We start from the raw sequence: 55,676 nt of genomic DNA, 5'->3' as shown, positions 1-55,676 counted from the left end.
CGATGCGCCAGGCCAAGAACACGGCGAACAGCACAAGAATGAGAAGCCCGACCAGCAATCTGCGGATCGGGGCAAAGTAATCATCGCTGTTTCTGTCTCGTACCAAGGCAAACCTAGCTGTCGTAATCGATCACATGCCGCAACTTTTTCTCGTATTCTAATGCGCGACCGGTCCCCAAAGCCACACAATTCAGTGACTCGTCCGCAACCGAGATGGCCAGACCCGTCTGCTCGCGCAGCGCCAGATCAAGCTGACCCAACAGAGCACCGCCACCGGTCAGCATCACACCGCGGTCCACGATGTCAGCCGCCAGATCGGGTGGGGTCGCTTCCAGAGCCGTCATCACCGCCTCGCAGATCGACTGGACCGGCTCGGCCAAAGCCTCTGCAACCTGCGCCTGCGAAATCTCGGTTTCCTTCGGCACACCGTTCAACAAGTCACGGCCCCGGATATGCATCGACTGCCCGCGACCGTCGTCCGGCATCCGCGCGGTCCCAATAGACGTCTTGATCCGCTCCGCCGTACTTTCCCCGATCAGCAGGTTATGCTGACGGCGGAGATAGTTGATAATCGCCTCATCCATGCGGTCGCCACCGACGCGGACGGACCGGGCATAGACAATATCACCCAAGCTAAGAACAGCCACCTCAGTCGTCCCGCCGCCGATATCCACGACCATGCTGCCCGTCGGATCGGTGATCGGCATCCCGGCACCAATCGCCGCCGCAATCGGCTCTGCGATCAGCCCCGCACGACGGGCACCAGCCGACAAAACCGACTGGCGAATGGCGCGCTTCTCGACAGGCGTCGCACCATGCGGGACACAAACAATGATCTTTGGCTTCGAGAATGTGGACCGGCGATGCACCTTCCGAATAAAGTGCTTGATCATCTCCTCGGCCACATCAAAATCGGCAATCACGCCATCGCGCATAGGGCGGATCGCCTCGATACTGCCCGGGGTCCGGCCCAGCATCAGCTTGGCATCCTCACCGACGGCAAGAACCTTCTTCTGTCCGTCCTTCACGTGGTAAGCGACCACCGAAGGTTCCGACAAAATGATGCCGCGCCCTTTGACATAGACCAGCGTATTCGCCGTGCCCAAATCGATCGCCATATCCGATGAAAATATCCCGCCGAAGCCTGCCATGCCCATACCCACTCATGCAAATGCCCGCGCTGTCCCGTCACGCAGGTTCCATACGCTTATAAAGAAGGCGGAAAAAAGTGAGAACCCCCCGATTTCATGAACGCGGCGGCAAATTGCTACTTATACTTTTGCAATAAAAAGGGGGTTAAATTCACCCTATACTAGCTAGTGATATCAGATATGCGACATATCATGGCGCTCAAATGCCACAGGTCTTTGAGGAGACAAGGAAAGAGGCGACCCGCTCGTGCAAGTCGCCCCAGCGTCATCCAGCACTGAGTCTCAGGAGTCTTTGTAACTGACGCCCTTCACATCGTAACCCGGCGCGGACTGCTCGCGACGGACGATCAGCCGGTTCAGCGCATTGATGTAGGCCTTGGCGCTGGCCACGACAGTATCCGTATCAGCCGACTGACCGGTCGCGATCCGGCCGTCTTCCTCCATCCGAACCGAGACAGTCGCCTGCGCATCGGTACCTTCTGTCACGGCGCTGACCTGATATAGCTGCAACCGCGCCGCATGTTGAAACAACGCTTTCACCGCGTTGAACGTCGCATCGACCGGGCCGTCGCCGGTGGCCGATGTTTCAACATCGGCACCGTCAATCTCCATGACCATGTCGGCCGTCTGGGGACCATCAGTGCCACAGACGACCTTCAGCGATTTCAGCTTCAACCGGTCATCACCGCTATCGTTCTGATAAACGAGCGCCATCAGGTCATCGTCGAATACTTCTTTCTTGCGGTCCGCCAGATCCTTGAACCGGACGAATACGTCATTCAGCTGATTGTCCGCCAGATCGAACCCCAACTCCGACAGCTTCGCCCGCAATGCGGCCCGCCCCGAATGCTTGCCCAATGGCAAGGACGTCCCGGTCAGACCTACATCCTCAGGCTTCATCACCTCGAACGTCTCGCGGTTCTTCAGCATCCCGTCCTGATGAATGCCGCTTTCATGGGCAAAGGCGTTCTTGCCGACAATCGCCTTGTTGAACTGCACCGGAAAACCGGAAACGGTCGCAACACGGCGCGAGATGTTCATGATCTTTCGCGTATCGATGCCTGTCGTGTATGGCATAATGTCACCACGGACCTTCAGGGCCATCACAACCTCTTCCAGCGCAGTATTCCCCGCACGCTCGCCCAGTCCATTGATCGTGCATTCGATCTGACGGGCACCCCCCTCGACGGCGGCCAGCGAATTCGCCGTCGCCATCCCCAGATCGTTATGGCAATGTGTGGCAAACACGACCTCATCCGCGCCGGGCACCTTTTCGATCAACATCCGGATCAGATCGGCGCTCTCCACGGGGGCCGTGTAGCCCACAGTGTCGGGGATATTGATTGTCGTCGCACCCGCCTTGATCGCAATTTCTACCACACGGCACAGGTAATCCTCTTCCGTCCGCGTCGCATCCATGGGCGACCATTGCACATTATCGCACAGGTTCCGCGCATGGGTGACGGTGTCATGAATGCGCTCGGCCATCTCATCCTGATTGAGGTTCGGAATGGCGCGATGCAGGGGCGACGTGCCGATAAAGGTGTGAATACGCGGCGACTTCGCGTGCTTCACGGCCTCCCAACAGCGGTCAATATCCTTGTAATTGGCCCGCGCCAGCCCGCAGATCGTGGCTGATTTCGCGCGGTCGGCAATCTCGCTCACCGCCTTGAAATCCCCTTCCGACGCAATCGGAAACCCGGCCTCGATAATATCGACACCCATCTCGTCCAGCAGTTCCGCAATCTCCAGCTTTTCATCATGAGTCATGGTCGCACCTGGCGATTGTTCGCCATCGCGCAGGGTGGTGTCGAAGATCAACACTTTATCGGTCATGTCAGTATTCCTTGATGTTCTTAGCAAAATCCGGCGCTGGTCCCCTCCGAGCGGTCGCGCCGAATGGCACGCTCAGAGGCTGCTAAGAAGTAGAATGTCGCGCAAAAGCTGGCCCATCGGGCCGCTCTTTAGAATATGTGCGCTCCTCATCATGGGCTGCATAATACAAACGTTTCGCCGCTTGAAAAGGCAGGATTGCCTCCGGCCGGAGTATTTTCGGCAATCGAGCCGCTAAGCAAACGCTCCAATGGAGCGGTTGTAGGTGAAGATGACAGGGCGCTTGCCGCGTCAACGACCGGCGCTAAATCCCAGCGGACAACAGGAGGGACCATGCGGGCATTGATACTTGGGGCAAGCGGCGGGATCGGTTCTGCCGTCACCCAAAAACTAAGAACCGACAGTTGGGACGTCACCACGCTGTCTCGGTCAAAGGACGGTTTCGATGTCGGGCGGCCCGAAAACGTCGACCGCTGCCTGTCGCAGATGGAAGGACCGTTCGATCTGGTATTCACTGCCGTCGGCATCCTCGCCCCGCTCACGGCGCAGCCCGAAAAGTCACTGGGCGCGATCAAGGCCAAAAACATGGCGAACATTTTTGCCGTCAACACAATCGGCCCGGCGCTCATCCTGCGTCACGCCGCCGACCTGTTACCCAAGGACCGGCGCGGCGTGATGGCGACGCTGTCTGCCCGCGTCGGCTCTATCGGCGACAACCAGATCGGTGGCTGGTATTCGTACCGTGCATCAAAGGCCGCGCTCAACCAGATCGTGCATGGGGCGGCGATCGAACTGGGCCGCTCACACAAACGATCCATCTGCGTGGCACTGCACCCCGGCACCGTCGAAACACCCTTCACCGCGAACTATGCCGACCGACACAAGACCGTCCCCGCATCCGAGGCCGCCAGCAATCTGCTCGGCGTCATCGCCAACCTGACGACAGACCAATCAGGCGGATTTTACGACTACGCAGGCAACGAGATTCCCTGGTGAGGTTGGTTCTCGTTCTCGGCGATCAACTGTCCGACAACCTTTCTGCCTTGCGCAAATGCGACAAGGACAACGACATCGTCGTCATGGCCGAGGTCGCGGATGAAGCCTCTTACGTCCCACACCACCCCAAGAAGATCGCCTTCCTTTTCGCCGCCATGCGCAAATTCGCAGCCAAACTGGAATGCGAAGGTTGGCAGGTTGCCTATACCAAGCTGGACGACCGCCAGAATACCGGCTCCATCACCGGCGAACTGATCCGGCGGGCATCGGAACACGACGCGGCGGGCGTCGTCTATACCGAGCCCGGCGAATGGCGGCTGATCGAGGCGCTGGGTGACCTGCCTCTCAAAACACATCAGCTTTCCGACGACCGCTTCATCGCCTCGCATAAGGATTTCGAAGACTGGGCCGAGGGCCGCAAAGCCTTGCGGATGGAGTATTTCTACCGCGACATGCGTCGCAAAACCGGCCTCTTGATGGATGGGGACAAACCGGAAGGGGACAAGTGGAACTACGACCACGAAAACCGCAAACCGGCCCCGGATCAGGTCGACTATGGCGGCCCCATGCAATTCACCCCCGATGACACTGTCGAAGAGGTCCTAACACTTGTCGAAAACCGTTTCGGCGACAATTTCGGCACGCTCCGGCCGTTCTGGTTCGCAACGGATACGGGGCAGGCGCGGCAGCACCTTGCACGCTGGCTGACAGACGGTCTGCCGAAATTCGGGGACTTTCAGGACGCGATGCTCAACGACAACCGCTTCCTCTATCACGCGATCATCGGGCTTTATATCAATGCAGGCCTTCTCGACCCGCTTGAGGTCTGCCAAAAGGCCGAACAGGCCTACAAAGACGGCGATGCCCCCCTGAACGCGGTCGAGGGCTTTATCCGCCAGATCATCGGCTGGCGCGAATACGTGCGCGGCATCTATTTCCGTGAAGGGCCGGACTACACCAGCCGCAACGGCCTTGACCACACCCGCAAACTCCCCGCAATGTATTGGGGGGCCGATACCAAGATGAACTGCATCGCCAAATCTGTCGGGCAAACGCGGGATGAGGCCTACGCCCACCACATCCAGCGTCTTATGGTCACCGGCAACTTCGCCCTCTTGGCAGGCATCGACCCGGGCGAGGTGCATGAATGGTATCTGGCCGTCTACGCCGACGCCTATGAATGGGTCGAGGCACCGAACGTGATCGGCATGTCGCAATTCGCCGATGGCGGGATCATCGCGTCGAAACCTTATATCTCGTCCGGCAATTACATCCACAAAATGTCCGATTACTGCGGGTCCTGCGCCTATAAGGTCAAAGACAAAACCGGTGAAAACGCCTGCCCGTTCAATCTGCTCTACTGGCACTTTCTCGACCGGCACCGCGACCGGTTCGAAGCTAACCCGCGTATGGGAAACATGTACCGGGTCTTTGACCGCATGAATGAAGACAGGCAAAAGACGGTCCTGCAAGAGGCCGAAGATTTCCTCTCGCGGATGGACGCGGGTCGGACCGTCTGAAAAAACAAAACCCCCGATCGAACGATCGGGGGTTATCAATCAGATATAACGCTTTAGTTGCCGCCGTTCGTCTCCGATACCAGCGCACCATCGGACCAGATTCCGCTGCTCTGCTGACCGTTGGCAAAGGTCATCGTGCCCTCACCTTCGCGGCGGCTGCGGACGAATGTCCCTTCATAGACGTCACCGTTGGAGTACGTCGCGGTGCCTGCGCCGTTTATCTCACCATTGGTCCATTCACCGACATAGGTAAAGCCATCGGGCATCGTGATCTCGCCGCGCCCGTCGCGTTGGCCATCGGTAAAGTCGCCGACATATACGGTGCCGTCTTCATAGGTGGCTGTACCGCGCCCGTTGCGCTGACCGTCGGCCCATTCACCTTCGTAAACGTAACCATTCGCATAGGTCATCTTGCCCTGGCCGTGGGTTTTGCCATCCAGGAACTCGCCTTCATAGACAAGGCCGTTCACATAAGTTGCTGTACCAGCGCCATTGATCACGCCGTCCTGCCAGCTTCCCGCATAGACCGACCCGTCAGGGTAGGTGATACGCCCTTCACCGTTTGCCAGATCATCGGCGAAGCTGCCTACATAGACGGACCCATCCGGGTAGGTGACCTCACCGTTGCCTTCGATGCGGCCTTCGACCCAATCACCGGTGTAAACGTAACCGTCCGTACCGGTAAAGGTGCCTTTGCCGTGGCGCAGATCATTCTGGAATTCGCCTTCATATACATCGCCGTTGGCATAGGTGACCTTGCCGGCGCCCTCGCGCTTGCTGTCGATCAGCATGCCTTCATAGATGTCGCCGTTGGCGTGGGTCAGCGTACCTTCGCCCTGGATTTTGCCGTCGACCCATTCACCAGAGTAAACGACACCACTGGCCATCGTCATCGTGCCGGTCCCGTGACGCTCACCCGCGGCAAGCGTACCCTCATAGACCGATCCGTCGGCGTAGGTAACCGTGCCTTCACCCTCCTTGATGCCGTTGATCCAGTTGCCTTCGTAGATGTAGCCGTCCGGGCTGGTCATGATGCCGATGCCGTTATGCATCGCGTTGCGGAAGGCGCCCTGATAAACGACTCCATTTGCATAAGTCATCATGCCGTCGCCCGTCATGTTGCCGTCGACCCATTCACCTTCGTAAGTGCTGCCATCGGTGAATGTGATTCGACCGCGACCTTCGGGCTTGCCAGCTACGAATTCACCTTCATAGACCGACCCGTTTGGGAAGGTTGCGGTGCCTTCGCCGCGGATCTCTCCGGCGACCCATTCACCGGTATATTCGAAACCGTTGGGTAGGCGGTACGTGCCGGTGCCGTCCTGTTTTCCATCGACGAACGTGCCTTCGTATACACCGCCGTCGTCATACTGTTTTGTTTGAACGGTTTGGGCCGAAGCGCTAACGGCCAGCGCCGTCGTCGCCATCGCAACGGTCACGGCCTTCGTGAATTCAAACATGCGCATCAATCTCTCCATCCACTCCCTGCCGGGCAAGCCTAAAGCAGGGGTCGTTCTGTGACAACGGCAATCGGGGTCGAACCCTTTGCGTTCGGCGCATTCGACTTTCCACCGCCTCTTATTCTGCTACATCCATCGCAGGCCATTGGGACAAAACTATGACAAAATTATTTCGTTTAACGGTCGCGCAGTTGAATCCGACCGTTGGGGATATGGCGGGCAATGTAGCGCTGGCGCGCGATGCATGGGAACAGGGCAGGGCGGCCAAGTCCGACATGATTGCACTGCCCGAGATGTTCCTCACGGGCTATCAGACCCAGGATATCGTGGCCAAACCCGCCTTTGTCGCCGATGCGATGCTGCATATTCGTACGCTCGCGCTCGATTGCGCCGATGGCCCCGCGCTTGCCATCGGTGGGCCGATGTATGACGAAGACCGGCTTTTCAACTGCTACTTCATCCTGAAGGGCGGCAAGATCGTCAGCACGATCCGAAAGCATTTTTTGCCTAATTTCAATGTATTTGACGAAGTGCGGCTGTTCAAAAGCGATCCAATCTCGGGGCCTTATACCATCGATAACGGGGGGCCACGGCTGGGCAGCCCCATCTGCGAAGACGCCTGGTATCCCGACGTGTGCGAGGCCCTGGCTGAGTCCGGCGCCGAGATCCTGATCGTCCCCAACGGCTCGCCTTATTTCCGCGACAAATTCCCGATCCGTATGAACCAGATGGTCGCCCGCGTCGTCGAAACCGGCAAACCGTTGGTCTATATCAACACGGTCGGCGGGCAGGACGATCAGATGTTCGACGGCGGCTCTTTCGTGTTGAACCATGGCGGGCAGCTGGCCATGCAATTACCGGTCTTCGAAAGCGCGATCGCTCACGTGGACTTTACCCGAACCGGCGATGGTTGGGTGGCCCAAGAGGGCGGCAAGGCAACCCTGCCGGACAGCATCGAACAGGACTATCGCGTGACGGTTGAGGCACTGCGGGACTACCTGCGCAAGACCGGGTTCGGGGAGGTGCTTTTGGGCCTGTCAGGAGGAATCGACAGCGCCATCGTCGCCGCCATCGCCACCGACGCGCTAGGCCCCGAAAACGTGCGCTGCGTCATGCTGCCATCTGAATACACATCACAAGGCTCGCTCGATGACGCCGCCGCTGCTGCCAATGCCTTGGGCGTGAAATACGACACGATCAGCATCGCGGGCCCGCGCGCGGCGGTGACCGAAGCGCTTGCGCCACTGTTCGGTGATCGCCCGGCGGACGTCGCCGAGGAAAACATCCAGTCCCGGCTGCGTGGCCTTCTTCTGATGGCGCAATCCAATAAATTCGGGGAAATGCTTCTGACGACGGGCAATAAATCCGAGGTGGCGGTGGGCTACGCCACGATCTACGGCGACATGTCCGGCGGGTACAACCCGATCAAGGACATGTACAAAACCCGCGTGTTCGAGGTCTGCCGCTGGCGCAACGCCAACCACCGGGACTGGATGAAAGGCCCGGGCGGTGAGGTCATTCCGACAGCCATCATCGACAAACCGCCCTCGGCAGAACTGCGGCCCGACCAAAAGGACGAAGACAGCCTGCCACCTTACGACATCCTCGACGGCATCTTGGTCAAGCTGGTCGATGAAGAGGCGTCCGTCGCCGATTGCGTCGCCGCCGGTTACGACCGGGACATCGTCAAAAAGGTCGAGCACCTGATCTACATCAGCGAATACAAACGGTTCCAGTCCGCCCCTGGCCCGCGACTGTCCAACCGGGCCTTCTGGCTCGACCGGCGCTACCCGATCGTCAACCGCTGGCGGGACCCCAGCTAGGCACAACGCAGTCCCGGATTTAATCCGGGATCTCACACGATGACGTGACTTGCCGGGACGGCAGGTGAAAGCAAAAGTCTTCGAAACAAAGACGAGGACCACCATGAAACCGCTCATCGCCATAGCCGCATTGCTGCTCAGCACCCAAACCGCACAAGCATGCGGTGTCGAATCCGATTGCGAGGTTCCCGGCGGGTTCTACCGGATCGACATGCCCGACGGTGGGCCAACGGGCGCAATCCTCTTCGCCCATGGCTACCGGGGCACGGCCAGCGGCACGATGCGCAATGCGCGTTTGCGGCAGATGGCCACCGATCAGGGCCTCGCTTTCGTGGCACTCGATGCAGGACCGGGCGATGATTGGCGGCTGCCGAATGCACCGGGTCAAAACGCCAGCGACGGACAGGCGAATTTTGACTATGTCGCCGCCGTCGTGGACGACCTGAAAACCGAATATGGCTTCGGCAATGACCGGATCATGATCACCGGCTTCTCAGCCGGGGGTATGCTGGTCTGGAACCTCGCATGCGCGCGGCCCGATCTCGCGGGTGGCTTCGCGCCTGTCGCGGGCACCTTCTGGCTGGAGCCACCCGCAACCTGCACCACACCCGCTGCCAGCATTATCCACATGCATGGCGACAATGACACAACCGTTCCCATCACCGGGCGAGTCATCGGAAACACGCGGCAGGGTGACGTGACAGAAGCCCTGACCTTCTACCAGAACCTCGGCGGCTTTTCAGATGACTACACCCGCGAAGGCCTCGGTTTGGCGTGCAACGGGACCAGCAATGCGAGCGGCGACATCCTTGAATTCTGCCAATATTCCGGCGGACATTCGTTCAGCCGCAACTATGTGTCCGACGCCTGGACCCAATTCATCGCCGCAGGTCAGATCGCCGCCGACTAGTGTACGATCGTCACCGGACAGGCGGCTTTCCGCAGCACCTCTTGCGAAACCGAGCCCAACAAAAAAGCTTTGAACCCGGTCTTGCCGGTGGCCCCCATCACGATCAGATCGACCTCTTTATCGATGCCGACCTGCACGATGGTGAATGACGTGTCACGCGACGTCTCGATCACGATCTCCGGCTGCGTCACACCTGACCGCGCGGCGACATCACCCGCTTGCGCCGCGATCGCCTGCACTTCGTCTTCGGTCATCGCGGAATACGTTCCCTTCCGACTGACGATGATCAAACGCACGATCACGACCGTCAGCGCGGCATTCAGATTCCGCGCAAGTTCCGCAGCATGGCTGAGTGCGCGATACGACGCCTCCGACCCGTCGATAGCGGCAAGGAAATGTTTCATGGTGATTGGCCCCTTGTTTCACTCAGGTTAGTACAATTCACCATCAGGTGGCTTTGACCTTGATCAAAACGACCGAATTAAGTCGGAAAAGATCCCGACTAAGGGCTGACCTTGCGGTTTCACCGCCTATTCGCCTGCATATCTCTGCAAGCTCTTGTCCAGCGAAAGCAGCAGGTCCTCTACATCCTCATCATCCCCGACCCCCCAGATCCTCACGATGGACTGGCCGACAAAACCCTCGATGTTCAAATCAGCCTCTTTCGCGGCCACCTGGCTACTGCGCAGCGCGGCGGGGAGGGTCCTGAATTCGATACCGGCAATGGTTCTGTGCGGGATCATCTGCTTGAATCGTTCGATCGCAGCGCGCCCGCTGACGATCTCCGCAAACGCGGCGAATGCGCGTGTCGTCGCGACGATATACATCTCAACGGGCGAGGATCCGGGATCAGAAAAGCAATCTGGTAAACGCTCCACTACCATGTTGAACGCGGCACCCTCGCGCGTGTAATGCGCCGCGGCCCTCGCGGCATCACAGCGTTTAGCCCCGTCATCAAGGCGAGACTGCTTCTCCATCTTGTCGCCAAAGGAATCAGAGTCAAGAAACGAAGAATGGCGACGAATGACATCGTCCATATCCGCATCCGCCGGTATCTTCCCGTCAACTCCGATCGGGCGCACCGTCCAAGCGTCCTCGATTTCCGCGTAGACCCAGCCATCTGCCTGCGGCAAACGAGGCAACTCATGCTCCGAAGTGTTGGAGGCGTATACAAACGACAAAGCGCAAAGGAGCGACGCGGCGACGATGAGATGAAGGTTGTTCATCATGTCGGACTATTCGGCAAATCTGGCAGGAAATTGGCGCAGAATGGGCCGACAATGTTGATGAAGTGGTCACTCGCCAGCCTGTCCTCACAGTATTGTCGGGCGCGGACCATTTGTCTCAGCTATCGTTGCTTTGCCCTGACGATGAACCACATCGCTGTTATCAATCGATACATTACGGGCAAATGGATCATGCGCCGGTGAAATGTTTCAAATGCAGACACCAGGCCACCCACTAGAATCCGGTACGAATGTCGGCCAACACGGCACCCCGCTTTCGACCGACGTTCCCCACAAGCCCCATCCGCACAGACGGGCAACCCGGTTGGTCCCCCGCCTGTGCGTGATATCCACCACGGACTATTCCTTTTGGTAAAGTCCGTTCTGGACCAGCAATCGATGACACCTTCCATGTGCCATCGGAAAAACACTGTGCTGCGTCGACCTCCGGCGATCACCGCAATTCTGGCGGTTGGCCTTCGTCAGTCACGCGCAATGACTTTGTACGAGGTGAGTCTTACGATAACGTTAACCAGGAATTTTTTTTGCGGGGGATGGATGGATGGCGGACAACAAGACACAGGCGACGACTGAAAGCGTGACCGAATTCATCGCCGCTGTAGATAATCCTACGCGGCGTCAGGATGCCGAAACGTTGGATCGCTTGTTTCGCGACATCACCGGTTGGCACCCGCGTATGTGGGGGCCGACGATCATCGGATACGGCCAGTACGACTATACCTACGAAAGCGGTCGCAGCGGTACGTTCCTCGCCACCGGGTTCAGCCCGCGTAAGGCCAATATGGTGCTTTATATCATGCCCGGTTACGCAGAATTCGGCGACATCCTCGACCGGCTGGGCAAGCACAGATTGGGCAAGTCCTGCCTTTACATCAACAAACTCGCCGACGTGGATATCGGTGTGGTCGCAGAAATCGTGCGTGCCGGGCTGAATGATCTGGGTGAGCGCTGGCCGGTGTCGGGGACTTGACCGCGCGGTGCGGTGTTTATTTGTTCAACAGGCTGGATAAGAACAGGAAAGAGTTAACGGAAACTGGGATCTGAGTGCGCAAGGGTCATATGGAATTCCGATACAATTCCGATGGTTTTCCGATGTGCCCAATTTTGTATAAGTAATTGTAATAAAGCGAAAAATATGATGAAAAATGGGATGGGTCGTAGTTTTACCCACCCCACATTCACACATTATTAACCTTTCAGATCAGCTGATAGCTGTGCGGCACGTAGTTGAACCCGTCATCGCCACGGGTCTCGATATAGCCCAGCCCTGGGAACGGCATGTGATACCCGATCAGCGGGATCTTGTCCGTCGCCGCCATATCCATCACCCGACGACGGGTTGCAGCCGCGGCGGCCTTGTCCATATCGAACCGGACCTCCCAGTCAGGATAGCCCACCGACCAGACATAGTGGTTCGCGATATCCGCCATCAGGAACAACTGCTTGCCCCCGCTTTCCAGCATATAGCCCATATGGCCCGGCGTATGCCCAAAGGTCGCCATCGCGGTCACACCCGCACGAACATCCTCTCCATCACCTATAAAACTGAACTTCTCGGCCAAGGGCCGCACCTTCGCCTCGAACCCGTCATTGCTGGCACCGGCCCAATGGTCGAACTCGACCTGCCCGGTGACGTAGGCGGCATTGGTAAAGGTCTCGGCCCCGCTATCATCGGCCAGCCCACCAATATGATCGCCATGCATATGCGTGATGATCACATGGGTGACATCCTCCGGCGCATATCCTGCGGCAGACAGCGCAGCACCCGTGCCAGCGGGGTTCAAGCCGGTGTCGAACAGGATGACCTCCGCCCCGGTATTCACCACTGTCGGGGTAAAGAAAAATTGCGCCGCATCCGTCGGCAGGAAATTCTCCTCGCTAACCGCGTTGAAGGTCTCGGCATCTACGTTCATCCCAAAGATCGACTGCGGATCATCCACGGACCGGCTGCCTGCTAGCAACGTCGTCACCTTGAATGCGCCCAAGGTGAAATCACGGTGGGTCGGCATTGCAGCAGCATGGCCATCGGCGGCGACAGCACCGGGAACGGTCGCAGCAAGGGGCAGCGCGGCCCCGGTCATCAATGTTTGGCGGCGGGTCAGCTTCATCGGAATGAACCTCTCATATTGGTTTATAGCGCAACGGTAGGGCAGGATGCCGCAGGGGCAATGCACAGTGACGTGAGCAGGTGCGCACAATGGACAAACCCGACGGGCCATGACAAAGCGTGCGGCAACAGGAGAACGTCCATGACCACGACCAGATTCGCCCCGTCCCCCACCGGCTGGCTGCATATCGGCAACCTGCGTGCCGCGCTGTTTAACTACGCCATTGCGCGGCAAAATGGGGGCACATTCGTGTTACGGATCGACGACACCGATCAGGAACGATCAAAGGACGAATACATCGAGGGAATCAAGGACGATCTGACCTGGCTTGGCTTCACTTGGGACAAGGTCGAACATCAGTCCAAACGGCTCGACCGCTACGATATGGCCAAGCAAAAGCTGATCCAGATGGGGCGGCTCTACGAATGTTTCGAGACGCCGACCGAGCTTGACCTCAAGCGCAAGAAGCAGCTGAACATGGGCAAACCGCCGGTCTATGACCGGGCGGCTTTGGACTTGTCCGAGGATGAAAAAGACCGACTCCGAGCGGAGCGCGGTTCGCATTGGCGGTTCAAGCTGGATCATGAACGGATCGAATGGACGGACGGGATCATCGGCGACATCTCCATCGATGCCGCCTCGGTCAGCGACCCGGTTTTGTTCAAGAATGACGGGCAGATCCTCTACACGCTCGCCTCGGTTGTGGACGATATCGAGATGGGGATCACCGACGTCGTGCGCGGCTCCGACCATGTGACGAACACGGCGACGCAGATCCAGATGATCAAGGCACTTGGCGGCGACGTGCCCCGGTTTGCGCATCACTCGCTGTTGACGGGGCCGCAGGGCGAAGGGCTATCCAAACGGCTCGGCACCCTTTCCCTGCGCGATCTGCGCGCGCAAGGCATCGCGCCGCAAGCGATCCTGTCACTCATGGCCCGGCTTGGCTCTTCCGATCCTGTCGAACTGCGTGCCAATATCGAAGGGGTCGTCACCGGTTTCGACCTCTCAAAATTCGGCTCCGCCCCGACAAAATTCGACGCCGAAGACCTCAAACCGCTCACCGCACGGCATCTGGGCACGCTCAGTCACCACGACGTGGCCGACGTTTTAACGTCGGCTGGCGTGCCGTCGGACCTGGCCGAGCCGTTCTGGCAGGTCGTGCGTGAAAACATCAACACGCTGGACGACGTGGCAGGCTGGTGGACACTCTTCCGCGACGGGGCAACCCCGCTGATCGCGGACGAAGACAAGGACTTCATCGCGCAGGCCCTCTTCCTCCTCGATAACCCACCCTACACGGCGGACACATGGACCAACTGGACCGCAGCGGTGAAAGAGGAAACCGGGCGTAAGGGAAAACAGCTGTTCATGCCGCTGCGCAAGGCCGTCACCGGGCGCGAGCGCGGGCCAGAAATGGCGGACGTGATGCCTCTCCTCCAGACGAAACCGCGTGTCTAAACTCATCACGATCCGCCGCGAACGCGGTTTCTATGCGATCTTTCGCAAACTCAACATCCGGGTCGATGATCAAAAGGTGATGGCAATCAAGGCGGGCGAAACCCTCCCCCTAAAGCTGCCTGCCGGTGCGCAAAAGCTGCATTTGCAGATGGATTGGGTCAGCACAGACCCGCTGGATTTGGCTACCGTCCAAGACGGCGACACGCTGGGCATTCGGGTGGAAAAGCGCAGCTTTCGCGACATGTCGCGCGTTGATACCATGCCCTTCGTGATCAGTATCGAAAGATAACCCATGGCCGACACACAGGCGAAATTCACCCAAGGCAGCCTGTTCGGTCATATCTCGGTCATGTCGCTGACGGCCTCAGTCGGGCTGATGGCGGTGTTTCTTGTCGATTTTGTCGACATGATCTTCATCTCGATGCTGGGCAAGGCCGAACTCGCCGCCGCCGTCGGCTATGCCGGTGCAATCCTTTTCTTCACCACCTCTTTCGGCATTGGCATGGCGATCGCGGCCGGGGCCGTCGTGGCCCGCGCATTGGGCGCAGGCGAAGCAGATGAGGCCCGCCGCCGCGCCACCAATTCCCTGATCTATGGCGTGATCTTCGGCGCGATCTTTGCCGCGATTGTCTGGTTCAATCTCGGCACGCTCGCCGCCCTGATGGGCGCATCCGGCGAGACGCTGGACCTTGCCGTCCACTACCTCGCGATAATCGTCCCCTCCCTCCCGCTTCTCATGATCGGCATGATCGGAGGGGCCATCCTCCGCGCGCATGGCGACGCCCGCCGCGCGATGATGGCCACGATCTGGGGCGGGCTGGTCAATGCGGTCCTCGACCCGATCCTGATCTTCGGGCTCGACCTTGAACTGACCGGGGCGGCCATTGCCAGCGTCTGCGCGCGGATCGTTATCGCAGGCACCGCTTTGATGCCGTTGATCCGGCACTACGATGGCTTCGACAGACCGACCAGGCAAAGCCTCGGCATCGACATCCGTCCGATATTTGCCATCGCCGCCCCGGCGATCCTCACCCAGCTCGCCACGCCTATCGGGCAGGCCTATGTCACCCGCGCCATGGCGGAATTCGGGGAAGAGGCCGTTGCCGGGATGGCCATTGTCGCCCGGATGACGCCGGTTGGTTTCGGCATCATCTTCGCGCTGTCCGGTGCGATTGGCCCGATCATCGGGCAGAACGCTGGCGCCAACCTGCCCGACCGGGTGCGCGGCGCATTCCGTGACGGCCTGATCTTCACCGCGCTCGTCGTCGTGGTTGTCTCGGGACTGTTCTTCCTGCTCCGCCCGGTTCTTGCCAATCTGTTCCAACTTGACGGCATGGCCCTGACGCTCGTCTTCCTGTTCGCAGGCCCATTATCCCTGATGTTTTTCTTCAACGGTGTAATCTTCGTCACCAACGCAGCCTTCAACAATCTGGGTCATCCGTTCTATTCGACGGTTGTGAACTGGGGGCGGCATACGTTGGGCACAATTCCATTCGTGATCGTGGGCGCCGCCTGGTACGGCGCGCCGGGCGTGCTGATCGGGCAATATCTGGGTGGCGCGGTCTTTGCGCTGATCGCTTATTTGATGGCGCGACGGGTCATCGCAGGACAGAAGACAACGGAGGCCGAGCCATTCCAGCGTCAGGCCCGCTTGTTCAGCCTGCTACACCATCGCCGCTAAATAGCGGTCAACAAGCGCGTGTTCAGCAGCGGTCAGCACCTGATGGCGGGGATAAATCGGGGCCGCGCGGTCATCTTTGACCGGCAAATGCCATCCATCGGTCGTGTCGAAAAATGCCTCCACCCCCTGATGGCCGTAGACGCGCAGATAGCCCTGGATGACCACGTCGAGATAACTCAGCAGGATCGGGTGATCGCCTGTTGGGGCCAGATGTTCATCGGCGATCTGATAGATGGCTGTTCGCGACGATGGCCCGTTATGCAAAACGCTCCCGGTCACATCTTGACGGATATAGGCTGCCTCGCGCTGGTCGAGTTTGGTCCAGTCATTGCCCGGCACCTGGGCGACCAGCCCATGAATTTGGGCCCCCACGTGACGCTCTACCGATAGAAAAGCGGCCTCACGCAGGTTCGTGGCGCGCCAGACCCTGCGCCAGCCGGGCAGCGAGGCCGGTCGCGGATCGCTGAATGCATGGGTCGCCGTGTTGACAAGGCTCCCATAGCCGAAAAACACAGGATCACTCACGCGCACGCAACACCTGTGCGGGGCGGGCGGCCAAAGGGCGCCAAGCGAAGGCGAGGCCAGCTAGGAGGGTCGCCAAGACGCCGCCGCCAATGATTGCCAAGGCGTTCGACCAGATCACGGTATAGCCCGTGTCCATGATGAACGTCGCCACCGCCCAGCCGCCCAGGATACCCGCACCCAAGGCGACGATCCCGGCGGCAAGGCCCAGCAAAGCTGCCCGCAATGCAAAGCTGGTAATGATCCGTCGCCGCGATGCGCCAAGTGTTTTCAGCACCGCCGACTCAAACGTCCGCGCCCGCTCACCCGCTGCTGCGGCCCCGATCAGCACGAGGAAACCAGTCACCAGCGTGATCAGCGCCCCATACCGCGTCGCCGCCGAAATGCCCCCGACCAGTTCGATCACCTGATCGATCGCATCCCTGATCCGAACGGCGGTGATGTTCGGGTAGGCCGTCGCCAGATCACGCAAGATCTGCGCCTCGGCCTCTTCCTCGGCGTAGACCGTCGAAATCCAGCTATGCGGCGCCCCGGCCAGCGCGCTTTCGTTCATGGCAAGGACAAAGCCGATGCCTGCATCCTCCCAAGAAACATTGCGAAAGCTGGTGACCTCGCCAGTGATATCGCGGCCAAGCACATTCAGGGTCATCGTATCGCCAAGCTGCAGCCCCATCTCAATCGCCTCTTCCTCGGAGAAGCTGATCTGGGGCGTGCCGGTGTAGTCGTCTGCCCACCAGGTGCCTTGTGTGACCTCTGTTCCCTTCGGCTGCGCGCTCGCATAAGTGATCCCCCGGTCGCCCTGCAGAACCCAGTGATCGCCTGCCGTTTCCTCGGCCGGGCGACTATTGATCTGGGTGATGATGCCCCGCAACATCGGGGCGGTATCAACGCGGTCCACGGCAGGATCATCGTCCAGGCGCGCGCGGAAACCATCGATCTGATCAGGCTGGATATCGACGAAAAAATAGCTGGGGGCGACAGCGGGCAGTTCATCCTGAAACGAGGTGCGCAGGTTGCCGTCGATCTGGCCGACAGCAGCGAGTACCGTCAGCCCAAGGCCCAAGGACAGGACGACCGACGTCGCCTCGCCACCTCTTGCGCCGATTGCACCAAAGGCCAATCGCAACGCGGGTCGTCCGCGCGTCGGCTTGCGGAACCGACGGGCGATCCAGCGGATCGTAATCGCGGCTAAGACGAGGATCAGAAGCGACCCGGCAATGCCGCCAGCTGTCCACAGGGTTAGGTACGCCGTGCCGGAAAACCGGATCGCCGCGCCGATTAGGGCCGCCAGAAGCAGAATGATGGCCAGTAGATACCGCTTCGCGGGCAAGCCATCGGACGCGCCAAAGGCATCGCGAAACAGGGTTGCGGCGCGGATGTCTTCGGTTTTGGCGAGTGGCCAGAGGGTAAAGACCAAAGCCGCCAATACGCCGTAGATCGCCGCCTCGACCAAGGGCGCGGGATAGATCGCGAAGATCGCCGGGATCGGCAGGCGTGCCTCAATGATCGGCGCGAAGAGGACAGGCAAACCGGCCCCAAGGATCAGACCGATGACAACGCCTAGAAGGGTCAACACACCCACTTGAATAAAGTATGTCTGAAAGATCGTTGCCCGGGTCGCGCCCAAGGTCTTGAGCGTGGCAATTACCCCGGTCTTGCCAGCCAGATAAGCGCGCACCGCCGCCGACACGCCAACGCCGCCGACCGCAAGACCGGACAGCCCGACGAGGATCAGAAACGCGCCGATCCGATCCACGAATTCCGCCGTGCCCCCGGCGCCGCGACGACTGTCGCGCCAGCGTAGGCCGCTATTGGTGAAATTCGCCTCGGCTTCGTCCTCTAGCGCTTGCAGGTCGGCGTCGGGGGGCAGGTCGAGCCGGTATTGCGTCGAAAACAGCGTGCCTTCCGCGATCAAGCCCGACCCGGCCAGTGCTTCGGTCAGAACAATCGTGCGCGGCCCTAGGCCAAAGCCACCGGCTGCATTGTCTGGATAGCGATCAAGGATCGCGCGCAGTGTGAAGTCTTGCTCGCCCAACCGAAAAGTATCCCCCGGCGCGAGGCCAAGGCGATCCACCAAGACGCGCTCCATCACCCCGCCATAATCAGCCAAGGCCTCATCCAGTGGTATTTCGGGGTCCAGCGTGACCTCACCCACAAGCGGATAGGCATCGTCAATCGCTCGGATTTGCGTCAGCCCGCGTTCTGTCTCGCCGTTGCGTTCGACAACGGCCATTGATCGGAAATCAACGGTCTCGGAGACTTCGTCTGCGATCTCATTCAACCATGCCAGTTCATCGTCGCGGGCGAAGCGATAGGTGAACTCCACCTCCGCATCGCCGCCCAAAATCGCGGCACCGTCGCGGGTCAAGCCCGCTTCGATCCCCGCGCGCACGGTTCCGACGGCGGCAATGGCCGCAACCCCAAGCGCGAGACAGGCCAGAAACACCCGGAACCCGCGCAGGCCGCCGCGCAACTCCCGCGCGGCGAACCGCGATGCGACTGACAAGCTCATTCCGCCGCCTGTGCCAGCTCTGGTTCCACCCGACCATCGCGCAGGCGAATGATGCGGTCGCAACGTTTTGCCAATTCGCCGGAATGGGTGACCATGATCAGGGTCGCGCCATGCTTTTCGCGTAAACCAAACAGTAGGTCGATAATGGCATCGCCATTGGTTGCATCCAGATTGCCGGTTGGTTCGTCCGCAAGCAAAATGCGCGGACGTGGGGCAGAGGCCCGGGCGAGGGCCACCCGTTGCTGCTCACCGCCCGACATCTGGTTCGGATAGTGATCCGCCCGATCCGCCAATCCAACAGCCTGCAATTCCGCTTCTGCCCGATCAAAGGCGTCCTTGACCCCGGCGAGTTCCAGCGGGGTCGCCACGTTCTCCAGCGCGGTCATCGTCGGGATCAGGTGGAAAGATTGGAAAACCACCCCCATATTGTCCCTGCGAAAGCGGGCAAGCTGGTCTTCGTTCATCGCGGTCAGATCATGCCCAAGGGCCGTGATCGTGCCCGACGTGGCCTGTTCCAGCCCGCCCATAAGCATAAGGAGTGACGATTTGCCCGACCCGCTAGGCCCGATCAGGCCCAATGTTTCGCCCGCCACCACATCCAGCGAGACGTCATGCAAGATATCTACGCGCCCTGCATTACCATCCAGCGACAGGTTGGTGTTGGCAATGGAAAGGATCGTGTCGGTCATCTGGGCGGCCTATGCTCGTAAGGTTTCCTTGGGATATGGGGCATTGCGTCCTATGCGCAACCTGAGTGTGGCGGTTTTGATAACGGCTGGTGCGGCGCATGCCGAGACTGTGACTATCGCGGCCTTGGGCGATAGCCTTACGGCGGGCTATGGGCTGCCGCAGGAAGATGGGTTCACGTTTCAGTTGGAAAACTGGCTGCAGGAACAGGGCGCTGATGTGACGGTTATGAATGCAGGTGTGTCGGGCGATACAACTGCTGGTGGCTTGAGCCGTGTGGCATGGACGCTGACGCCAGAGGTCGATGCGATGATCGTCAGCCTTGGTGGAAATGACTTCCTGCGCGGGCTGGACCCATCGGTCACGCGCAACAACCTCGACGGTATCCTCGCCGCTGGGCAAGAGGCCGGAGTCGACATGCTTCTGGTTGGTCTGGAAGTCGGCAGCAATTACGGCCCGGCCTACAAGGAAGAATTCGAAAGCATCTACGATGACCTCGCCGCAAAATATGACGTTCCGCTTTACCCCGATTTCGGGGCCGGCCTGCGCGCCTTTGGCGAGGATATGACCTCTTTCCTGCAATCTGATGGCATCCACCCCAACAAGGATGGTGTTGCCATGATCGTCGACGCCATCGGCCCGGTCGTTCTCAACCTGGTTGAGACGGCACAGTAAATGCCCGGACGGTTTTTTCTCACCCGTCCTGCCGCCGGGATCAGTGATCCGCCCCGCCGCAATATCGCCCCCGGTCAAGAGATCATCACCGTCATAGCCGATGGTGCCCAGCATATGCGCTGGGGCCTGATCCCTGTGGGCCGGGTGAATGCACGCGGTCGGCCTGTGATGGAAACGATCGTCAACGCGCGGTCCGAGACGGTGTTCGACAAGTCCGCTTTTCTGGATGTCAAACGTGCTGTCGTGCCGGTGGATGGCTGGTATGAATGGACCGGTGAGAAACGGCGCAAGCAGCCGTGGCGGATCACGCGGAAGGACGGCGAGCTGCTTTGGTTCGCGGCAATCTATTACGTCTGGAACGGGCCGGGCGGTATGCAAGTGCCGCAGGTCGCCACCATCACATGCGCGCCATCGGCGGATGTGCGGGACATACACCATCGGATGGGGGTGATCTTTGACGAGGCGCAGATCAAACAATGGTTTTACTGCGACGAAGCCGCGGCGAAAGAGATGATGCAACCCTATCCCGATGGCACGCTCAAGGTCGAAAAGGCCGATGACGTGGATTGGGATGGGGTTTGAAACCCGCCACTCAATCGTTTTCCAGCCGCGCCAAGGCGCATCATCTTTGTCCACGCCCGGCAGGCTATATTTGTGCCGATAGCCCAGTGCCCCGCAACTTGCCGCGTGATCTTCTTCACAGCGCCGCCGGAAGTGGGCGATATGGTGGAAAGACCCTTCGTAGCCGTAGATCTCAAGCACGGGCGATTGCGCGAATTGCAAACAGCCTTGGTCGGACCCGTCGCGGCAGGACAAAAAGTTCAATGAAAGGGCAAACGGTTCGTCTGACCATACGCCGTCACCGCCCCGTATATCTGGGCCAAACCGGCGTACGCGTCAGCGTCAGTTTTGGCACATGTTGCAGCGATTGCTGGATCACTTGGGTATGAACGTGCAGCCTAAGCGGCATTTTTGGCGAAAGGATTGGCCCTGCAAAGCCATTCGGGTAGGTTGCAGTAGCAACACTGGTGGGAGGATAGAAAATGTCAGTCGCAAAAGTCACAGAGATCATCGCGTCATCATCGAAATCGTTCGATGACGCCGTCGAAAACGGAATCGAAAAGGCGTCAAAGACGCTGAAAGGGATCACCGGCGCCTGGGTCGCCGATCAGAAGGTGACGGTCAAGGACGGGAAGATCCAAGAATACCGTGTCGTGATGCGGGTCACCTTCGTTCTGCATGACTGAAATGCAAAAGGGCGCCCGGTCAGGCGCCCTTTTCGCTCTGTGTCGTGACTGAAATCAGTCAGCCAGTGTCAGGTTCACGGCGCTTTCGCGCCCATCGCGACCCGCTTCGATGTCGAAATTCACTTTCTGATCGTCGCGAAGCCCGGTCAGGCCCGACCGCTCGACGGCGGAGATGTGAACGAAAACGTCCTTTGATCCGCCGTCAGGCGCGATAAAGCCATAACCCTTGGTTGTGTTGAACCATTTGACAGTGCCTGAAGCCATGTCTTGTCTTCCCTTTCTTTTCCGCTCGCGGAACTGCAGCGGCCCGGCTCGGTCAAACTTGGATCGAAAGACTGGGCCGTAAAGGAGACAGTGGTCGATAGATTTAACGTCGCCCCTCTAAAATGGCAGTTACGTCAACAAAATCAAGAAAATTACAAAATTGTAACTTGATCAGCGATTAAATGCCATTCTGTTATGGCGCGCATGAAAACGCGCGCCATGTTCTTCAGCCGCTTCGCTCAAGCAAGCGCGATGTTGATCGCCGATTCGCGCCCATCACGGCCTGCTTCGACATCGAATGTGACTTTCTGATTGTCGGCAAGCCCGGTCAGGCCTGACCGCTCGACTGCCGAGATGTGCACAAAAACGTCCTTGGATCCGCCGTCAGGCGCGATAAAGCCAAAGCCTTTTGTTGCGTTGAACCATTTCACGGTGCCATTTGCCATCGTGTTTTCCTTTTTTTCAATATGCCGCCCGCAGGATTGCGACGGCGTGGCTGAGTCAGTGCAAAATCGAGAGACTGTAGCCGAAAGGGAAAACAGTGGTCGAGTTGGATAACGTCTGCAGGGCGCGTTTGCTCCTCTGCGCGATGAAAAGCAAGGAAATTCGTTGCACGACGAAAATAGGTCGCAGGTCTTGCCTACCAATGCGGCGGGCGCTCATCACCCAACGGGACCGTTCCGCCTGCATCCATCTCGCGCGCGGCTTCTCGCTCCATCAGCATCTGGACACGCCGCTTCAGCTGGTCGAGCGCCTTTTCCTGCTGCGCGACGATGTCCGAAAGGTCCTCGGCCACGCGCGTCAGATGGGCAATGCGCTCTTCCAGATGGGTATTGTCGGCCATGCAGCCTTTTAGCTGGCTTCCTTGGCCGGGAAAAGGGCGGGCAGGTCGCCCGTCGCTTTCGCCTTGTCGATCAGCGCGCCGAAATCGGCCTCTCGCAGGCCGGCTAACTGATCAAAGCTGTCGATGACAAAGTAGGTCGGCTGCACGATGTCGATCCTGTAAGGGGTGCGGAAAACGGTCAGCAGATCGAAGTCTTGCATCAGCGCATCACTGCCCATCGCGTGCGCCGCCTCGGCGGGGGACGACACGATCCCGGCCCCATAGGCACGCAGACCGTCCTTGGTACGGATCATGCCGAATTCCACCGTGAACCAGAACAGGCGGAACATGTGCCAGCTATAGCCCTTGCCAAGGGCCTTGGCTCGCTTGCCGAACCCTTCGATGAAGTCGGCGTAGGGTCCGTTGGTCAGCATCGGGCAATGGCCGAACACCTCGTGAAACAGGTCTGGCTCTTCGATGTAATCCATATGCTCACGACGGCGCAGGAAGGTCGCGACCGGAAATTTGCGCTGGCTGAGCAGGTCGTAAAATTTGGACGGCGGGATAATTGCTGGTACGCCATGGGCGCCGGCGCCGGTCAATGCATGCAGCCGTGCATCAATCTCTTTGACCTGGGGGGCCTTTTGATCGTTCAAGCCCAGCGCCGCGACGCCTTCCAGATATTCGGGTGCAACCTTGCCGGGCAAAAAATCCATCTGGCGGCGAAAAAGTTCACCCCAGACGGCATCATCATCGGCGGTGTAGGGAAAAAGACCGTCGTCATCCGGGTGCGGCGAGGTGTAGGTTGTATCCTTGGGCATGGCAGAACTCCTTTTTATGCAGTTTCGCTGCAATACCGAAGGATGTCCTATCAATTTGGGTCTTCAGGCGCTATTCTTGACCAAAATCATTCAGAAAGCAGGCTAACGTGAAATTTTCTGATCAGGATCGTGCCTTGCTGCGCGCGCTTCAATCCGATGCGGCGGCCTCTCTTGCGGCATTGGCGGAAAGCGCGGGCATGGCCACATCCACAGTGTGGCGCAAGGTGCAGGATTTTGAAAAGGCGGGCCTTCTGAAAGGCCGTGTCGCCCTCCTTGATCCCGCCAAGGCCGATGCCCGCCTCTGCGTCTTCGCAACCGTCCGCCTCTCCGACCATGCAGAGGCCTCCATCGCCGGGTTTGCCACCATCATCCAAGTCCACCCTGAGATCATGGAGGCCCATGCTATTTCCGGCACCGCAGATTACATCCTGAAAATCCGCTGTAAGGATGTGGAGGCGTATGAGGCTTTCATGACCCACACCCTCCTGCGGTCCCCTTTCGTCAAATCCGTCGTGTCCTCTTTCAGCCTGAAAGAGCTGAAATACACGACTGCATTGCCCCTGTGACATTGCCGCGCTACACGGCGCACGCATGTAAAGGACAAGACCATGGCGAAGGACAAAAAACAGCCCCGCCCCAAGGCCATTACGCCCAAGGGCTTCCGTGATTATTTCGGTGCAGAGGTCACGGCCCGCAACGAAATGCTGACCAAGATCGCCGGGGTGTACCATCGCTATGGGTTCGACGCTTTGGAGACGTCTGCCGTCGAGACGGTCGAGGCGCTGGGCAAGTTCCTGCCCGACGTGGACCGCCCGAATGAAGGCGTCTTCGCGTGGGAGGAAGACGGCGACTGGCTCGCTCTGCGTTATGATATGACAGCGCCTTTGGCCCGTGTTGCTGCGCAATACCGTAATGACCTGCCGACGCCTTATCGGCGCTATACGATGGGACCGGTCTGGCGGAACGAAAAGCCGGGACCGGGACGGTTTCGGCAGTTTTATCAGTGTGATGCGGATACTGTGGGGGCGGCGTCGGTGGCTGCGGATGCCGAGATTTGCGCGATGTTGGCCGACACACTGGAAGAGGTCGGTATCCCGCGTGGAGACTACGTGATCCGGGTGAATAACCGGAAGGTGTTGAACGGCGTGATGGAGGTCATCGGCCTCTCTGATGCAACTCAGCAGGCTGACGTCCTAAGAACCATCGACAAGTTCGACAAGGTTGGGGAGGAGGGCGTCAGGCAGCTACTTGGTAAAGGTCGGCTTGATGCGTCTGGAGCTTATATCGATGGGGTTGGCCTCGGCGAGGAGCAGGCTGATCCAGTTATTGCGTTTCTTACCTCAGGGAAGCGGATGTCAGATGCCGCTCTAAACGATGAGCAGTCTCGGAAAACGATGAGAGATGAGATCGGCATACAAGAGAAGGATCGAAACCCGGAACTGACAAATAGCCAGATACTTCTCGATGACCTAACCAATATTGTTGCGGGGTCTACAGTTGGCTTGGAAGGTGTCGCAGAATTACGTGAAATGGCGAAGCTCTTGCAGGTAGCTGGCTACGGCCCTGACCGTATCGTCATCGACCCCTCCGTCGTCCGTGGTCTCGGCTACTACACCGGCCCGGTCTATGAGGCAGAGCTGACCTTTGAGATCAAAGACGAAAAGGGTCGTCCCCGCAATTTCGGCTCCGTCGCCGGTGGCGGGCGTTATGATGATCTCGTCAAGCGCTTCACCGGGCAGGCTGTCCCGGCCACCGGTGTCTCGATTGGCGTTGACCGCCTGCTCGCCGCGCTGCACGCGAAGGGCCGCATCGACAGCACCGCCCAGGGTCCTGTGATCGTGACCGTCATGGACCGTGATCGCATGGCGGATTACCAGACGATGGTTGCTGACTTGCGTAACGAAGGCATCCGAGCCGAAGTCTATCTGGGCAATCCCAAGAACTTTGGCAACCAGTTGAAATATGCGGACAAGCGCCACTCCCCTATCGCGATCATCGCGGGTGGGGATGAGTTCGACAAAGGCGTCGTGCAGATCAAGGACCTGATCTTGGGCGCCGAAATCGCCAAGAACGCGACGCTGGAAGAATGGAAAGACCGGCCCAGCCAATACGAAGTGCCGCGTGATCAGATGATTGCAAAGGTGCTCGAGATTTTGGATGGAGACGAAAATTTATGAACCCGGCGCACCGAAGGGCTTCTGGCGCTTCCTTTTTAGCAGGATCGGCAATGGCATATTTGGCGTTGCGGTATGTTGGATCGTGTTTGCCGGGTTCATGGCAGGCAGTTGGTATGGGATATTAGGTGTTCCGCTCGCAGCATTGGGCATTTGGATAGATAACCACGTAAGAAAATGACTGTCTCGCAAGAAACCTTGACCGAAGCCCGCCGCCTCCGCGACCACTTCGCCGCCATTGGCGCGCAGGTGGTCAAGGCAGATGTGTTGCAACCGGCGGACACGCTCCTTGACCTCTACGGTGAGGATATCCGGGCGCGCGCCTATCTGACCTCTGACCCGCTCCGGGACGAGATGGTATTGCGCCCCGACTTCACCGTGCCCGTCGTGCAGATGCATATGGAAAGCCACGCGGAGCCGGCGCGCTATACCTATGCGGGCAAGGTCTTTCGCAAGCAGGAAACCGATGAGAGCCGGGCCAACGAGTATGTGCAGGTCGGGTTTGAGGTGTTTGATGGCCAGAACCCGGCGGGCGCTGATGCCGAGGTCTTTGCCGCGATCAGCGATGCGCTGAAGGGCTTGCCGGTCAAGCCTGCGACGGGCGATATCGGTATCCTGACCGCCGCCGTGCGGGGGCTGAAAACGACGGATGCCCGCAAGGCCGCGCTTTTGCGGCATATCTGGCGGCCCGGGCGGTTCAAGGCGCTGTTGAAGCGGTACGGTTCCGGCAAAGTCCCTGCCGCTCGCGCTGCTTTGCTGGCGGCGGATGACCCGTTTGCAAATGCAGGCCCGGAGATCGGCCTGCGCAGCCGCGCCGAGGTGGAAGCACGTCTTAAAGCGCTCCGGGTCGACGCGGATGCCGCCCCCATCGCATCCGAAGAAATCGCCCTGATCGACGCGATCCTATCCTTGCGCGAAACCGCCCCCAACGTTCTGAGCGCGCTGGGCGATATCGCGGTCGACATGCCGCTGATCAATGCAGCCGTCGACAAAATGAGGGCACGGTTCGATGCGTTGTCAGCCAACGGAGTTGACGTGGACACGCTGGATTTCGAGGGTAGCTATGGCCGCACCTCGCTGGAATATTACGATGGTTTTGTCTTTGGCTTCTACGCCATCGACCGGCCCGACTTGCCCCCCGTCGCGACCGGTGGCCGCTATGACGCGCTGACGGCGCAACTCGGCCAGGGCCGCGCCGTACCGGCGGTGGGCGGGGTCATCCGGCCTGATCTTGTGGTGGACCTGACATGCTGAAACTGGGTGTGCCGTCCAAGGGGCGGCTGATGGACAAGACGTTCGATTGGTTCGGGCAGCGGGGTGTGACCTTGCGCAAGTCCGGGGCGGATCGGGAATATGCGGGTGCCGTGGACGGGATCGACGGGATCGAACTGGTGCTGCTCTCGGCCGGGGAAATCCCGCGCGAATTGGCGACAGAGAACATCCACCTTGGTGTGACCGGTACTGATCTGGTCCGCGAAAAGCTGGCGAATTGGGACAGTCGGGTCGCGGAACTGGCCCCGATGGGCTTTGGCGGGGCCGACCTGATCATCGCCGTCCCGCAGTTTTGGGTCGACGTGGACACGCTTGATGATCTTGATGCCGCTGCCGCAGCCTTTCGCAAGACCCATGGTTTCCGACTGCGCATCGCCACCAAGTATCATCGGATGGTGCGCGAGTTCCTGCGTGATCAGGGTGTCGCGGACTATCAGATCGTCGACAGCCAAGGCGCCACCGAAGGGACGGTCAAGAACGAAACGGCAGAGGCCATCGCCGACATCACGTCGACCGGTGAAACCCTCCGGGCAAATGGGCTCAAGATCCTGTCCGATGGGTTGATCCATGCCAGCCAGGCGACGCTGTTCCGCGGGCGGCGAAACAATTGGTCCGACGCGCAGCGCGATAAACTGAAAGCGCTGCAGATGGTGCTGGGCATCTGATGGATCACGATACGCTCTTGCACTGGTCGCGTCGGGCGGCGGAGTGGGCGCTGACGTATCACCAGACCTTGCGGGATCGGCCCGTGCGGTCACAGGTCGCTTTTGGCGAGACGGCGGCAAAGCTGCCGTCGTCCCCGCCAGAGCAGCCAGAACCGACAGAGGTGATCTTTGACGATTTTACCGAAATCGTCCCCGGTGCGATGACCCATTGGCAGCATCCCCGCTTTTTCGCCTACTTCCCTGCGAATGCTAGCCCTGCCTCAATGCTGGCCGAGCAGTTGGCCAACGCGATCGCAGCCCAAGCAATGCTGTGGCAGACGTCGCCCGCCGCGACCGAGATCGAGCAGGTCATGATGGTCTGGCTGCGAGAGGCACTGGGCTTGGCCGACCATTTCACAGGCACGATCCATGACAGTGCCACGACCGCGAACCTGTCCGCCGTGATCACCATGCGCGACCGTGCGATGGGCTGGCGGTCGGTGGAAGAGGGTTTGTGCAGTGGGCCGCGGTTGCGCATTTATGCATCAGCGCAGACGCATTCGTCGGTCGATAAGGCGGTGCGGTTGGCGGGGATTGGGCAGGCCAATCTGGTGAAAGTTCCGACACGCGATGATTTTGGTATGGACCCCGCAGCGCTGGATCGGGCGATCCGCGCGGATATCGCGGCAGGCTACAAGCCTGCGGGCGTCGTGATCTGTTCGGGCGGCACGTCGATTGGCGCATTCGATCCGGTTGCTGAATGTATCGCGGTTGCCAAAGCCCATGGCCTTTACACCCATGTTGATGCGGCCTGGGCTGGCTCTGCAATGATTTGCCCGGAATTCCGCCCGCTGTGGGACGGTGTCGATGGCGCCGACAGTATCGTGTTCAACCCGCATAAATGGCTGGGGATGCAGTTTGATTGCGCGGTGCAGTTTCTGGCCGACCCCGCGCCTCAGATCAGATCGCTTGGGCTGCGGCCTGATTATCTGCAGACGTTTGGCGCGGACGCGATTGTGAATTTCAATGAGTGGACGATCCCGTTGGGCCGCCGGTTTCGGGCGTTAAAAATCTGGTTTGTGCTGCGGGCCTATGGGCTGGACGGTCTGAGGGCGCGTATTCGTAACCACGTGGCATGGGCGGCGGAATTGGCCGGTGCGATCAGCCGAATCAATGGATGCGAGATTGTGACACCGCCTGCGCTGTCGCTGTTTACTTTTCGGTTTCGGGATGATGCCAGCACGGCAGCCTTGTTAGAGGCGATCAACGATGACGGGCGCATTTATCTGACGCAAACGCGGCATGAGGGCGCGTTCGTGATCCGGGTGCAGGTGGGACAGTTCGACTGTACGCGGGAGGATGTGATGACGGTCGCGGATGTGGTGACAGAGATTTCGCAAAATTTTTGAGGCGGAATTTTCGTCGATAATTCCGGTCAGCGCACGCCGATATCGGCGAGCGCCTTGGTCAGTTCCGGCGGTAGCGCCTCTTCGTCTTGCCTGCCTTCCGGCAGGTCGCGCGGCGCATCGGACATCGGCAGATAACGCCAGCCCTGAAACGGGCGTTTTGGTGTCGCTTCCACCCGGATCAGGCCCGGTTTCCCGACGATCGCGCAGCGGCGGATGCCGTCGGCGGACAGGTATTCATCAAGGCGCAGGATTGGCTGGCGGCACAGGATCACGCCCTTGATCACCCAATAGATCGAACCGCCATTCAGGATCTCGCTCTCGCGTTTGGGCCACATGCGGGTGATGTGGCGGGGCAGACCGTCATCCGTTTGGGCACGCTTGGTCGCCTGCCATTTGGCAAGGCCGGCAACATCCTCGGTCCCGACCGATAGTTTCACAAGATTTACGGCGCTTGCCAAAATGGCCCCCTAGATGTAGTGTCGTATGCCTTAGTTACATCGGTTCTTACGATTCTTGAAGTAGGCGGGGTCTATCCGCTTTCAAATCCCCTTGAAGACCGTATCATATAAATCCTGACCTCATCGTCCCGATTGGAGATCAACTTATGACCCGTTTCGCCGCCCCGATTGCCGAACAGATTTGGGACATGAAGTATCGGTTTAAAAGGGCGGACGGGACACCTATCGACAAAACGGTCGAGGATACGTGGCGGCGGATTGCCTCGGCGCTGGCGGCTGTGGAGACGGACCCGGCGGCGTGGGAAGATAAATTCTACAACGCGCTGGAAGATTTCAAATATCTACCCGCAGGCCGCATCACCGCAGGTGCAGGCACCGCCCGATCGGTCACGCTGTTCAACTGCTTCGTGATGGGCACTGTGCCTGATAGCATGGGCGGTATTTTCGACATGTTGAAAGAGGCGGCGCTGACGATGCAGCAGGGCGGGGGGATCGGTTACGATTTCTCGACCATCCGACCCAAGGGCGCGGGAGTTAAAGGTGTTGCAGCCGATGCCTCCGGTCCCTTGTCTTTCATGGATGTCTGGGACGCGATGTGTCGCACGATCATGTCCGCCGGTTCGCGCCGCGGCGCGATGATGGCGACGATGCGCTGCGACCACCCGGATATCGAGGACTTCATAACCGCCAAATCCGACCCCGCCCGTCTGCGCATGTTCAACATGTCGGTGCTTGTGACCGATCCTTTCATGAAAGCGGTAAAGGACGATGGGGCCTGGGATCTGGTATTTGATGGTAAAGTGCATGGCAGGGTGCAGGCGCGTGATCTTTGGGATGCAATCATGCGGTCAACCTATGATTATGCTGAACCGGGCGTGATCTTCATCGACCGTATCAATCAAATGAACAACCTGAATTACTGCGAGACGATTGCGGCGACCAATCCGTGTGGAGAGCAGCCCTTGCCACCTTATGGGGCCTGCCTGCTGGGATCGATCAATCTGGCGCCACTGGTTTCTGATCCTTTTGAGGATGCCGCGGCTTTGGATGAGGTTGCACTGGCCGATCTGGTCGCAACGGCTGTGCGGATGATGGATAACGTCGTGGATGCCTCGCGTTTTCCGCTCGAGGCGCAACGGGCCGAGGCGCAGGCGAAACGCCGTATTGGTCTGGGTGTGACCGGGCTGGCGGATGCTTTGCTGATGATGGGGCTGCGTTACGGGTCAGAAGAGGCGGCCGCGCAGACGGACCAATGGATGCACCAGATCGCGCGAGCAGCTTATCTCGCGTCGGTAGATTTGGCGAAGGAGAAGGGCGCGTTTCCGCTCTTCGATGCAGAGAAGTTTCTGCTGTCTGGCGCCATGCAGGACATGGATGAGGACATCAAAGAAGCAATCCATCAAAATGGCATACGAAATGCGCTTTTGACGTCGATTGCGCCGACCGGGACGATCAGCCTTTATGCGGGCAATGTGTCATCAGGGATCGAACCTGTTTTTGCATACGCCTACACGCGGAAGGTTTTGCAGAAAGACGGATCGCGGACCGAGGAAGAGGTCGTGGACTACGCCGTGCAGCTATGGCGTGATCTGAAAGGTGACGCGCCCTTGCCGGATTATTTCGTCAATGCGCAGACGCTGGCGCCGCTGGATCATGTGCGCATGCAGGCGGCGGCGCAGAAATGGATTGATTCCTCGATCTCCAAGACGATCAACTGTCCCGAGGATATCAGCTTTGATGATTTCAAAGAAGTTTACATGGCCGCTTGGGATCAGGGCTGTAAGGGCTGCACAACCTACCGCCCCAACGATGTGACCGGGTCCGTCTTGTCGGTGTCGGAAGAGGCGTCGCCGTCAGAGGTGCCGGACCAAGTCCGGGATGAGGATGAGGGGGCAGAGGTCGTGTATATGTCCGAGCCACTGGATCGCCCGCAGGAATTGGAAGGCGCGACCTACAAGCTGAAATGGCCGGATAGCGAGCATGCGATTTACATCACGGTGAATGATCTTGTGATTGCCGGGCACCGCAGGCCGTTTGAGGTGTTCATCAATTCGAAGAACATGGAACATTTCGCCTGGACCGTGGCGCTGACCCGGATGATTTCCGCAGTTTTCCGGCGCGGGGGTGATGTGTCCTTTGTGGTGGAGGAGTTGAAGGCCGTGTTCGACCCGCGTGGCGGCGCATGGATGCAGGGGAAATACGTCCCATCGATCCTGGCCGCGATTGGCGGGGTAATCGAGAAGCACATGATTTCCATCGGCTTTCTTGAAGGCGAAGGCATGGGCCTGAAGGCCGATCCGCAGGCGGATGTGGTTGCGATCAACGGCGGACCACGCGGGAAAGCGTGTTCGTCCTGCGGATCTTATGAATTGCGCATGATCGAAGGCTGCATGACCTGCGGATCATGTGGGTATTCGAAATGTGGTTGACCTGAAAGAGATCGTCATGATTTTGTTTGACAGAAAGCCGCTTAAGTGAGCGAGCGGAGCGGCATCAAACCGTGACACCTCCAAACGAAAGCGGACTTTTCGCTGTCTGTTGTCTGTCCTGGGCATAGATGACGTTCGGATCGTGGTGCTACTATCGTTGTCGGCAGTTTTGCACCTTGTCCGCTCGCAGCGAAAGGCAACCTCAGGTCGGACCAGGCCTGCCCTTGGCGGTCACTATTGTCCCAGCTTCGCATGAACCTCGTCGAGGTCGATTTCGCCGATCGGCATCTTGTTCCCGGGGTTTTCGAAATCGTATTTGAAGATATGGAAATCCTTTTTGTAGATCTCGTAGACAAGATGCATTGACAGATCGTCGAAGTAATCCTCGACCGGATGTTCTCGCTTTGGGCCGTGTCCTTCGCTTTCGTTGAAACGGGGGATATCGGACAGGGTGATCGGGTGCCGCGTTTCGATCCCGTTCAGGATATCCTGCATGCCGTCATTGAACTCCTCGGTCCAGAATATTTTGTCGTAGCGCCCGCCATTGACGATGTAGGTCGCGACATGACCCGCCATCGCGGACCAATGAATGTCGGGTTCCATCGGGCGGCGCCAGCGGATCGTGTCGCGCGCGAACAGCAGGAAGCGGCGAAAGCTCTTGATCTGGTCGAATTCGAAACCTGTTTCGGGTTCGCCAACCTCGATCCCGTACTTTTGTATCAAAAGCGGCACCAGATTGCCCCGATAGCGTTTCCCATTCCGCTGGATGCCGCAGATTTTGTCAAAGAACGATGACAGGATCCGCATGTATGGGTTGCGGACGCAGGTGAAGGCATAGCTTTTGTGATTCTTCACATTGTCCTGGATGATCGGCTGGCTACGATCAAGCGCCCACTTGTGGATGCCGGACGTGGCATCGTGAATATCACCGTCGAAGAATTCGCCATGATCCGAGAAGTACATGATCTGCCCAATGGTCGAACAGGCGCATTTCGGTACGACCCGATATACGACGCTTTCACTTTCGGTCATCCACGTGCCTGGAAAACTCATTTCGGCTGGCCTCCGTCGCCAAAAACCGCAGATCATCACGGTTCCAGGCAGTAAAACCAAAGAAGGCCTGTATATTCAACGGCTCTTCGCGGTATGACAGGGAAAACGCGATCCAGACCGGGACACGATCACGCTTCATGGCACGTATTGCCTTTATCCTTCTTTGTCACAAGAACCCCAAGGCCATCATCCAGCAGGCCCGACAACTTACGGCTGCAGGCGATTACATCGCTATCCACTTCGATGCGTCGGCCTCTGCCGCGGATTATGCAAAGATCACCTCGACCTTGGCCAACGATCCCAATGTCGTCTTTGCCAAGAGCCGGGTGAAATGCGGCTGGGGTGAGTGGAGCCTGGTTCAGGCCACGCTGAACGCCTTGCAGGCCGCTGTCGACGCCTTCCCCCGGGCAAGTCACTTTTACATGGTGTCAGGTGATTGCATGGCGATCAAATCGGCTGACTACGCCCGCGATTTCCTCGATGCCAAAGATTGCGACTACATCGAAAGCTACGACTTCTTCGACAGTCAGTGGATCAAGACCGGATTCAAGGAAGAGCGATTGATCTACCGCCACCTTTTTAACGAACGCACCCAGCGATGGCTGTTCTACAAGAGCTTTGAAATTCAGCGGCGGTTTCGGGTCACACGGGGCATTCCGGGCGATCTGCAAATGATGATCGGCAGCCAATGGTGGTGCCTGCGCCGCAATACGGTCGAGATGATCCTGGACTTCGCTGCAACCCGCCGCGACGTGATGCGGTTTTTCAAAACGACGTGGATCCCCGACGAAACATTTTTTCAGACGCTGACCCGCCATCTGGTGCCGGGGCAAGAGATCGAAAGTCGCACGCTGACGTTTCTGATGTTTACGGATTACGGGATGCCGGTGACGTTTTATAACGATCACTATGATTTGCTGCTTGGCCAAGATGCGCTGTTCGCCCGCAAAATCAGCGGAGAGGCCGAGGAATTGCGCGCCCGATTAGGTGAGCTCTACGCTGGCGGCCGCACGGATTTCGTGATTTCGGACGAAGGGCGCAATCTGTTCGCCTTCCTGACCGGCCGTGGGCGCATCGGTCGCCGCTTTGCCCAAAGGTTCTGGGAGGACGGCGGATCGCTGGGTCGCGATCGTGAATTGCTCATCGTTGTGTGCAAAAAATGGCACGTGGCCAAACGCCTGGTCGATGCAATTCGTCACCACACCAACGTGCCCGCGCTAGAATATCTCTTCAATGAGGATGATTGTCCTTTGCCCGATCTGGGCGGTATCGAACGCACACTTGAAAAACGGGGTCGGCACAGACGTGCGCTGATGCGTCTGCTGTTCGATCATTTTGAAAGTGACCGGATGGTGATCTGCCTTGATACGTCGAACATCGAACTGATGGAGGATTTCTTTTCCGATCGCTCCACTACCCGCCTGCTCGAGATCGAATGCACGTTCAACGATGACTACCTTTCCGGCCATGCGCGCCGCATCGGGCTTGCCGGACCAGAAACGGGCGACGATACGATGGCGCGTCTTTTGCCCACGATCCATCACGATATGATCCATCAACGTGACGCGATCCGCGATGCCAGATTTCCGAACACATCCCGCATACGTGACCGCGCAACGGATGAGGAAAACGCGGCTGCGCTGGCCGCGTTTTTGGGTGTGAATGCGGATGTCGCGCAAAGCCTGGCCCAAACCCCCCATCTTTTTGTTGATTGAGGTAACACGATGCAATTCGACTATGACGACCAGAACATCTTTGCCAAGATCCTGCGTGGCGAGATCCCGAATAAGACCGTGTATGAAAGCGATCATGCGCTGGCCTTCGAGGATATCCAGCCACAGGCGCCCGTGCATGTGCTGGTGATTCCCAAGGGCGCGTATGTCAGTCTCGATCACTTTGCCCGCGATGCGTCACCGGAAGAGCAGGTGGGTTTCATGCAAGCCGTGGCCGAAGTTTGCCGCATAACCGGAGTCGATGACGGCTTTCGCGCCATCGCCAACGCCCGTACCCATGGTGTGCAGGACGTGCCGCATTTTCATCTGCATATCATCGGTGGCCGTCAGTTGGGACGGATGCTGCAGGGATAGCCCGATTCTTCTGCGAGTAATCGGTTCGCCTCCGGCGGGAGTACTTCTGGCAAGATGATGTTAGCTGGATGACGTGAGCGACAGGAACACGTCTTCCAGGTCGGCCTCTTGCGTTTTGACGTCCTTAATCGTGATCCCGGCCTCACGCACGATATTCAGGATCGCATCGGCCGGTGTCTTGCCGCTTTGATAGGTGAAGGTCAGCGTACCATCATCCTGCCGCTGCCCGGTGATCCCGTTCGGGAGGACGGGTAGGGCGCACTCACTCTCGGGCGTGATCACCAGCGTCTTGCTGTCCAGCCGGCCCAGTAGATTGGCGGTGCTGTCGCGGATGATCACCTCACCATGGTTGATGATGGCGATGTCGTCGCACATCTGTTCGGCCTCTTCGAGGTAATGGGTCGTGAGGATGATCGTCATCCCCTCATCGTTCAATTTTCGCACATTGCGCCACAGCATGTTGCGCAGTTCGATATCGACGCCCGCCGTCGGTTCATCCAGCACCAGGATCTGCGGGCTGTGCACCAGCGCCTTGCCCAACAAGAGCCTGCGCCGCATCCCGCCGGACAGGGATCGCGCGTAAGCGTCAGCCTTGTCGGTCAATCCGATCAGGTCAAGGATTTCTGCCGTCCGTCGCTGCGCCCTGGGTACGCCATACAGTCCAGCCTGCACGTCCAGTGACCCGGCGGGTGTGAAGAACGGATCGAGGTTCGGTTCCTGCGGCATAATCCCGATCGCAGCGCGGGATTGGCGGGGGTTCGCATCCTGATCAAAGCCCCAGATGTTCACACTGCCTGCGGTTTTTACGACCAATCCTGCAAGGATGTTGATCAGGGTGGACTTTCCCGCGCCATTGGGGCCAAGCAGACCAAAGATCGATCCGCGCGGGATGTTCAGATCGACCCCCTTCAGCGCCTCTTTCGCGGCACTTTTGCCCGTCGCGGCATAGGTCTTCTTCAACCCGGAAATTTCTATCGCGTTGTCGGTCATGCTGGCCTTTTCCATCGCAAATCACTGCGTTATGTTCCGACCGATGTAAGGCGGGTCACATCCCGCGGCAACCGGACAGGCCCCATGATGACAACCCCCGCCCCCGAAATCCGTATCGTGAACGAATGGCGCGTGGCCTGTGACGGGGGCGAAGGCGCCCTGGGTCACCCGCGCGTCTGGCTGCAGATCCCGCGCGACGACGGGTTCGTCGAATGCCCCTATTGCGATGCAAAGATCATCCACAAGTCGTTTGAGGATCAGGTCAACTGATCGGAATGTCGCCCTTAATACAGGGCAGGGCGGGGCCGTAAGCACCGTCTCCGGTCAGGAATTGCAGCACGTTTTCACCTGACCAGACCTGAATGCGGCGGCCGAGGTTGTCTTTTCCTTCGCCGATCACCGTGCCGGTGATGCTGTCCTGAGAGTAATAGACGACATCCACCACTGCACCGTCGCTGTATGACATCTGTGCTATTCCGGTGCCAAGCGGTCCGCCGGCGGTCCAGGTGCCCGTACACCTAGTGCCATCTGACATTTGCCCCGCGACGGTTCCGGTATCCCAGCCCCGCGCGTTGCCATCGAAGAAAACGCCTCGGTCGCCGATACAGGCCAGCACCCGCACGCAGTTCTCCTCGCTATAAGGCACATTGCGGCAGAGGCCCCGGTCCTGTGCTGTTGCATTGCTGGCTAGAATGATGGCTGGAAGGATCAAACGGATCATGGCAAAACCTTCTCGGACACAAATGGGAGCAGTGACATGACCACGACATTCGGAAAGGGCTGTCATCTGCACCTGATCGATGGGTCCGCGTTCATCTTTCGTGCCTATCATGCGCTGCCACCGCTGACACGCAAGTCGGACGGTCTGCCGGTGGGCGCAGTGAGCGGATTTGTGAACATGCTGCAGCGCTATGTCGAGGGGAATAACGGCCCCGATGCCGCGACCCATGTGGCGGTGATCTTTGACAAGGGCAGCCATACGTTCCGCAACGAGATGTATGATCAATACAAAGCCAATCGCGATGAAATGCCTGAGGATCTACGCCCGCAAATCCCGCTGACCCGAACCGCGACGAAGGCGTTCAACATCGCCTGTGAAGAGATGGAAGGGTTCGAGGCGGACGATATCATCGCCACCCTGTCCCATCAGGCGCGCAAAGCCGGGGGTCGCGTAACCATCGTCAGTTCCGACAAGGACCTGATGCAGTTGGTGGGTGATGGCGTCGAGATGCTCGACCCGATGAAGAACAAGCGGATCGACAGTGACGGCGTGCATGAGAAATTCGGCGTCGGTCCCGACCGGGTGGTGGATGTGCAGGCGCTGGCCGGGGATTCGGTCGATAACGTGCCAGGTGCGCCGGGGATCGGGATTAAGACGGCGGCACTTTTGATCAATGAATACGGCGATCTGGAAAGCCTGCTGGACCGCGCCGAAGATATCAAACAGCCCAAGCGCCGCCAGACCCTGATTGATCACCGTGAACAGATCGAATTGTCCAAAAGACTCGTACAACTGGATTGCGATATGGTGCTGGAATTCGGTTTGGATGATCTGGAGGTGAAAGACCCCGACACCAAGGTCCTGATGGATTTCCTGACCGAGATGGAGTTCCGCACCGCCAGCAAACGCATCGCCGATAAGCTCGGGGTCGAAGCGCCGGTGATCGAGTCAAAGGCGCCTGCGGAAGACGTCGCCGCGCCGGAAGAGGTTGCGTTCGACCCCGAGAATTATGAATGCGTCGCCGACGAAAAGGCCCTGCGGGTCTGGATCGACCGTATTCGCGAAAGGGGTTATGTGGCTGTTGATACCGAGACGACCGGTCTGAATGAAATGATCGCCGATCTGGTCGGCATTTCACTGGCCGTCGAGCCGGGACAGGCCTGTTACATCCCGTTGACCCATAAGGCAGAATCATCGGATGACCTTTTCGGTTCGGACGAGATTGCCGAGGGGCAGATGGGGCTGGATGAGTGCCTCGCGCTGCTCAAGCCGGTGCTCGAGGACCCGGCGATCCTCAAGATCGGGCAGAATATGAAGTATGACGCCAAGATCTTTGCCCGTTACGGCGTCAACGTGGTCCCTATCGACGACACGATGCTCATGTCCTATGCGATGCACGCGGGCATCCATAACCACGGCATGGATATCCTGTCAGAACGGTATCTGGGCCACACTCCGATCCCGATCAAACCACTGCTCGGCACGGGTAAATCGGCCAAGACATTCGACCGCGTGCCGATTGCTGACGCTGTGAAATATGCCGCCGAGGATGCCGACATCACCCTGCGCCTGTGGCAGCAGTTCAAGCCGCAACTACATGTGAGGCGCGTGACGACAGTCTATGAAACACTGGAACGCCCGTTGGTGCCGGTCCTCGCGCAGATGGAACAGCACGGGATCAAGGTCGACCGCGATACGCTGTCGCGGATGTCCAATGCCTTTGCGCAAAAGATGGCGGGGCTTGAGGCTGAGATTCAGGAAATGGCCGGGCGGCCGTTTAACGTGGGCTCTCCCAAGCAACTTGGCGAAATCCTGTTTGATGAGATGGGTTTGCCGGGTGGCAAGAAGGGCAAAACAGGGGCTTATGGGACCGGCGCGGATGTGCTGGAGGACCTTGCGACCGAACATGAAATGCCGCGCCGGGTGCTGGATTGGCGGCAGCTGTCCAAGCTGAAATCGACCTATACTGACGCGCTGCAGGAGCATATCAATGCGGATACGGGGCGGGTCCATACGTCCTATTCGATTGCCGGGGCGAACACCGGGCGCCTCGCCTCGACCGACCCCAACCTGCAAAACATCCCGATCCGCACCGAGGAAGGGCGACGCATCCGTGAGGCCTTTGTGGCCGAGCCGGGCAAGGTGATCGTCGCGTTGGACTATTCCCAGATCGAACTGCGCATCCTCGCCCATATCGCCCGGATTGATGCGCTGAAACAGGCCTTTGAAGAAGGCTTGGACATTCACGCCATGACCGCGTCCGAAATGTTCGATGTGCCGCTTGACGAAATGACTCCCGAAATCCGCCGACAGGCCAAGGCGATCAATTTCGGTGTCATCTACGGCATCTCGGGCTTTGGCCTCGCCCGTAATCTGCGCATCCCACGGGGCGAGGCGCAGGGGTTCATCGACCGCTATTTCGAACGCTTTCCGGGCATCCGCAAATACATGGACGACACCGTCGCCTTTGCCAAAGAGACAGGTTACGTCCAAACGCTGTTTGGCCGCAGGATCAACACACCGGAAATCAACGCGAAGGGGCCGCATGCAGGTTTTGCCAAACGGGCCGCGATCAACGCACCCATTCAGGGCACGGCGGCGGATGTGATTCGGCGGGCGATGATCCGCATGCCTGATGCGATCGACGGCATGCCCGCCAAGATGCTGCTGCAGGTCCATGACGAGTTGATTTTCGAGGTCGAAGAAGGCGCTGTCGATGATTTGATCGGCACTGCCAGAGATGTGATGGAAAACGCCAGCGATCCGGCCGTGAAACTGGATGTCAAACTTGCGGTGGATGCGGGGCAGGGGGCAAACTGGGCGCAGGCGCATTAAAGCAAGAAAAGGTAATTCATGTTTCGGGTGTTGGTCATCGTGTTACTGATGGCGGGCGGTTCCGCTACGGCCAAGGGCGAGCGGTTTCTGTCTGCCGCCGGAGATGTCTTCAAGGCGGAACAAAACCGCCATGGTGCCGTGCTGACGGCTGTTGCTTCCGATGAGGACCCCATTATCGTGCCTCTCGATGCCGAACGACTGACCCAGCCGGGCGACATATTCTATCTGGGGCGATCCTGTGATGCCTTCAGCGAACGGTTCGGCGATGGCAACTGGCGCTGGACAGATAGCGGATTCTTCGTGTTCTTCGAGGACACCCGGTTTGCCTTTCCCGGGCAGGAAATCATCGTGGGTGCGGATCGCAACTGCGCACTCTGACAGCGCCGTTTGGAACGATGACCACGGCAGGACGTTAACTGATCCAGACAGGTGCTGCATGACGCAGTGCCAGGAAAGATCAGGAGAATGTCATGGACAATCCACGCAGCGAATTCTGGGACCGGCTCGAGGATGTGACCGCCGGGATGCTTGGCCTTGGTGATGGCCAGTTGATGCCGATGTCACCGCAGCTACGTGACGCGGATGAAGGCAAGATCTGGTTTATCAGCGCCACCGGAAACGCATTGGTCAAAGCGGTAACAACCAGCCCTCAGCCTGGTCGCCTGGTTGTCACGGACGAAAAGGAAGGGTTGCACGCCGATATCAAGGGCAACCTGTTCCTGTCTGAAGAGGAAGATGTGATCGACGATATCTGGAGCAGCTTTGCCGCCGCCTGGTTCGAAGATGGCAAAAAAGACGATGATGTACGTCTGCTGTGTTTTACGCCGACCTCGGCAGAGGTCTGGCTAACGTCAGACAATCCGGTCAAGTTCTTCTACGAGATCGCCAAGGCCAACTTGACCGACGAAACGCCCGATGTGGGTTGGCAAGGCACCATCACGTTCTGAAACGAAAAAGGGCGGGTCATTGGACCCGCCCTTTCTAAATCTGTAAGCCTTTAGTTGACCGACTTTGCCTCGACCAGGTTCGCATCTTTTGCGGCGGTCGACGTGATCTCGATCCGGCGTGGTTTCAGCGCCTCGGGCACTTCACGCACGAGATCAATGTTCAGCATGCCGTTTTCGTGGCTCGCGCCGGTGACGCGGACGTGATCGGCTAGATGGAACCGGCGCTCAAACGCGCGGGTCGCGATACCGCGGTGCAGATATTTACGCTCTGCATCATCCTCGGCTTTGCGCGCTGTTACATGCAGTGACCGGTCCTTCACCTCGATGGCGAGGTCATTTTCGGTGAACCCGGCAACGGCGATCGAGATGCGCCAAGCGTCATCGTCGGTCTTTTCGATGTTGTAGGGGGGATAGCTGTTCTGGCCGACATCACTGGCAAGGGCGCGATCCATCAGATCGGCGATCTGGTCAAAGCCAACGGTGGCACGGTACAGCGGAGTAAGGTCAAAAGTTCGCATTTCAGGTCATCCTTTATCAAGCGATAACAGTTGTTTACGTCTTCCCATATGGGACAGACCGGTTTCATCAGGACCCGCATCCGGCGTCCTGACATTCCCTATTTGGGAACCTTCGAACTGTTTTCAAGAGGTCAAGGCGGTGCCTAAGGGCTGACGAATTTCGCCCCTGTATCGTTACGTTCACCCAGTGTCATGATCCGCTGTGTACCGCCCGGACTGGCGGGGCCGAATGCTGCGAAGTGTGCAAGCAAGGTCGACAATGGTCCGTCCAGCGATGTCCCGAGCGACACTTTCTGCCCGTCCACCTGCGCCATCGCCGACACGACCGACGCGATCTTCGTCTGGCCGTTGCGCACCACGAAAACAGGTGATCCGCTTGACCCGAATTCCACATCGCAATTCATCACGATGACCCCGGTTTGACGGCCCAGAACGCTGCAAACCTCTTGCAGGCTGGGCGCCTCTTCCCGGCCGCGTCCATAAGAAACAACACCGACCTCATCACCTGTGATCGGATGGGTCGCGATCTGGTAGGGCCGCACGCGCGTCGTCCGGATCGGCTGCGAGAGTTCGAGGACAGCGATATCCAGCGCGACTTCTTCCGGGTCGGCCCCGTTACCCTCATGCTGATAGTCGGGGTGTGCGAAGACACGCGAAATCCGCCGCGTTGCCTCAGCGCGGCCTGACCGAAGACCTGCGCGAAACTCGAAACGACTTGGCGACATCAAAGAGCCGTTATCGTCGTAAAGACAATGTGCGGCGGTCAGGATAAGCCGATCACGTATCAGCGATGCCGTACAAAATCCCTTGTTCGCGATATCCAGCCGCCCGACACCTTCCCAACCCTGACTGTCCTGCCGTGTCTGCAGCGTCACCAACTCCGATTGCTGCGCCAGACCGATTGTCCCGGAGGTCAGAAAAATCAGTGTTGAAAGAAGAAAGCGCCGCATCGCATCGTCCTGTTGGTTTCTGCGAAGATGCGCAACAGATGCGGCAGTAATATGGCACTATCGAAGGATCGGAATTTCGGGATGCCGCTTTCCGGGTGAGGTCAGCGCAGTTGGCTGCGGGCCGCCGGTCGCCCAGTCCAGCAATTCCACCGTGTGCACGATCGGAACGTCGGTTCCACCGCCGATTTGCATCATGCAGCCGATATTACCCGCCGCGATGATATCCGGTGTCAGCGCCTCTAACGTCCGCACCTTGCGTGATTTCAACTGTTTTGAGATTTCGGGCTGCATCAGGTTGTAGGTCCCTGCAGAGCCACAGCACAAATGGCTGTCAGCAGGCTCCAGCACCGTGAAACCGGCCTTTCTGAGCAGGTCTTTCGGAAAGGCCTTGATCTGTTGCCCATGCTGCAAAGAACAGGCCGCATGATAGGCGACTTTTGTCCCTTTGTCGTCTCCTTCCGGCAGATCCAGCTTCATCAGTAGTTCCGATACATCCATTGCAATGGCGGACACCCGCGCCGCATCTGCGGCCAACGGCTCATTGCGGAACATGTGTCCGTAATCCTTGACGGTCGTGCCACAGCCGGACGTGTTGATCACGATGGCGTCCAGCCCTGCACCGTCGATTTCGACCGCCCATGCCTTGATGTTCTTGGCGGCCGTCGCGTGGCTTTCATCTTCCTTGCCCATATGATGGGTCAATGCGCCGCAGCATCCGGCACCCTTGGCGACCACAACCTCGGCCCCCAATCGGGTCAGCAACCGGATTGTCGCATCGTTGATGTCGGTGTTCAGCGCCCGCTGTGCGCAGCCGGTCATAAGTGCGACCCGCATCTTTTTGTTCTGCGCCGGGAAAGTCTGCGGATCGTCATTGCGGCTGACCGGCGGGATCGTCTTCGGCGCCATCTCCAGCATCGCCCGCAGCCGTGGGTCGGGCATGAACCGGGCGAAAGGTCGCCCGATCTTGGCACCCAAAAGCGCGATCCGAAACCGGGTCGGGTAAGGCAGAATGCGCGCCAGCAGCCAACGCAGCGCCCTGTCGGACCATGGCCTGTCATAGTTCTTTTCGATATAGGCCCGCGCGTGATCAACCAGATGCATGTAATGCACCCCCGATGGACAGGTCGTCATACAGGCCAGGCAAGACAGGCAACGGTCGATATGCTTGACCGTTTTTTCATCCGGCTTCCGCTCATTCTCGAGCATGTCCTTGATCAGGTAAATCCGCCCCCGCGGGCTGTCGAGTTCATCGCCCAGCACCTGATATGTCGGGCAGGTAGCCGTGCAGAAGCCACAATGGACACATGTCCGCAGGATTTCGTTGGCGCGCTTTGTGCCCGGGTCTTTCAGTTGTTCTTGCGTGAATGTCGTCTGCATCAGGTCATCAGCCCCGGGTTGAGGATGCCGCGCGGGTCGAATTTGGCCCGAAGCCCTTGTGAAATGGCAGCAAGCGGCGCGGGTTCCGGGTGAAAGGTTTGGGCGGCCTTGCCCCGGATCAGTGTCGCATGACCATCGAAAGCCCCCAGCTTGGTGCGCAGGTCCGTGCCTTCGGGTGTCAGCGCCCAGATCAGGCCACCACCCCAATCGTATTGCACGGCTTTGGGGTCGATCTGCGCCACGAGGTCGGCAGCGGCGGACGGTGTGGTCGATATGCGCCAGATATCGCCGGGTTGATCGGCCAGCCCGCGCACATCACGGATAGCGGTCCAATCGGCATCTTCGACAGTCGCTTCGCCAAACGACCTGAGCAGGTCGCGCAATTTTCCGGCGCGATAGGCAACGGACGCCTCAAAACCCTCGATGCGTATCATGGTTGTGCCGGCAAGATGCGCCGCGCCGGTGACTTCGAATGGTGAGCCCAAAACGCTGGACAGCGCCCTGATGGCTGTCTTGTCGTCCAACCCACGAAGGGTCAGGGTGGCCGAGGTTTCCACCTCCGGCAGTACTTTCAGGGACACTTCGGTCAGCACCCCAAGCGTGCCGTATGACCCCGCCAGCAGCTTCACCAGATCGTAGCCAGTGACGTTCTTCATCACCCGACCGCCGTTCTTGATGACCGTCCCGGACCCATCGACGAACCGCACGCCAAGCGCAAAGTCGCGGCAGGCGCCAACAGCGATGCGGCGCGGGCCGGAGACATTGGCGGCGACCACGCCGCCGATCGTCGGCTCGCCTTGCGTGCCCAGCACGGTACGATGATCCATCGGTTCAAACGCAAGCCTTTGATTTTCCTTGGCTAACGTCTCTTCAATCTCGGCAACTGGCGTCCCCGCCTTCGCCACGATCGTCATCGCGCCGGGTTCATAAAGCGTGATCCCCGTCATGCTGGCCAGCGACAGGTCCGCGCCATCAGTTCGCCCGATCGCGCGCGTCCCGCTGCCCCTGATCCGCAGGGGGCCATTGCTGCCCGCAATGATCTCGGACAATTCCTGTTCGGTTGTGGGGGTCATCTGATCTTCTTTTGTTCAAAAATACCGCGGGGGAGGCGCGAAGCGCCGGGGGCAGCGCCCCCTTTACGCCGCACGACGCTGCGCCGACGTCTCCAGCGGGAACACTTTCGCCGCGTTTAGGAGCCATTTCCGGTCAAACACGTCCTTGACGGCCATCTGCGCCTCCAGATCGGCAGGATCGAACTGCACATCCATCAGGTCCCGCTTTTCGATGCCGACGCCATGTTCGCCGGTCAGGCAGCCTCCCACCTCGACGCAGAGTTTCAGGATTTCCGCGCCGAATTTCTCGCACAATTCCAGGTCACCGGGCTTGTTGGCGTCGAACAGGATCAGCGGGTGCATGTTGCCGTCGCCCGCGTGGAAAACGTTGCCGACTTTCAGGCCGAATTCCTCAGACATCTCACCGATCCGTTTCAGCATGAAGGGCAGGGAGGATACAGGGATCGTCCCATCCAGGCACATATAATCGCTGATCTGCCCCATCGCCCCGAAGGCCGATTTGCGCCCCAGCCAGATGCGCCCCGCCTCGTCGGTATCCTTGGCCTGCCGCAGTTCGACCGGGTTATGACTGGCCGCGATTTTCATAATCAGATCAAGTTGATAGTCGATTTCGGCATCCGATCCTTCGACTTCGACGATCAAAAGCGCTTCGCACATAGGATAGCCCGCCTTGGCGAAGGCTTCGGTCGCTTCGATGCAGGGACGGTCCATGAATTCGATGGCGACGGGCAGGATGCCCGCCTTGATGATATCACTGACGACCTGACCTGCGACCTCGTTGCTGTCATAGCCCATCAGGACAGGCCGCGCGCCTTCGGGTTTGTGCAGGATGCGCAACGTGGCTTCGGTCACCACACCCAGTTGCCCTTCGGATCCGCAGATCAGCCCCAGCAAATCAAGGCCCCCCGCATCCAGATGCGCCCCACCGATCTCGACCACCGTACCATCCATCATGACCATCGTAACGCCCATCAGGTTGTTGGTCGTCACCCCGTATTTCAGGCAATGCGCCCCGCCGGAATTCATCGCGATATTGCCCGCAATCGCGCAGGCCAACTGGCTTGACGGGTCGGGGGCGTAGAAGAAACCGTTCGCTTCGACAGCACCGGTGACCGACAGGTTCGTGCGGCCCGTCTGCACCTTGATGTAGCGGTCATCATAGTTCGTCTCGATCACCTGATTCATGCGCGCAACGCCCAGGATGACGCTATCGGCTGTGGGTAACGCACCGCCTGCGAGTGATGTGCCGGAACCCCTGGGAACGACCGGAACGCCCATATCGTGGCAAATCTTCAGAACCGCCGCGACCTCTTTGGTCGACGACGGCAGCACAGCGCAAAGCGGTGGGCATTTATAGGCGGTCAGGGCATCGCATTCATAGGCGCGGGTCTCTGCGATGTCAGATATCACCGAATTCGGTGGGAGAACCTGCCGAAGGCGTTCGACAAGTTGGTCCTTGCGCGACAGAACGCTGGCGCTGGGGGCTGGCATTTCCATGAACGACTCCCTGATCGGTGTGATTGGTAAAGTTATATGACCAATTTTGATCTATGGCAAGTCTTGGGTGCAGCGGTTAGACAATCCGCATGCGGTTGCTGGAACATATGACGTTGTTGAATACGCTCGATTGGGGGGCAGCCGCGTTTATACTTCTGTCTTGGTTTACAATCGGTTGGCTGATCGAACATCCGGGTGCCAAGCGTCCATCCGTCACCATCCTGATGGCCGAACGGCGCCGGGATTGGATGCGCATGTTCGTCACGCGCGATCCGCGGATTTTCGACAGCCAGATCCTGATGAGCTTGCGACAGGGCACATCCTTCTTCGCCTCGACATGCCTGTTGGCGATCGGTGGCGTGCTGGCGCTGGTGGGCAACACGGCCCCCCTGCAGGGCGTCGCAGCAGAGGTGATCGACATGCCCGTCCCGGTGCTGATCTGGCAGTTGAAGCTGGGACTGGTGGCCCTGTTTCTGACCAATGCGTTCCTGAAATTCGTCTGGGCGAACCGTGTGTTCGGCTATTGCGCGGTGGTCATGGCGGCCGTGCCCAACGATACCGAAGACCCAAGGGCATATCCGCTGGCGGGGCAGGCGGCCGAGCTGAATATCCGTGCGGCCATCAACTTTAACCGGGGCCTGCGCAGCATGTATTTCGCCCTTGGATCATTGGCTTGGCTGATCGGGCCGCTGGTTCTGATCGCGGCGACGATCGTAACCCTTTGGCTGGTCTGGTCACGGGAATTTGCATCCCTTCCGCGCAGCATTCTGTTACAGGAGGATTTATGAAATATTCACCCATCCTGGCCCTTTGTGCGGCCCCCGCTTTCGCTGACCCTGCCGTGGTCGAAAACGTCACGATCGATGGCGACCGCGTCAGTGTGACGATATCCCATCCCGACACCGGCTGGGACGATTACGCCGATGGATGGGAGGTGCTGGATGCCGATGGCAACCGCCTGGGTTATCGCGAATTGTTCCATCCGCATGTGGAAGAGCAGCCGTTTACAAGGTCGCTGAGCGGGGTCACGATCCCGGATGGGGTTACCTCGGTTTTTATCCGTGCCCGGACGAATGTGGATGGGTGGTCGGACGACCTTTATGAGGTAAAGTTAACGGAATGAGTATGTGATGTGCGGTCCGACGGATCGCCATTGCTGAAAGTCCAGTTAAACTTGGTTAATTCGCTCTTTTTGGCGATCGGAATTCTATCGGACTTTCATCGGAATTCCATCGGACAATGCTGCAGATTTCGGGCAGTTAACCCACCGCGCGGGTGAAGGTGTTACGGTCCGGTTAACGCAGGTCGCTGGAACCCGATCTGCTGATCACTCCAGTTCCCGTTCCAGAAACGCCTCGAACGCATCAAGGTCCACCGGCCCCATCTGCCCGAATGCCTGCATCCAAACCGATGCATCGCGCAGGGCGTCGGGTTCCAGTTTGCACCATTTCACCCGCCCGCGCTTTTCCTGGCTGATCAAACCAGCGGATGTCAGCACGATCAGGTGCTTGGAGATTGCGGCGAGCGACATGTCGAATGGTTCGGCCACGTCGGTGACGGCCATATCGTCCTCGAGCAGCATGGCAAGGATTGCCCGGCGGGTCGGGTCGGCGAGGGCGGCGAAGATGGTGTCGAGTGATGCGGCCATGGCGCGATTAAGGGGATGGTCCGGAAAACGTCAACCATTTGGTTGAATATCGAAGCGGCGCGCAGCCCCAGGTCGCGCTTATCATCTTGCCCAAAATACTCATATAAAACAGATGCTTAATCATGATCGGCGTCAGCTTGACTCTGTCACGCCTGCCGCCTAGACCACATTCAACCTTTCGAGGGGATGAGACCGATGTCCGACAGCGACGATGCTGAACGCCTGAAGGCGCTCGAGGCGAAAATCGCAAAGCTGAAAGCGCCGGCAGAGGTCAAGGACCATTCGGAAGAACATTATTCGCAAGCGCAGCTTGCCTGGCGGATGGTGATTGAGCTTGTGGCCGGTCTGGGGATCGGTTTCGGCATCGGATACGGACTGGATACCCTGTTTGGGACCATGCCGATTTTTCTGGTGTTGTTCTTATTTTTTGGCCTTGCCGCCGGTGTGCTCACCATGATGCGGTCGGCCAAAGAGGTGCAGATGAAGCAGCAATCGGCTGCGAACGAAGAGGGTGACGCACGTGGCGACTGAAGACAAAGCCGAAGGTGGTCTGGTATTTCATCCGCTGGATCAGTTCATCGTTAAACCGATGTTCGGCCCCGGCAACATGTGGGGCAGCGACGGCACGCCTGGCCCGATCAGCTGGTACACACCGACCAACGTGACGTTCTGGATGTTCGTTGCGTTGCTTGCCATCATCCTGGTCTTTTCGGTCGGCAGCAAAGGCCGCGCGATCGTGCCGACCCGCATCCAGTCGATTGGTGAGCTGATCTACGGCTTTATCTACAAGATGGTCGAGGACGTGACCGGCAAGGATGGGGTGAAGTATTTCCCATATATCATGACGCTGTTCCTGTTCATCCTGTTCGCGAACTATCTGGCATTGCTGCCGATGTCATATAGCCCGACCTCCATGATCGCGGTGACCGCCGTGCTGGGTTTTGGCGTGTTCATCTGCGTGACGATCCTTGGTTTCATCAAAAACGGTGCCTCGTTCCTTGGGCTGTTCTGGATGTCGGATGCACCCGCAATCCTGCGCCCGATCATCGCGGTGATCGAGGTCATTTCGTACTTTGTCCGCCCGGTCAGCCACTCCATCCGTCTGGCCGGTAACATCATGGCAGGCCACGCGGTTCTGAAGGTTTTCGCGGGGTTTGCGGCCCTCACGTTGGTCAGCCCGATCGCGATTTTCGGTATCGTGGCGATCTATGGGCTCGAAGTCCTTGTGTCGGGCATTCAGGCCTACGTTTTCACCATTCTCACATGTGTCTATCTGAAGGACGCATTGCATCCGCATCACTAAGGTTTGGTGGGTTGAAACCCACCCTACGCAACTTCCAATCGTAAGGAGATTTCACAATGGAAGGCGAACTCGCACATATCGGCGCTGGTCTGGCGGCAATCGGTTCTGGCGCTGCTGCTATCGGTGTTGGCACGGTGGCCGGTAACTATCTGGCTGGCGCGCTGCGCAACCCATCCGCTGCTGCCGGTCAGACAGCGACCCTGTTCATCGGTCTGGCCTTTGCCGAAGCGCTGGGGATCTTTGCATTCCTCGTGTCGCTTCTGCTGATGTTCGCCGTTTAAGACGAACCCACATCCTTACGACTGGCTGACGTGATACATGTCAGCCAGTGATCACCCAAGGTATTCGGGGGCCACTGATGGCGACAGAAACAACAGAAGCCGCAGGCGTTTGCGTCGATGCCGGGGGATCGGCCCTTGGTATGCCGCAGCTTTGTGCGGATTGGATGCCCAACCAGGTGTTCTGGCTGGTGGTCACATTGGCGGCCATCTATTTCGTGATGTCCCGCATCGCGTTGCCCCGCATTGGTGCGGTTCTGGCAGAGCGGTCGGGGACGATCACCAATGACATCGCTGCGGCGGAAGAATTGAAAATCAAGGCGACCGAAGCAGAAGCGGCGTATGAAAAGGCGCTGGTCGATGCCCGGGCGGAGGCACAAAAGATCGTTGCCGAGGCAAAGGCCGAAATTCAGGCCGAGCTGGATGTCGAACTGAAAAAAGCCGATGCCGAGATCGCGGCGAAGACCGCCGAAAGCGAAGCGGCGATCGCCGAGATTCGTGACGGTGCGGTGAAAAGCGTAACCGACGTGGCCAAGGATACAGCGAAAGAGCTGGTCGCAGTGATGGGCGGCAAAGCGGATGCGCGCACGATCACGGCGGCCGTCAATGCACGGATGAAAGGGTAAGCCCATGAGAATTCTGATCGCTGCCCTGATCACGCTGAGCGCCTCGCCCGCGCTGGCCGCTGGTGACAAGCCGTTCTTTTCGCTGGGCAACACCGATTTCGTCGTCTCGATCGCCTTTCTGATCTTTATCGGTATCCTGCTGTACTACAAGGTACCGGGCAAAGTGGGCGAGATGCTGGATAAGCGCGCCGAGAGCATTCGTGCCGAACTGTCCGAGGCAAAGGCGCTGCGCGAAGAGGCGCAATCGCTGCTCGCGTCTTATGAACGTAAGCAGAAGGAAGTGCAGGAACAGGCGGATCGCATCGTCGCTTCCGCCAAGGAAGAGGCGTCGAATGCCGCCGCGAACGCAAAGGACGATATCGCGAAATCGGTCGAACGTCGCCTTGCCGCTGCGGAAGAGCAGATCGCCAGCGCCCAAGCCGCTGCGATCAAGGACGTGCGCGATCAGGCGATCAGTGTCGCCGTAGGCGCCGCAAAGGACGTGATGGCCAAGCAGATGGATGCCAAGGCCGCTGGTGACCTGATCGACGAAAGCATCGATACGGTTGCAGCCAAACTACACTAGCCCGCTGACACGACCTTTCCAAAGCCCGGGTGCCGATGCGCGCCCCGGGCTTTTTCGTTGACATGCGTCGATTGCACGGTGAGGTTGTTGCGCGGGGCGCAGGAAAAGGAACGGCGATGCCGGGCCTGAAAATCGGTTTGGTGACCACGGCGATTTATCTGGTGATCGTCGCCATAGGTCTGGCCCTGATCCATCAGGTCGATCAAGGGGCTTATGGCACCCCCGACATGGTCCGACGGTTCTGGGTCGTCGAACTGATCCTGACGGCGCTGACGCTGTTTGTCGCATTGCGCTATTTCGGATGGGCCGCGGCGGGCTTTGGCCGGTTGAATGTGTCGGCCCTGATTTGGGTGCTGCCCGCCTATAGCGTCCTTGCGGTCATGATCTGGGATGTCTGGCCGTCACTGACGGAGATCTCGGCGTCTTTGTTGTTTTTCCTGGCGCTGACGACGCTGCTGATCGGGTTTTCCGAGGAGTTGATGTTTCGCGGCATCCTGTTGCGCGGGGCGATGACACGGCTCAGCGTCATTCAGGCCATGATGCTGAGCGCGGTGGCTTTTTCGGTGCTGCATGTGTTCAACGGCTTTGCCGGACAGTCATTGGACGGCACCCTGCAACACGTTGCGTTCACTTTCCTGATCGGGTTCGCACTTGCGCCGATCGCCTTGAAACTGGGCAATCTCTGGCCGCTGATCATCTGGCATTGGTTGTGGAATTTCGCTCTTTTCGCGGGCAGCATTACGGACGTGATTTATCCTTATGCTTTCGCAGGAATCCTGCTTCAGGTGATTATCTCTATCTGGCTGTGGACCGAGACCATTCGGAATTAGGCTCTTAGCGCCGCGCCTCGTGTTCATAACGCTTTTGCGCGAAAACCTCGTTCCGGTCGGCTTTTTGCTGATCCGACAGCGCGCTTTCGACAAAACTCAGATGCGCTTCGACAGCGGTGCGCGCGCCGGCTGGATCGCGGGCCTGGAGTGCTTTGTTTATCGCCCGGTGCTGGTCCAGCAGGTTGTCCCTTGTCATCCGCTGTCGGAACATGATCGTGCGGTTGTAGAACACGCCTTCGCGCAGCAATTCGTACATCGACCGCATCATGTGCAGCATGATGATATTGTGGCTGGCCTCGATGATGGACAGGTGGAAATCGGCGTCCAGATGCGCCTCGTCCGAGGGGTTTCGCTTTTGGTGGGCGGCTTCCATCTTTTGGAAGATTGCATCGATCACCTTGAGGTCGGTATCGCTGCCCAGCCGGGCGGCGCGTTCGGCGGCAAGGCCTTCCATATCGCGCCGAAAGCTGAGGTAATCAAAGACCGCCTGGTCATGTGTGGCAAAGAGCGTGACGAGCGCCGGGGCGAAGGCGGAGCCCAGAACATCGGCGACGAAGACGCCAGAGCCTGCGCGCGATGCCAAAAGCCCACGCTCTTGCAAATCTGCCAATGCCTCACGCAGGGACGGGCGCGAGACGCTCATTTTTTCGCTAAGCTCTCTCTCGGATGGGAGCCGTTCGCCGGGTCGAAGGATACCGCGCAGGATCAAACTTTCGATCTGACGGATGACGCCATGCGACAGCTTTTCCTGTTGAACCGGTTCGAATGGCATCTGCACCTCAATAATTGGTCAAATGATATGACCACTAAGGCCTGGTCACAACAAAAAAGGGGCTACCCAGCGGGCAGCCCCTTTTTGAATATTGTGTTGTGATCAGTTCGGGGTGATCACGATTTCCACGCGGCGGTTCGCCTGACGACCCTCGGCGCTAGCGTTCGAGGCAACGGGTTGCGTCAGGCCTGCGCCCAGCGTGCGAACCCGCGAAGACGACACACCGCCGTTGACCAGAACCGATGCAACAGCCTGCGCGCGGCGCTGCGACAGATCCTGGTTGAAGGCCGCGCTGCCGACATTGTCGGTGTGGCCGATCACGTTGACGGTCGTGTTCGGGTAGTTGTTGAGCGAGTTGGCGACGATGCCCAATTCACGCTGGGACACGCCAGACACGGCAGTGCTGTTTGTGGCAAAAAGCAAGTCCTGCGACAGGACGACGACAAGGTTGCGCCCGTTGTTCGAGACACCCACATCGCTGCGCAGCTGGCGGCGCAATTCTTCGGCTTGGCGGTCGAGGTTGTCACCCACAGCGGCGCCGACGCCAGCACCAAGGGCGGCACCGATGAGCGCGGATTGATTGCGTTCGCGGTTCGATTCGTCGCGGTTGGCGATCGCGCCCACGGCAGCTCCGCCAAGTGCGCCGATCAAGGCACCTTGCTGCGTATTCTGCCGCTGGTTCGGACCGGTCGTATCGCAGGCCGCGACAAATGTCAGCGAGGCCGCTGCGATGGCAAGGGGGAGTTTCGAAATCATCATAGTCTTATTTCCATCTGATATGAGTGCGCCTTGTGCGCACGATTGGATGTGCCAGCTTATGCCCATTAGGCTGCTGATATCCAATAACGCATCTGCGATGGGCAGGGTTCCGCAAGAATTCGCTACAATGAGTTCACGCCCGCTGAAACATCTTTACGGGCAGATTCCCATGCCAGCATGGCCCGTTTGACCGGCAGGCCCCAGTGATAGCCGCCCAACCCCCCCGATTTCCGCAGGGCGCGATGACAGGGGATCAGCCAGCTGACCGGGTTGCGGCCGACAGCGGTGCCCACGGCGCGCACGGCTTTGGGTTTGCCGATGGACTGTGCGATTTCGGAATAGGTGGTGACATGGCCGGACGGGATAGTGAGCAGGGCCTCCCAAACCTTGAGCTGAAATGGTGCGCCGATCATGTGCAGCTTTGTTTCGCCGGTCATGCCCAGCGCGGCGGTGGCCCAGGGGCGCAGGAATGTCGGGTCCTCAATATAGGTTGCCTTGGGCCAACGCGATTTCAGATCGACCATCGCCAGTTCCGGTCCGGCCTCGGCCGCGAAAGCCAACCCGCAGATGCCGCGATCGGTGCCCATGACAAGGGCAGGGCCGAAATGGCTTTCGAACCAGCCCCAATAGATCGTCAGGTCGGTGCCGTCGCGGGCATAGTCACCGGGACTCATCGCCTCCCACCGTACGAACAGGTCATGCAGGCGGCCCGAGCCCGAGAGGCCCACGGCATGGGCGGTTTCCAGCGTCGTGAACCGCTCTTTCAGCAGTGATTTGGCGTGGGCGAGCGTCAGGTATTGCTGATAGCGCTTGGGTGAGACGCCGACCCACGTGGAAAAGAGCCGCTGAAAATGCGCGGGGCTCATGTTCATGTCGCGGGCCAGATCGGCCAGTGACAGGGGTTGGTCGCCGGCTGCATCGATGGCTTCGATGGCGCGGCGCATGACTTGGTAGTGATATGTTTCTGTATGTTCCATGCGGGTCAAGTTAAGGGGGTGGCGCTGGCGATACGACCCGGAAATTGCGCATCTTTCGCTTGCCCGCCGCTTTGCCGCCGGGCATATCGGGCGGAATGGTTAAGCAGCTTGATTATCATACGATCCGCGAGATCTTTGAACGGTTTCACTATGCCGAGCCCGAGCCGAAGGGCGAGTTGGAGCATGTGAACGTCTACACGCTGGTGGTTGCCGTCGCGCTATCGGCGCAAGCGACCGATGCGGGCGTGAACAAGGCGACGCGCAAGCTGTTTCAGATCGCCGATACGCCGCAAAAGATGCTTGATCTGGGTCTTGAGGGGCTGACCGAGCATATCAAGACGATTGGCCTTTTTCGGCAAAAGGCCAAGAACGTCATGAAGATGAGCCAGATTCTGGTTGATGAGTATGACGGTGAGGTCCCGAATTCCCGCGCCGCCCTGCAATCGCTGCCCGGTGTAGGCCGCAAGACGGCGAATGTCGTGCTGAACATGTGGTGGCAACAGCCTGCACAGGCCGTGGACACGCATATCTTTCGCTTTGGCAATCGCAGTGGCGTGGCCGTCGGCAAGGACGTCAACGCCGTCGAACGCGCGATCGAAGATCACATTCCGGCGGACTTTCAACTTCATGCCCATCACTGGATGATCCTGCATGGGCGTTACGTCTGCCTGGCCCGGAAACCAAAATGCGCGGCCTGTCTGATCCGCGATCTCTGTCTATTCGAGGAAAAGAACCTATGACCCATTACGATGTTGTCGGGATCGGCAATGCGATTGTCGATGTGATTGCCCATGCCGAGGATACGTTTCTGGATCACATGGGGATCGAGAAGGGCATCATGCAACTGGTCGAACGCGACCGGGCCGAGGTGCTGTATGCCGCGATGAAGGACCGGACGGAAACGCCGGGTGGGTCGGTTGCCAATACGATTGCCGGGTTGGGCAGCCTTGGCCTGTCGACCGCGTTCATCGGCAAGGTGAAGGATGATGCTTTGGGCCGGTTCTATGCGAAGGGTATGGAAGAGGCAGGAACGGCGTTTCCCAATCCGCCGTCCGAGACAGCCGAGGCCCCTTCTTCCCGCTCGATGATCTTTGTCTCGCCGGATGGTGAGCGGTCGATGAACACCTATCTGGGCGCTGGTGCTGATTTGGGCAGCGATGATGTCCCTGCAGAGGTTTTTGCCAACAGCCGTATCCTGTTTCTCGAAGGGTATCTGTTCGACAAACCCGACGGGAAAACCGCCTTTGAGGAGGCCTCGCGCCTGATGCACGCATCGGGCGGGAAGTCGGGGATCACGCTGTCGGACCCGTTCTGCGCGGACCGGCACCGCGAAGATTTCCAGCGCCTGATCGCCGAGGAAATGGATTTCGTCATCGGGAACGAGGCAGAGTGGAAAACGCTTTACGAAACCGATGATCTGCCTGCAGCGCTGGAGCGGGCGAGGGCGGTTTGTGAAACGGTTGTGTGCACGCGCTCGGGTGATCCTGTCGTGATCTATCGGGGCGATGAGCGGGTGGAAGTGCCTGTCAAACGTGTCGTGCCCGTCGATGCGACAGGTGCCGGTGATCAGTTTGCCGCCGGGTTCCTTTATGGCTATGCCACGGGGCAATCGCTAGAGGTCTGTGGCCGGATGGGTGTCATCGCCGCCGCCGAGGTGATCGGCCATATCGGACCCCGGCCGAAAGCGGACCTGAAGTCACTGTTCAAACATGCTGGGCTGATTTAGGGCCATCAGTGGGGCGT

The 55,676-nt window shown here is 58.9% G+C and carries 61 protein-coding genes (2 of these 61 running past the window's edge); 33 read left to right on the top strand and 28 right to left on the bottom strand.

The features are described 5' to 3' along the window. The 3 genes from mreC to V8J85_RS12995 form a co-directional block, all read right to left on the bottom strand. Positions 1–106, bottom strand: partial view of a rod shape-determining protein MreC gene (gene mreC / locus V8J85_RS13005; protein ID WP_339954176.1) — the beginning only. It extends 806 nt beyond the left edge of the window; only the first 106 of its 912 coding nucleotides appear in the window; its start codon is at positions 104–106; the stop codon falls past the left edge of the window. A gap of 7 nt (positions 107–113) precedes the next feature. Further along, positions 114–1,151: a rod shape-determining protein gene (locus V8J85_RS13000; protein WP_339954175.1), complete on the bottom strand. Its 1,038-nt coding sequence runs from the start codon at positions 1,149–1,151 to the stop codon at positions 114–116. A 282-nt stretch (positions 1,152–1,433) separates the two neighbouring features. Then, positions 1,434–2,987, bottom strand: a complete 1,554-nt coding sequence (locus tag V8J85_RS12995) for a 2-isopropylmalate synthase (protein WP_339954174.1) — start codon at positions 2,985–2,987, stop codon at positions 1,434–1,436. Positions 2,988–3,317: 330 nt separating this feature from the next. Here V8J85_RS12995 and V8J85_RS12990 point away from each other — a divergent pair, with 330 nt between their 5' ends. Then, positions 3,318–3,980, top strand: a complete 663-nt coding sequence (locus tag V8J85_RS12990; RefSeq protein ID WP_339954173.1) for an SDR family NAD(P)-dependent oxidoreductase — start codon at positions 3,318–3,320, stop codon at positions 3,978–3,980. Then, a complete protein-coding gene (locus tag V8J85_RS12985) occupies positions 3,977–5,500 on the top strand; it encodes a cryptochrome/photolyase family protein (protein WP_339954172.1) in 1,524 nt (507 codons plus the stop codon). Before V8J85_RS12990 ends, V8J85_RS12985 begins: the two co-directional genes overlap by 4 nt. A gap of 53 nt (positions 5,501–5,553) precedes the next feature. On the opposite strand, the gene V8J85_RS12980 is transcribed toward V8J85_RS12985, so the two are convergent. Beyond that, positions 5,554–6,960, bottom strand: coding sequence for an MORN repeat-containing protein (locus tag V8J85_RS12980; RefSeq protein WP_339954171.1), 1,407 nt, complete (start codon positions 6,958–6,960; stop codon positions 5,554–5,556). A gap of 158 nt (positions 6,961–7,118) precedes the next feature. On the opposite strand from V8J85_RS12980, the gene V8J85_RS12975 reads away from it, so the two are divergent. Then, on the top strand, positions 7,119–8,783 hold the full coding sequence (locus tag V8J85_RS12975) for an NAD+ synthase (protein WP_339954170.1): 1,665 nt from the start codon (positions 7,119–7,121) through the stop codon (positions 8,781–8,783). A 103-nt stretch (positions 8,784–8,886) separates the two neighbouring features. Next, complete coding sequence (locus tag V8J85_RS12970; protein ID WP_339954169.1) at positions 8,887–9,693, top strand: alpha/beta hydrolase family esterase; 807 nt, start codon at positions 8,887–8,889, stop codon at positions 9,691–9,693. On the opposite strand, the gene V8J85_RS12965 is transcribed toward V8J85_RS12970, so the two are convergent. Both V8J85_RS12965 and V8J85_RS12960 read right to left on the bottom strand, forming a co-directional pair. Next, a complete protein-coding gene (locus V8J85_RS12965; RefSeq protein WP_339954168.1) occupies positions 9,690–10,097 on the bottom strand; it encodes a universal stress protein in 408 nt (135 codons plus the stop codon). The genes V8J85_RS12970 and V8J85_RS12965 overlap by 4 nt on opposite strands. Before the next feature lie 126 nt (positions 10,098–10,223). Then, positions 10,224–10,922, bottom strand: coding sequence for a hypothetical protein (locus V8J85_RS12960; RefSeq protein ID WP_339954167.1), 699 nt, complete (start codon positions 10,920–10,922; stop codon positions 10,224–10,226). 559 nt (positions 10,923–11,481) lie between these two features. On the opposite strand from V8J85_RS12960, the gene V8J85_RS12955 reads away from it, so the two are divergent. Continuing rightward, positions 11,482–11,910: a DUF1801 domain-containing protein gene (locus tag V8J85_RS12955; protein WP_339954166.1), complete on the top strand. Its 429-nt coding sequence runs from the start codon at positions 11,482–11,484 to the stop codon at positions 11,908–11,910. Between the two features lie 226 nt (positions 11,911–12,136). Here the strand turns inward: V8J85_RS12955 and V8J85_RS12950 are convergent, their stop codons facing one another. After that, a complete protein-coding gene (locus V8J85_RS12950) occupies positions 12,137–13,048 on the bottom strand; it encodes an MBL fold metallo-hydrolase (protein WP_339954165.1) in 912 nt (303 codons plus the stop codon). A 141-nt stretch (positions 13,049–13,189) separates the two neighbouring features. Here V8J85_RS12950 and gltX point away from each other — a divergent pair, with 141 nt between their 5' ends. The 3 genes from gltX to V8J85_RS12935 are packed head-to-tail and all read left to right on the top strand — an operon-like array spanning position 13,190 to position 16,190. Beyond that, complete coding sequence (gltX, locus tag V8J85_RS12945; RefSeq protein ID WP_339954164.1) at positions 13,190–14,509, top strand: glutamate--tRNA ligase; 1,320 nt, start codon at positions 13,190–13,192, stop codon at positions 14,507–14,509. Next, the gene (locus tag V8J85_RS12940) at positions 14,502–14,798 is read left to right on the top strand and encodes a hypothetical protein (RefSeq protein WP_339954163.1); all 297 of its coding nucleotides are present in this window, start codon (positions 14,502–14,504) and stop codon (positions 14,796–14,798) included. Before gltX ends, V8J85_RS12940 begins: the two co-directional genes overlap by 8 nt. A gap of 3 nt (positions 14,799–14,801) precedes the next feature. Beyond that, positions 14,802–16,190, top strand: a complete 1,389-nt coding sequence (locus V8J85_RS12935) for an MATE family efflux transporter (RefSeq protein ID WP_339954162.1) — start codon at positions 14,802–14,804, stop codon at positions 16,188–16,190. Here the strand turns inward: V8J85_RS12935 and V8J85_RS12930 are convergent. From V8J85_RS12930 to V8J85_RS12920, 3 genes are read right to left on the bottom strand one after another with little or no spacing between them, the layout of a single operon-like run. Continuing rightward, a complete protein-coding gene (locus V8J85_RS12930; protein WP_339954161.1) occupies positions 16,173–16,715 on the bottom strand; it encodes a gamma-glutamylcyclotransferase family protein in 543 nt (180 codons plus the stop codon). The genes V8J85_RS12935 and V8J85_RS12930 overlap by 18 nt on opposite strands. After that, positions 16,708–19,224 (bottom strand): ABC transporter permease, encoded by a 2,517-nt coding sequence (locus V8J85_RS12925; RefSeq protein ID WP_339954160.1) that lies wholly within the window; start codon positions 19,222–19,224, stop codon positions 16,708–16,710. The genes V8J85_RS12930 and V8J85_RS12925 overlap by 8 nt, the downstream gene beginning before the upstream one ends. Then, positions 19,221–19,913, bottom strand: a complete 693-nt coding sequence (locus V8J85_RS12920) for an ABC transporter ATP-binding protein (protein WP_339954159.1) — start codon at positions 19,911–19,913, stop codon at positions 19,221–19,223. Before V8J85_RS12920 ends, V8J85_RS12925 begins: the two co-directional genes overlap by 4 nt. Positions 19,914–19,965: 52 nt before the next feature. Here V8J85_RS12920 and V8J85_RS12915 point away from each other — a divergent pair, with 52 nt between their 5' ends. From V8J85_RS12915 to V8J85_RS12905, 3 genes are all read left to right on the top strand, one after another. After that, on the top strand, positions 19,966–20,586 hold the full coding sequence (locus tag V8J85_RS12915) for an arylesterase (protein ID WP_339954196.1): 621 nt from the start codon (positions 19,966–19,968) through the stop codon (positions 20,584–20,586). Beyond that, positions 20,587–21,168, top strand: coding sequence for an SOS response-associated peptidase (locus tag V8J85_RS12910; RefSeq protein WP_339954158.1), 582 nt, complete (start codon positions 20,587–20,589; stop codon positions 21,166–21,168). Positions 21,169–21,629: 461 nt separating this feature from the next. After that, positions 21,630–21,833 carry a dodecin family protein gene (locus V8J85_RS12905; RefSeq protein WP_339954157.1) on the top strand — a complete coding sequence of 68 codons (204 nt, stop codon included), beginning with the start codon at positions 21,630–21,632 and terminating at the stop codon, positions 21,831–21,833. A gap of 54 nt (positions 21,834–21,887) precedes the next feature. On the opposite strand, the gene V8J85_RS12900 is transcribed toward V8J85_RS12905, so the two are convergent. The 4 genes from V8J85_RS12900 to V8J85_RS12885 all read right to left on the bottom strand — a co-directional run bounded on the left by V8J85_RS12900 (position 21,888) and on the right by V8J85_RS12885 (position 23,741). Then, positions 21,888–22,097, bottom strand: coding sequence for a cold-shock protein (locus V8J85_RS12900; protein WP_339954156.1), 210 nt, complete (start codon positions 22,095–22,097; stop codon positions 21,888–21,890). A 239-nt stretch (positions 22,098–22,336) separates the two neighbouring features. Continuing rightward, positions 22,337–22,543, bottom strand: a complete 207-nt coding sequence (locus V8J85_RS12895) for a cold-shock protein (RefSeq protein ID WP_339954155.1) — start codon at positions 22,541–22,543, stop codon at positions 22,337–22,339. 194 nt (positions 22,544–22,737) lie between these two features. Continuing rightward, complete coding sequence (locus V8J85_RS12890; RefSeq protein WP_339954154.1) at positions 22,738–22,941, bottom strand: SlyX family protein; 204 nt, start codon at positions 22,939–22,941, stop codon at positions 22,738–22,740. Positions 22,942–22,949: 8 nt separating this feature from the next. Beyond that, positions 22,950–23,741: a phenylalanine 4-monooxygenase gene (locus V8J85_RS12885; RefSeq protein ID WP_339954153.1), complete on the bottom strand. Its 792-nt coding sequence runs from the start codon at positions 23,739–23,741 to the stop codon at positions 22,950–22,952. 107 nt (positions 23,742–23,848) lie between these two features. Here V8J85_RS12885 and V8J85_RS12880 point away from each other — a divergent pair, with 107 nt between their 5' ends. The 5 genes from V8J85_RS12880 (at position 23,849) to V8J85_RS12860 (ending at position 29,240) form a co-directional block, all read left to right on the top strand. Continuing rightward, positions 23,849–24,307, top strand: a complete 459-nt coding sequence (locus V8J85_RS12880) for an Lrp/AsnC family transcriptional regulator (RefSeq protein WP_339954152.1) — start codon at positions 23,849–23,851, stop codon at positions 24,305–24,307. Positions 24,308–24,349: 42 nt separating this feature from the next. Next, positions 24,350–25,918 carry a histidine--tRNA ligase gene (hisS, locus tag V8J85_RS12875; RefSeq protein ID WP_339954151.1) on the top strand — a complete coding sequence of 523 codons (1,569 nt, stop codon included), beginning with the start codon at positions 24,350–24,352 and terminating at the stop codon, positions 25,916–25,918. A 174-nt stretch (positions 25,919–26,092) separates the two neighbouring features. Further along, a complete protein-coding gene (locus V8J85_RS12870) occupies positions 26,093–27,169 on the top strand; it encodes an ATP phosphoribosyltransferase regulatory subunit (RefSeq protein ID WP_339954150.1) in 1,077 nt (358 codons plus the stop codon). Continuing rightward, positions 27,163–27,852 (top strand): ATP phosphoribosyltransferase, encoded by a 690-nt coding sequence (gene hisG, locus V8J85_RS12865; RefSeq protein WP_339954149.1) that lies wholly within the window; start codon positions 27,163–27,165, stop codon positions 27,850–27,852. Before V8J85_RS12870 ends, hisG begins: the two co-directional genes overlap by 7 nt. Beyond that, entirely contained in the window at positions 27,852–29,240 is a 1,389-nt protein-coding gene (locus V8J85_RS12860; RefSeq protein WP_339954148.1) for a pyridoxal phosphate-dependent decarboxylase family protein, read from the top strand. Before hisG ends, V8J85_RS12860 begins: the two co-directional genes overlap by 1 nt. 26 nt (positions 29,241–29,266) lie before the next feature. Here V8J85_RS12860 and V8J85_RS12855 read toward each other — a convergent pair whose 3' ends face one another. Continuing rightward, positions 29,267–29,698 (bottom strand): DUF1489 family protein, encoded by a 432-nt coding sequence (locus tag V8J85_RS12855; RefSeq protein WP_339954147.1) that lies wholly within the window; start codon positions 29,696–29,698, stop codon positions 29,267–29,269. 146 nt (positions 29,699–29,844) lie between these two features. Here V8J85_RS12855 and V8J85_RS12850 point away from each other — a divergent pair, with 146 nt between their 5' ends. Continuing rightward, positions 29,845–32,127, top strand: a complete 2,283-nt coding sequence (locus tag V8J85_RS12850; RefSeq protein ID WP_339954146.1) for an adenosylcobalamin-dependent ribonucleoside-diphosphate reductase — start codon at positions 29,845–29,847, stop codon at positions 32,125–32,127. Between the two features lie 234 nt (positions 32,128–32,361). On the opposite strand, the gene V8J85_RS12845 is transcribed toward V8J85_RS12850, so the two are convergent. Continuing rightward, the gene (locus V8J85_RS12845) at positions 32,362–33,180 is read right to left on the bottom strand and encodes a sulfotransferase family protein (protein WP_339954145.1); all 819 of its coding nucleotides are present in this window, start codon (positions 33,178–33,180) and stop codon (positions 32,362–32,364) included. Positions 33,181–33,317: 137 nt separating this feature from the next. Here V8J85_RS12845 and V8J85_RS12840 point away from each other — a divergent pair, with 137 nt between their 5' ends. Further along, positions 33,318–34,895, top strand: coding sequence for a DUF5928 domain-containing protein (locus V8J85_RS12840; RefSeq protein ID WP_339954144.1), 1,578 nt, complete (start codon positions 33,318–33,320; stop codon positions 34,893–34,895). Positions 34,896–34,904: 9 nt separating this feature from the next. Next, on the top strand, positions 34,905–35,267 hold the full coding sequence (locus tag V8J85_RS12835) for an HIT domain-containing protein (protein WP_339954143.1): 363 nt from the start codon (positions 34,905–34,907) through the stop codon (positions 35,265–35,267). Positions 35,268–35,327: 60 nt separating this feature from the next. Here V8J85_RS12835 and V8J85_RS12830 read toward each other — a convergent pair whose 3' ends face one another. After that, positions 35,328–36,257, bottom strand: coding sequence for an ABC transporter ATP-binding protein (locus V8J85_RS12830; protein ID WP_339954195.1), 930 nt, complete (start codon positions 36,255–36,257; stop codon positions 35,328–35,330). An 87-nt stretch (positions 36,258–36,344) separates the two neighbouring features. On the opposite strand from V8J85_RS12830, the gene V8J85_RS12825 reads away from it, so the two are divergent. Next, positions 36,345–36,527, top strand: coding sequence for a zinc-finger domain-containing protein (locus tag V8J85_RS12825; RefSeq protein ID WP_339954194.1), 183 nt, complete (start codon positions 36,345–36,347; stop codon positions 36,525–36,527). Here V8J85_RS12825 and V8J85_RS12820 read toward each other — a convergent pair. Further along, positions 36,520–36,978, bottom strand: a complete 459-nt coding sequence (locus V8J85_RS12820) for a hypothetical protein (protein ID WP_339954142.1) — start codon at positions 36,976–36,978, stop codon at positions 36,520–36,522. The genes V8J85_RS12825 and V8J85_RS12820 overlap by 8 nt on opposite strands. Before the next feature lie 36 nt (positions 36,979–37,014). On the opposite strand from V8J85_RS12820, the gene polA reads away from it, so the two are divergent. The 3 genes from polA to V8J85_RS12805 all read left to right on the top strand — a co-directional run bounded on the left by polA (position 37,015) and on the right by V8J85_RS12805 (position 40,760). Next, positions 37,015–39,813, top strand: a complete 2,799-nt coding sequence (gene polA / locus V8J85_RS12815; protein WP_339954141.1) for a DNA polymerase I — start codon at positions 37,015–37,017, stop codon at positions 39,811–39,813. Positions 39,814–39,831: 18 nt separating this feature from the next. After that, entirely contained in the window at positions 39,832–40,191 is a 360-nt protein-coding gene (locus tag V8J85_RS12810; protein ID WP_339954140.1) for a hypothetical protein, read from the top strand. Between the two features lie 92 nt (positions 40,192–40,283). After that, positions 40,284–40,760 carry a pyridoxamine 5'-phosphate oxidase family protein gene (locus V8J85_RS12805; RefSeq protein WP_339954139.1) on the top strand — a complete coding sequence of 159 codons (477 nt, stop codon included), beginning with the start codon at positions 40,284–40,286 and terminating at the stop codon, positions 40,758–40,760. A gap of 50 nt (positions 40,761–40,810) precedes the next feature. Here V8J85_RS12805 and V8J85_RS12800 read toward each other — a convergent pair whose 3' ends face one another. The 5 genes from V8J85_RS12800 to V8J85_RS12780 all read right to left on the bottom strand — a co-directional run bounded on the left by V8J85_RS12800 (position 40,811) and on the right by V8J85_RS12780 (position 46,175). Then, entirely contained in the window at positions 40,811–41,278 is a 468-nt protein-coding gene (locus V8J85_RS12800; protein WP_339954138.1) for an Hsp20 family protein, read from the bottom strand. A gap of 143 nt (positions 41,279–41,421) precedes the next feature. Beyond that, the gene (locus V8J85_RS12795; RefSeq protein ID WP_339954137.1) at positions 41,422–42,228 is read right to left on the bottom strand and encodes a trypsin-like serine peptidase; all 807 of its coding nucleotides are present in this window, start codon (positions 42,226–42,228) and stop codon (positions 41,422–41,424) included. A 57-nt stretch (positions 42,229–42,285) separates the two neighbouring features. Next, positions 42,286–43,605 (bottom strand): glycolate oxidase subunit GlcF, encoded by a 1,320-nt coding sequence (gene glcF / locus V8J85_RS12790; protein WP_339954136.1) that lies wholly within the window; start codon positions 43,603–43,605, stop codon positions 42,286–42,288. Beyond that, positions 43,605–44,678, bottom strand: a complete 1,074-nt coding sequence (locus tag V8J85_RS12785; RefSeq protein WP_339954135.1) for an FAD-binding protein — start codon at positions 44,676–44,678, stop codon at positions 43,605–43,607. The genes glcF and V8J85_RS12785 overlap by 1 nt, the downstream gene beginning before the upstream one ends. A gap of 63 nt (positions 44,679–44,741) precedes the next feature. Continuing rightward, positions 44,742–46,175 (bottom strand): FAD-linked oxidase C-terminal domain-containing protein, encoded by a 1,434-nt coding sequence (locus V8J85_RS12780; RefSeq protein WP_339954134.1) that lies wholly within the window; start codon positions 46,173–46,175, stop codon positions 44,742–44,744. Positions 46,176–46,264: 89 nt separating this feature from the next. Between V8J85_RS12780 and V8J85_RS12775 the strand changes: the two genes are divergently transcribed. Further along, entirely contained in the window at positions 46,265–46,963 is a 699-nt protein-coding gene (locus V8J85_RS12775; RefSeq protein WP_339954133.1) for a DUF599 domain-containing protein, read from the top strand. Then, a complete protein-coding gene (locus V8J85_RS12770) occupies positions 46,960–47,298 on the top strand; it encodes a hypothetical protein (RefSeq protein WP_339954132.1) in 339 nt (112 codons plus the stop codon). The genes V8J85_RS12775 and V8J85_RS12770 overlap by 4 nt, the downstream gene beginning before the upstream one ends. Positions 47,299–47,502: 204 nt before the next feature. On the opposite strand, the gene V8J85_RS12765 is transcribed toward V8J85_RS12770, so the two are convergent. Further along, on the bottom strand, positions 47,503–47,823 hold the full coding sequence (locus tag V8J85_RS12765; RefSeq protein WP_339954131.1) for an ArsR/SmtB family transcription factor: 321 nt from the start codon (positions 47,821–47,823) through the stop codon (positions 47,503–47,505). Positions 47,824–48,018: 195 nt separating this feature from the next. Here V8J85_RS12765 and V8J85_RS12760 point away from each other — a divergent pair, with 195 nt between their 5' ends. The 6 genes from V8J85_RS12760 to V8J85_RS12735 all read left to right on the top strand — a co-directional run bounded on the left by V8J85_RS12760 (position 48,019) and on the right by V8J85_RS12735 (position 51,425). Then, the gene (locus tag V8J85_RS12760) at positions 48,019–48,354 is read left to right on the top strand and encodes an AtpZ/AtpI family protein (protein ID WP_339954130.1); all 336 of its coding nucleotides are present in this window, start codon (positions 48,019–48,021) and stop codon (positions 48,352–48,354) included. Continuing rightward, the gene (locus V8J85_RS12755; protein WP_339954129.1) at positions 48,344–49,126 is read left to right on the top strand and encodes a F0F1 ATP synthase subunit A; all 783 of its coding nucleotides are present in this window, start codon (positions 48,344–48,346) and stop codon (positions 49,124–49,126) included. Before V8J85_RS12760 ends, V8J85_RS12755 begins: the two co-directional genes overlap by 11 nt. A 56-nt stretch (positions 49,127–49,182) precedes the next feature. Further along, positions 49,183–49,407 carry a F0F1 ATP synthase subunit C gene (locus V8J85_RS12750; RefSeq protein ID WP_008233394.1) on the top strand — a complete coding sequence of 75 codons (225 nt, stop codon included), beginning with the start codon at positions 49,183–49,185 and terminating at the stop codon, positions 49,405–49,407. A gap of 77 nt (positions 49,408–49,484) precedes the next feature. After that, positions 49,485–50,030 carry a F0F1 ATP synthase subunit B' gene (locus V8J85_RS12745; RefSeq protein ID WP_339954128.1) on the top strand — a complete coding sequence of 182 codons (546 nt, stop codon included), beginning with the start codon at positions 49,485–49,487 and terminating at the stop codon, positions 50,028–50,030. A gap of 4 nt (positions 50,031–50,034) precedes the next feature. Beyond that, entirely contained in the window at positions 50,035–50,595 is a 561-nt protein-coding gene (locus tag V8J85_RS12740; protein ID WP_339954127.1) for a F0F1 ATP synthase subunit B, read from the top strand. Between the two features lie 116 nt (positions 50,596–50,711). Beyond that, a complete protein-coding gene (locus tag V8J85_RS12735) occupies positions 50,712–51,425 on the top strand; it encodes a CPBP family intramembrane glutamic endopeptidase (RefSeq protein WP_339954126.1) in 714 nt (237 codons plus the stop codon). Positions 51,426–51,429: 4 nt separating this feature from the next. Here V8J85_RS12735 and V8J85_RS12730 read toward each other — a convergent pair whose 3' ends face one another. The 3 genes from V8J85_RS12730 to V8J85_RS12720 form a co-directional block, all read right to left on the bottom strand. Then, entirely contained in the window at positions 51,430–52,197 is a 768-nt protein-coding gene (locus V8J85_RS12730) for a FadR/GntR family transcriptional regulator (RefSeq protein ID WP_339954125.1), read from the bottom strand. Positions 52,198–52,299: 102 nt separating this feature from the next. Continuing rightward, positions 52,300–52,956 (bottom strand): OmpA family protein, encoded by a 657-nt coding sequence (locus tag V8J85_RS12725; RefSeq protein ID WP_339954124.1) that lies wholly within the window; start codon positions 52,954–52,956, stop codon positions 52,300–52,302. 122 nt (positions 52,957–53,078) lie between these two features. Continuing rightward, positions 53,079–53,933: a bifunctional helix-turn-helix domain-containing protein/methylated-DNA--[protein]-cysteine S-methyltransferase gene (locus V8J85_RS12720; RefSeq protein ID WP_339954123.1), complete on the bottom strand. Its 855-nt coding sequence runs from the start codon at positions 53,931–53,933 to the stop codon at positions 53,079–53,081. Positions 53,934–54,028: 95 nt separating this feature from the next. Between V8J85_RS12720 and nth the strand changes: the two genes are divergently transcribed. Together nth and V8J85_RS12710 are read left to right on the top strand one after the other, a co-directional pair. Beyond that, on the top strand, positions 54,029–54,673 hold the full coding sequence (gene nth, locus V8J85_RS12715; protein WP_339954122.1) for an endonuclease III: 645 nt from the start codon (positions 54,029–54,031) through the stop codon (positions 54,671–54,673). Further along, a complete protein-coding gene (locus V8J85_RS12710; protein WP_339954121.1) occupies positions 54,670–55,659 on the top strand; it encodes an adenosine kinase in 990 nt (329 codons plus the stop codon). The genes nth and V8J85_RS12710 overlap by 4 nt, the downstream gene beginning before the upstream one ends. Positions 55,660–55,664: 5 nt before the next feature. Here the strand turns inward: V8J85_RS12710 and V8J85_RS12705 are convergent, their stop codons facing one another. Next, a protein-coding gene (locus V8J85_RS12705) for a hypothetical protein (protein ID WP_339954120.1) crosses the window boundary here: on the bottom strand, positions 55,665–55,676 show its final stretch. Its footprint extends 693 nt past the window's final position; the window shows 12 of its 705 coding nt (coding positions 694–705); its start codon lies beyond the right edge, outside the window; the stop codon is at positions 55,665–55,667.

The organism is Yoonia sp. 2307UL14-13 (assembly GCF_037572755.1).
In the GTDB taxonomy this organism is placed as follows: domain Bacteria; phylum Pseudomonadota; class Alphaproteobacteria; order Rhodobacterales; family Rhodobacteraceae; genus Yoonia.
The sequence above is the reverse complement of the archived record's forward strand: the minus strand, read 5'-3'. Positions and strand labels throughout refer to the sequence as shown.

Coding starts and splice junctions, on each gene's coding strand:
- V8J85_RS12990 (WP_339954173.1), top strand. CDS start 3,318: ATGCGGGCATTGATACTTGGGGCAAGCGGCGGGATCGGTTCTGCCGTC.
- V8J85_RS12745 (WP_339954128.1), top strand. CDS start 49,485: ATGGCGACAGAAACAACAGAAGCCGCAGGCGTTTGCGTCGATGCCGGG.
- V8J85_RS12830 (WP_339954195.1), bottom strand. CDS start 36,257: ATGACCGACAACGCGATAGAAATTTCCGGGTTGAAGAAGACCTATGCC.
- V8J85_RS12740 (WP_339954127.1), top strand. CDS start 50,035: ATGAGAATTCTGATCGCTGCCCTGATCACGCTGAGCGCCTCGCCCGCG.
- V8J85_RS12770 (WP_339954132.1), top strand. CDS start 46,960: ATGAAATATTCACCCATCCTGGCCCTTTGTGCGGCCCCCGCTTTCGCT.
- V8J85_RS12760 (WP_339954130.1), top strand. CDS start 48,019: ATGTCCGACAGCGACGATGCTGAACGCCTGAAGGCGCTCGAGGCGAAA.
- V8J85_RS12980 (WP_339954171.1), bottom strand. CDS start 6,960: ATGTTTGAATTCACGAAGGCCGTGACCGTTGCGATGGCGACGACGGCG.
- V8J85_RS12970 (WP_339954169.1), top strand. CDS start 8,887: ATGAAACCGCTCATCGCCATAGCCGCATTGCTGCTCAGCACCCAAACC.
- gltX (WP_339954164.1), top strand. CDS start 13,190: ATGACCACGACCAGATTCGCCCCGTCCCCCACCGGCTGGCTGCATATC.
- V8J85_RS12825 (WP_339954194.1), top strand. CDS start 36,345: ATGACAACCCCCGCCCCCGAAATCCGTATCGTGAACGAATGGCGCGTG.
- V8J85_RS12720 (WP_339954123.1), bottom strand. CDS start 53,933: ATGGAACATACAGAAACATATCACTACCAAGTCATGCGCCGCGCCATC.
- V8J85_RS12805 (WP_339954139.1), top strand. CDS start 40,284: ATGGACAATCCACGCAGCGAATTCTGGGACCGGCTCGAGGATGTGACC.
- V8J85_RS12920 (WP_339954159.1), bottom strand. CDS start 19,913: ATGACCGACACGATCCTTTCCATTGCCAACACCAACCTGTCGCTGGAT.
- polA (WP_339954141.1), top strand. CDS start 37,015: ATGACCACGACATTCGGAAAGGGCTGTCATCTGCACCTGATCGATGGG.
- V8J85_RS12890 (WP_339954154.1), bottom strand. CDS start 22,941: ATGGCCGACAATACCCATCTGGAAGAGCGCATTGCCCATCTGACGCGC.
- V8J85_RS12850 (WP_339954146.1), top strand. CDS start 29,845: ATGACCCGTTTCGCCGCCCCGATTGCCGAACAGATTTGGGACATGAAG.
- V8J85_RS12765 (WP_339954131.1), bottom strand. CDS start 47,823: ATGGCCGCATCACTCGACACCATCTTCGCCGCCCTCGCCGACCCGACC.
- V8J85_RS12960 (WP_339954167.1), bottom strand. CDS start 10,922: ATGATGAACAACCTTCATCTCATCGTCGCCGCGTCGCTCCTTTGCGCT.
- V8J85_RS12780 (WP_339954134.1), bottom strand. CDS start 46,175: ATGGAAATGCCAGCCCCCAGCGCCAGCGTTCTGTCGCGCAAGGACCAA.
- V8J85_RS12710 (WP_339954121.1), top strand. CDS start 54,670: ATGACCCATTACGATGTTGTCGGGATCGGCAATGCGATTGTCGATGTG.
- hisS (WP_339954151.1), top strand. CDS start 24,350: ATGGCGAAGGACAAAAAACAGCCCCGCCCCAAGGCCATTACGCCCAAG.
- V8J85_RS12810 (WP_339954140.1), top strand. CDS start 39,832: ATGTTTCGGGTGTTGGTCATCGTGTTACTGATGGCGGGCGGTTCCGCT.
- V8J85_RS12795 (WP_339954137.1), bottom strand. CDS start 42,228: ATGCGGCGCTTTCTTCTTTCAACACTGATTTTTCTGACCTCCGGGACA.
- V8J85_RS12800 (WP_339954138.1), bottom strand. CDS start 41,278: ATGCGAACTTTTGACCTTACTCCGCTGTACCGTGCCACCGTTGGCTTT.
- V8J85_RS12750 (WP_008233394.1), top strand. CDS start 49,183: ATGGAAGGCGAACTCGCACATATCGGCGCTGGTCTGGCGGCAATCGGT.
- nth (WP_339954122.1), top strand. CDS start 54,029: ATGGTTAAGCAGCTTGATTATCATACGATCCGCGAGATCTTTGAACGG.
- V8J85_RS12885 (WP_339954153.1), bottom strand. CDS start 23,741: ATGCCCAAGGATACAACCTACACCTCGCCGCACCCGGATGACGACGGT.
- V8J85_RS12775 (WP_339954133.1), top strand. CDS start 46,265: ATGCGGTTGCTGGAACATATGACGTTGTTGAATACGCTCGATTGGGGG.
- V8J85_RS12925 (WP_339954160.1), bottom strand. CDS start 19,224: ATGAGCTTGTCAGTCGCATCGCGGTTCGCCGCGCGGGAGTTGCGCGGC.
- V8J85_RS12845 (WP_339954145.1), bottom strand. CDS start 33,180: ATGAGTTTTCCAGGCACGTGGATGACCGAAAGTGAAAGCGTCGTATAT.
- V8J85_RS12725 (WP_339954124.1), bottom strand. CDS start 52,956: ATGATGATTTCGAAACTCCCCCTTGCCATCGCAGCGGCCTCGCTGACA.
- V8J85_RS12735 (WP_339954126.1), top strand. CDS start 50,712: ATGCCGGGCCTGAAAATCGGTTTGGTGACCACGGCGATTTATCTGGTG.
- V8J85_RS12910 (WP_339954158.1), top strand. CDS start 20,587: ATGCCCGGACGGTTTTTTCTCACCCGTCCTGCCGCCGGGATCAGTGAT.
- V8J85_RS12870 (WP_339954150.1), top strand. CDS start 26,093: ATGACTGTCTCGCAAGAAACCTTGACCGAAGCCCGCCGCCTCCGCGAC.
- V8J85_RS12905 (WP_339954157.1), top strand. CDS start 21,630: ATGTCAGTCGCAAAAGTCACAGAGATCATCGCGTCATCATCGAAATCG.
- V8J85_RS12840 (WP_339954144.1), top strand. CDS start 33,318: ATGGCACGTATTGCCTTTATCCTTCTTTGTCACAAGAACCCCAAGGCC.
- V8J85_RS12730 (WP_339954125.1), bottom strand. CDS start 52,197: ATGCCATTCGAACCGGTTCAACAGGAAAAGCTGTCGCATGGCGTCATC.
- V8J85_RS12785 (WP_339954135.1), bottom strand. CDS start 44,678: ATGACCCCCACAACCGAACAGGAATTGTCCGAGATCATTGCGGGCAGC.
- V8J85_RS13000 (WP_339954175.1), bottom strand. CDS start 1,151: ATGGCAGGCTTCGGCGGGATATTTTCATCGGATATGGCGATCGATTTG.
- V8J85_RS12820 (WP_339954142.1), bottom strand. CDS start 36,978: ATGATCCGTTTGATCCTTCCAGCCATCATTCTAGCCAGCAATGCAACA.
- hisG (WP_339954149.1), top strand. CDS start 27,163: ATGCTGAAACTGGGTGTGCCGTCCAAGGGGCGGCTGATGGACAAGACG.
- V8J85_RS12860 (WP_339954148.1), top strand. CDS start 27,852: ATGGATCACGATACGCTCTTGCACTGGTCGCGTCGGGCGGCGGAGTGG.
- glcF (WP_339954136.1), bottom strand. CDS start 43,605: ATGCAGACGACATTCACGCAAGAACAACTGAAAGACCCGGGCACAAAG.
- V8J85_RS12995 (WP_339954174.1), bottom strand. CDS start 2,987: ATGACCGATAAAGTGTTGATCTTCGACACCACCCTGCGCGATGGCGAA.
- V8J85_RS12950 (WP_339954165.1), bottom strand. CDS start 13,048: ATGAAGCTGACCCGCCGCCAAACATTGATGACCGGGGCCGCGCTGCCC.
- V8J85_RS12955 (WP_339954166.1), top strand. CDS start 11,482: ATGGCGGACAACAAGACACAGGCGACGACTGAAAGCGTGACCGAATTC.
- V8J85_RS12900 (WP_339954156.1), bottom strand. CDS start 22,097: ATGGCTTCAGGCACTGTCAAATGGTTCAACACAACCAAGGGTTATGGC.
- V8J85_RS12975 (WP_339954170.1), top strand. CDS start 7,119: ATGACAAAATTATTTCGTTTAACGGTCGCGCAGTTGAATCCGACCGTT.
- V8J85_RS12915 (WP_339954196.1), top strand. CDS start 19,966: ATGCGCAACCTGAGTGTGGCGGTTTTGATAACGGCTGGTGCGGCGCAT.
- V8J85_RS12895 (WP_339954155.1), bottom strand. CDS start 22,543: ATGGCAAATGGCACCGTGAAATGGTTCAACGCAACAAAAGGCTTTGGC.
- V8J85_RS12835 (WP_339954143.1), top strand. CDS start 34,905: ATGCAATTCGACTATGACGACCAGAACATCTTTGCCAAGATCCTGCGT.
- V8J85_RS12965 (WP_339954168.1), bottom strand. CDS start 10,097: ATGAAACATTTCCTTGCCGCTATCGACGGGTCGGAGGCGTCGTATCGC.
- V8J85_RS12935 (WP_339954162.1), top strand. CDS start 14,802: ATGGCCGACACACAGGCGAAATTCACCCAAGGCAGCCTGTTCGGTCAT.